Genomic DNA, 53,382 nt, shown 5'->3' with positions numbered 1-53,382 from the left:
TCGACGCCGCGGTTCTTCATTTCGGTCATGACGCGGAGCCAGACCTTGGCGCCCTCGTTCGTCTCGATCCAAAGCCCGAGGATCTCTTTGGTGCCGTCGGCCCGAACCCCGAGCGCGACATGGACCGCCTTGTTCCGCACGAACCCTTCGTCGCGGATCTTTACGCGAAGCGCATCAAAGAACACGATCGGGTAGACTGGCTCGAGCGGGCGAGCCTGCCAGGTGGCGATCTCCTCCAGAACCGCGTCGGTCACCGCCGAGATCAGGTCGGGCGAGACGTCGATGCCGTAGAGTTCGTGCAGATGCCCGACGATCTCGCGGTTGCTCATGCCCCGCGCATACATCGAGATGACCTTCTCATCGAAGCCCGGAAACCGCCGTTGGTACTTGGCGATGAGTTGCGGATCGAAACTCGCCTGGCGATCGCGCGGCACGGAAAGATCCAACCGCCCCGTGTCGGTCGTCACCGTCTTCCTGCCATAGCCATTGCGGCTGTTGCCCGCTCCGCCATCGCCAGACAGATGATGATCCATCTCGGCGTTCAACGCCCGCTCCGCTAAGGCCTTCTTCAGATCGTCCAGAAGCCCGCCGGGATCAAACGCCGTCTTGGGATCGGCCCCGGACAGAAGCTGGTCCAGAAGCGCATCGGGAATGTGGGGTGCTTTGCATCGTACCATCGGGTCCATCCTATGGGTCCATTATGGCCGCTCCACACGAAATTCCTGACAGTCCCGAGGCCAGCCGAAAGGAGGATTTGCACAGCACTCAACGATTGAAACAAGCCGTCCGGCGGTTTTCCGGGCTCCTCGATCTCGCGCTCATGCTGGGAGACAAGCCACCGGCCTCGGATCGACGGTCTCGCTCGGGACCGTTCAGAGCATGCGTGTCAGCACGTCCCTCTCGCCCCCCGCATGCAGCACACGATGCTTGAGCGCGCCCGCCACATGAAGCGCGACACATGTGAGCAGAATGTAGGCGCTGTAGCGGTGCAACGTTTGAAAGAGGGGAAACAGCGCGTCGTTCTTCGGCAGGACCTCCGGCAGGCGCGAGACCACGAAGAACGGCACACCGTCGCTCTGTGTGAACACGCTCGACATGGCGTATCCGAACATCGGTGTAAGAAACGTCAGGGCGATCATCAGCCGTTGCGTCGCCATGGAAAGCTTGCGCTCCCACGGCCTCAGCTCATGCGCCTCGCGCGGCAGCCGTACGCGCTCGCGCCAGCGCACGACGAGATGCACCATCGCGAGCAGCCAGACGAGCAGGCCGAACTGCTTGTGATTGGGGTAGAGCCAGGCGGCTACGGCGTCGTCCTCCGCTCGTCCGGTCATGAACCAGCCGCAGGCGATGAGCCCGAGGATGAGAACCGCCCGCGACCAGTGCAGAACGCGAAGCGACAGCGGGTAGCGCAAGGCTGGGGCGGAAACGGGGTGAACCATGGGCGATCTCGTTTGCGGTCGGCGCGCCGACGGCGTGCGGCAGGGCCGCAGCAGAGCATCGCCGCGTCGCGTTGGCGTGCAGGATTCGTGGAGGTTCGGTGGACGCCGTTCGATGCACGACCTGCTCCCGCGAGGAATGCGGAGCGCCCTTATCGACGCACGCCGTGTCCGTGAACGCGTGTCATCCAGCCAACGCCTGCCCCGGCGGCGAACGTTGCGATGCTCGCCACGAGAATGACGGCCATGACCGCCCGGTCGAACGCGGCGAACGCCGCCTTCCTGAATCCGTCGGACAATCCGTCCGGCAACGCCGCGGCTGCGACGAGCGCTTCGTCGAGGCTGTCGAATGCCGTCGGCGCCACCACCAGTCCTTCTGGCACGGCCAGGGACCCGCCATAGACGGCGGTGAGGACGCTGCCGAGAACCGCGATGCCGATTGCACCGCCGAGCTCGAAGGACAGCTCCTCGATCGAGGCTGCCATGCCGGCCCGGTCGGCGGGCGCGCTCGACATGATGACGCCGGACGCAGCGGTCATCGTTGCGCCCAGCCCCGCTCCCAGAAGCACGAAGCCCGGCACCTGCCATGTCAGGTGCGCGTCGTAGGTCAGTCCCGACAACGCAAGGCCGAGGCCGGCAAGAAGCAGGCCGCCACAGAGAATGTTTGTCGCGCCCAGGCGCGGCGCCACGGCTCCTGCGATCGGGCCCGTCACGAAGGCAGCCAACGGGATCGGCAGCGTGAACAGGCCGGCCTCCAGCGGGCTCAAGCCCAGCACGAGTTGAAGACGCTGCGAGAGGACGAGCATGAAACCGATCAGCGCGAATGTCGCGACGAGAGCCGTCGCGACGCCCGCAGTGAAGTTGCGGTCCCGGAACAGGGAGAAGTCGATCAACTTGTGCCGGGCGCGATCCTGGCGCCGCTTGAAGAGGAGGAAGGCCACGACGCCGACAAAGACCGTCAGGAGGGCGTGCAACAGCGACGCGTCGCGTCGAGCTGCTTCCTTGACCGCGTAGGCGATGGCCACGAGTCCCACCAGCACCTGGAAGGAGCCGAGAAGATCCCAGGGGCGCGTGGACTGACCGGGACGCGACGGCATCAGCCAGGCGCCGAGTGCGAGGGCCAGCAAGACCACGGGAACGTTGATCAGGAACACCGATCCCCACCAGAGGCGTTCGAGCAGGAGGCCACCGACGACGGGTCCCAGCGCCGCGCCGCCGGATGCGACCGCCGCCCAGACACCGATCGCGAAGGAACGCTCCTGTTCGTTCTCAAAGGTCAGCCTGATAATCGAGAGCGTCGCGGGCATCATCGCGGCCGCTCCGACGGCAAGGAGTGCGCGGGCGCCGATCAGCACCACCGGCGTCGGCGCGAAAGCGGCCAGCAAGGACGCGACACCAAAGGCCGCCAAGCCTGACAGGAACAGGCGCTTGTGCCCGAGACGGTCCCCCAGCGTGCCGAGGCCCGGCAGGAGCCCGGCCATGACCAGCGGATAGGCGTTGACGACCCAGAGCTTCTCGGACGCGGTCGCCGACAGGTCCGCCGTCAGGCGCGGCAAGGCGGCGTAGAGGACGGTGACGTCGACGGTGATCAGAAGGAGGGCGCTGGACAGGATGGCCAGCACCAGCCAACGGCTTCCGGCAAGGGTCTCGGTCATGGATCGGGCTTTCGGAAACGGGACGGGAGCGGACACCGGGACGGCGTCACGTCGCTTGGGAAGCGATGGTCGAGTCGGCCGTCAGACGGTGCGGACGGGGGACGCGGCATCCCGGCGGGCGACACGATCGGGCGGACCGGACGTGGTCAGGGCGATTTCGAACAAGGCGCCACCTCCTGGCGCCGGGCGGTAGCGCAGGGTCCCCCCGTGCGCCTCGACGATGGCGCGCACCACCGAAAGGCCGAGGCCGTTGCCGCCGACCTCCCGGGAGCGCTCGAGATCCCCGCGCACGAAAGGGTCGAAGACGCGGGCCGCCAGTTCGGGAGTCAAGCCCGGGCCATGGTCGGCCACACCGAGAAGAACCGTACGCTCCGACACGCCGAGCGAGATCGTGATCGCGCCGCCAGCGCCATGCCGCCGCGCGTTGGTGACGAGTGCGAGAAGGGCCTGGCGGATGCGCGTCGCGTCGACTCGGACGATGACGTCGTGGAGATCGAGCCGAACCGGGAACCCGGCGGCCGCCAGGTCGGGTCCGGCGAACTCGGCCAGCTCGGCCACCACCACAGCAAGGTTCACATCCTCCCGGTGCAGGTCGAGATGTCCGCTGTCGGCCAGCGTCACGGTGCGCAGGTCCTCCACCAGCCGGGCCAGGCTGTCCACCTGTAGCACCAGCCCACGCAGCGACCGCTCGTCCGGCTCGAACACGCCGTCGATCATGCCCTGAAGACGGCCCTTGAGGATGGTCAGCGGCGTGCGCAGCTCGTGCGCGATCGTGGCGTTCCAGAGCGCCATGTCGGCAGCCATGTCCTGCAGGCGCTGGGCCATGGTGTTGAAGTCGTCGACCAGTTCCGCCGTTTCGCCGAGCGAGCGGTCGCCGGGCTCGGCGCGCGCCGACAGGTCGCCATCAGCGATGCGACGGGCGCTCAGGGCTAGCGTTTCCAGCGGCTCGAGGATGCGACGCGCGAGGCGAAGAGCGACGAAGACGGCGATCGGCAACGTCACCAGGATGGCTGCGCCGAGGATGGCAAGGTCCGTCAGCGTCAGCCCGCCGTCGTCCGACTCCAGACGAGGATAGAAGGCGATCATCACCGTGTAGGCGAGATAGGTCCCGAAAAAGACAATCAGGCCGGCGACCACGGTGATCGCGGACATGGCGAGGAGGATCTGGCGGCCGAGGCCGACGGGAAGCTTCATGGCTTCAGACCATCAGCCGGTAGCCAACGCCGCGCACGCCAGGCAGCAGACCCACACCACCAGACTGCTCCAGCTTCCGCCGCAGCTTGCTGAGATGACTGTCCACGGTGCGGTCGAGCGCGTCCGACCCCGGCAGGCAGGCGTCCACCAACTCGCTTCGCGTGAACACCTTGGTCGGGCTGCGCGCCATGTGGGCGAGAATGCGGAACTCGGTCAGCGTCAGTGCGAGCGGCGCCTCGCCGAGGCTCGCCTGATAGGCGTCGAGGTCGATCGACAGGTCCCCGACCCGAAGAACGCCCGCGGCGCTGGCAAGGCCCGACCGGCGGAGCACCGCCTTGGCACGCGCCACGACCTCGATCGGGTTGAAGGGCTTCACCACGTAGTCGTCCGCGCCAATGCGCAGTCCCTGCAACCGGTCGATATCCTTGTCGAGCGCGGTGATCATGATCGCAGGGGTCTGGCCCCGGCGGCGCAGCTCGGCCAGCACCTCCCATCCATCGAGACGCGGCATGGTGACGTCGAGGAGCACGAGGTCGGGCTTCAGCGCGAGATGGAGGTCGAGCGCGGTGCGGCCGTCGCGTGCCTGCACTGTGCGGAACCCCTCGCGGGTCAGGTAAGCGTCGAGGATCGCTGCGATCTCGTTGTCGTCCTCGGCGATCAGGACCAGGGATGTCATGGCGGTGGTTCTCCTTGGCATCGATGGATGCCACCGGCCGGTGCCGACGTCGAGCGCCCCGCGGCCGTCTCCACACAACCGCAACACGGGCTCCACGTGGGCTCGACGGAGAGGGAGGATGGAAGCGTGGTCGCACCGCCGCGACCTGCCCAATGCTCTGGACCTATAGTGATGCCAGCCCTGCGCCGTCTTTCGATCCGCGTCGCCCTCGCCACTGCCGCGCTGCTGCTCGGCGCCTGCACCAAGGGCGAGAGCGGCCCGGCTGAGGCCGAGGGGCCCGCCGATCCGCCGCCCCGCGTCGCGGTGCTCACCGTCGAGCCACGCCGCGTCGTCGTCACCGACGAGTTGCCCGGCCGCGTCTCGGCGCTGCGCACGGCCGAGATCCGCCCGCAGGTCTCCGGCATCGTCCAAAAGGTTCTCTTCACCGAAGGCTCGGAAGTGACAGCCGACCAGCCGCTCTTCCAGATCGATCCCGCTCCGCTCGTGGCCGATGTCGAGGCAGCAGAGGCGGTGCTGACCCGCGCGCAAGCCGACCTCCTCAATGCCGGGCTCAAGTACGACCGCATCCAGGCGCTGTCCGACGCGCGGACGGCCAGTGCCGCCACGCTCGGCGACGCGACGGCCGCGCTTGCTCAAGGCAAGGCGAACGTCGCCGAAGCCACGGCCACCCTGACGCGCCGCAAGCTGGAGCTTGCGCACGCGACCGTGCGCAGCCCCATTCCGGGGCGCATCGGCCAGGCGCTCACCACCGAGGGGGGCCTCGCCTCGGTCGGAGGCACGGCGGCCCTCGCCGTCGTCCAGCAGCTCGATCGCATCTATCTCGACGTGCGCCAACCCTCGATCCGCCGCGAGGCTTTGGAGGACATGGCGGCGAGCGGGCGCAGCGAGGACGCCGGCACGCTCGGCATCGACATCTTCACGATCGCGGGCAAGCCCTACGAGTTTCCCGGCGAGGTCCTGTTCTCCGACACGACGGTGGATCCTGGAACGGGCAGCCTCTCCCTCAGGGTCGAGGTGCCCAATCCCTATCGCCAGCTCCTGCCCGGCATGTACCTGCGCGCCCGGGTACCGAGCGCCGTCTATCCAGCCGCCCTGACCGTACCGCAGCAGGCGGTCACGCGCGATGCGTCCGGCAAGCCGCAACTGACCGTCCTGGCGTCCGACAACATGGCCGCGCCCCGCGCGGTCGAACTCGGGCCGCTGGTCGAACGACGCTACGTGATCCTGTCGGGCCTATCGGCCGGAGAGACCGTCGTGGTCGAGGGGCAGGACCGTGCAGGAGCCGGCCGTCCCGTCGCGCCCGTCCCCTACCAGCCCGCCGCTTCCCCGACCGAAGGCTGAGACCCTCCCGATGCCGCAATTCTTCATCGACCGGCCGGTTTTCGCCTGGGTCGTCGCGATCTTCATCACGCTCGCGGGCCTTGCCGCGATCCCGCAGCTTCCCGTCTCGCGCTTCCCCGCGATCGCGCCGCCGAGCGTCAGCATCAGCGCCAGCTACACGGGCGCCGGCCCGCAGACGGTCGCCGACAGCGTGGTCGCGCCGATCGAGCGCGAGCTCTCGGCGGTCAAGAACCTCCTTTACTTCGAGTCCTCCGCGGACGCGACGGGCAACGCCAGCATCACCGCGACCTTCAAGAGCGGCACGGACTCCGAACTCGCGCAGATCGACGTCCAGAACCGCCTGAAGGCCGTCGAGTCGCGCCTGCCGGAGCCCGTCCGCCGGGCCGGTCTCTCCGTCGAGTCCGCCTCGTCCGGCTTCCTGATGATCGTGACGCTGCGCTCCGAGGGCGGCAAGGTCGGGACGCTCGCGCTCGACGACTATCTCGCACGCAGCCTGTCGCCCGAACTGAAGCGCGTGGCGGGCGTCGGCCGGGTCCAGTCCTTCGGCTCGGAAGCGGCGATGCGAGTCTGGGTCGATCCGGCGCGTCTCGTCTCGTATTCTGTCTCGATGGCCGAGATCGTGCAGGCGATCCAGACGCAGAACGTGCAGGTCGCGCCGGGCCGGCTCGGCGAGGCGCCGACCGTTCCCGGCCAGGCCGTCAGCGTGCCCCTGACCCTCAGCGGCCAGTTGGAGACGCCGGACGCCTTTCGGGCCATCGTCCTGCGCTCCAACCCGGACGGCTCCAAGCTGACGCTCGGCGACGTGGCCGATGTGGCGGTCGGCCCCCAGACCATGGGCTTCTCGATCTTCGACGACGGCAAGCCGGCGACCGCCGCGGCGATCCAGCTTGCCCCCGGCGCCAATGCCGTCGCGACCTCGGAAGGCGTGCGTGCGCGCCTCGCCGAGCTCGCCCCCTCGATGCCGGGCGGCATCTCCTACGCCGTCTCCTACGACACCGCGCCCTTCGTGAAGCTCTCGATCGCCAAGGTCGTCCATACGCTCCTTGAGGCGATGGTGCTGGTCTTCCTGATCATGCTCCTTTTTCTCCAGAACGTGCGCTACACGCTGATCCCGACGATCGTCGCGCCCATCGCGCTCCTCGGCACGTTCGCGGTGATGTGGGCGATCGGCTACTCCGTGAACGTTCTCACCATGTTCGGCATGGTGCTGGCCATCGGCATCATCGTCGACGATGCGATCGTCGTGGTCGAGAACGTCGAGCGGTTGATGGCGACCGAAGGCCTGTCCCCGCGCGATGCGACGCGCCGCGCCATGCGCGAGATCACCGGCGCCGTCATCGGCATCACCCTCGTCCTCGTGGCGGTGTTCCTGCCGATGGGCTTCGCCACCGGATCGGTCGGCGCGATCTACCGCCAGTTCACGGTGTCTCTCGCCGTGTCGATCCTGTTCTCGGCCTTTCTCGCGCTCAGTCTGACGCCCGCGCTCTGCGTGACGATCCTGAAGCCCCTCGCCGCGCATCACGAACGCCGGGGCTTCTTCGCCCGGTTCAACCGCGGCTTCGACGCGCTGACGGTGCGCTATGTCGGGTGGGTCGGCTGGCTGGTAAAGCGCGGCTTGCGCGTCATGCTCGTCTACGGCGCGATCGTCGCGGCGCTCGCCTACGGTTTTGCCACTTTGCCCACGGCCTTCGTACCGGACGAGGACCAGGGTACGTTCATGACCTCCTTCAGCCTGCCGGCGGACGCCACGGCCGAGCGCACCCGAAAGCTCGTGGGGCGCTACGACGCCCACGTCATGGCGCGCCCCGACATCGCGGGGAACCTGTCGATCATGGGTTTCGGCTTCACCGGCTCGGGGCCCAACGCCGCCATGGCCTTCACGAGCCTCAAGGACTTCGACAAGCGCACCGGCAGCACCGACACCGAGATTGCCGCCGCGACGGACGCGATGCGGCAAGCCACCGAAGGCGATGTCCTCGTCATGAAGCCGCCCGCCATCGAAGAGCTCGGCACCACGGGGGGCTTCGCGCTTCGGCTCGTCGACCGCGCGGGCCGCGACATGGCGGAGCTGCGGGCGGCGTCCGAGACGTTGGTGGCGCAGGCTGCGAAGAACCCGAAGCTTGCCGACGTGCGCGTCGACGGCCTGCCCGGCGGCCCGACCGTGCGGCTCGACGTCGACCGCGAGAAGGCCGGGGCGCTCGGCCTGTCCTTCTCCGCCATCACCGACGCGCTCGGCGCCGCCATGGGATCGACCTATGTCAACGACTTTCCACGCGCCGGCCGCCTTCAGCAGGTCATCGTTCAGGCACGGGCGCAGGACCGGATGCAGGTCGAGGACGTCCTCAAGCTCAACGTGCGCAACGACAAGGGCGGGATGGTCCCCCTCTACGAAGTTGTGGCGCCCCGGTGGTCGGTCGCACCGCTCCAACTCAACCGCACCAACGGCTATCCCTCGCTCAGCATTTCCGGGGATGCCGCGCCGGGCGTATCGAGCGGCACGGCGATGCGTGAGATGGAGCGGCTTGCCGCAGAACTGCCCGGAGGGTTCGGCGTCGAATGGGTCGGCCAGTCGCTCCAAGAGCGCCAGTCCGGCTCGCAGGCGCCGATCCTCCTCGGCATCTCCTTCGTGGTCGTGTTCCTGGTGCTCGCCGCGCTCTACGAGAGTTGGGCCATCCCGCTGGCCGTCATGCTGGTCGTGCCGCTCGGGGTCGTCGGTGCGGTCGCGGCCGTGCACGTGCGGGGCCTGGAGAACGACGTGTTCTTCAAGGTCGGGCTCATCACCCTGATCGGCCTGTCGGCCAAGAACGCGGTGCTCATCGTCGAATTTGCCCGCCAGCTTCGGGGCGAGGGCCAGGGGCTCGTCGAAGCGGCACGGGAGGCGGCGCGGCTGCGCCTGCGCCCGATCGTGATGACCTCGCTCGCCTTCGCGCTCGGCATCGTGCCGCTGGTGATCGCCCGCGGCCCGAGTTCGGAAACGCAGAACGCGCTCGGCACCGGCCTCTTCGGCGGCATGATCTCGGCGACCGTTCTCGCCGTTCTGTTCGTGCCGGTGTTCTTCGTTCTCGTCATGCGTCTGGCCGAGCGCCGGTCGAAAGCCCCAGCGGAGGCGCGCCCGGCGCCGGCCGGTCTCTGATCTCAAACACTCGCGGGCGCCGGGCTCCACCCAAGGCCCGCCCATTCTTGCCAAGGAAACGTCCCATGATTGCCAAACCGGCACCCGGCCGCATCACCCTCGACATCGCGCAGGAGAGCGACCTGCCGCGCTTGCGCAAGGACCTTCAGGACGCTTTCGAGATCGCGGTCGTGGAAACCTTCGGATCGCTTGATGAGGGTTCGATCCCGTCCGACGAGGACGTGGCCGCCTCCTTCGCCGCGCCGAACGCCGTGGTCCACCGTATTCTCGAGGACGGCCGGTGGGTCGGCGGTGCGGTCGTCTCGATCGACGCCGAGACGCGGCACAACGCGCTCGACTTGTTCTATGTCGACGCGGGCGAGCTCGGCCGGGGCATCGGCCGCAGGGCTTGGAAAGCGATCGAATCCGCCTACCCGGACACCGAGGTCTGGACCACCCACACGCCGTACTTCGAGAAGCGCAACATCCACTTCTACGTCAACGTCTGCGGCTTCCACATTGTGGAGTACCATCATGCCGGTCACCCGGACCCGAACCGCCCGAACGAACCGGATCTGCCGGGCGGCGATGGAATGTTCCGCTTCGAGAAGCGGATGTAAGATGCCGGACCGGTCCGGACTCGTTCGCTTCTGGTCCTCCCAATCTGACAGCAGACAGACGGCTTTCCACGCCGTCCAGTCTCTGGCGGCTGAGGAAGCGGGCCAACCGCTATCGACGCCATGTCGTCATTCGAGGTGCCTAGGCCGCCAGTCTCGAAGCCGACGTCGAGCGCTCAACACGGCGATTTAGACGGTGTGCTGATGGAGCCGCCTCGCTCATTCCGATCCCATCATGGGAGGGCCCACCCGGATCGATCCCGAAGAGAAGCGCGACAGCCAAGGGATCACACATCACCAAGGGCAAACATCAGTTCAGGAGGGCTTGACCTCAACACGCCGAATAGAGAAGAGCCCGCCAAACTCCTGCCTTACGCCCCCGACTGTAGCCGCCTCGAGCACCGAGGCTTGCGTCCCCAATGGCTATTAGCAACGGAGCCGTTTCCCGAGCTTACTGCGGAAGAGGTTGATGCTGGGTGCTCGGATTGACGATCTCACGCGGATTTGCCGGGTAAGTCGCTCCACCGTACTGTGTGTTGTCGTTAGAGACCATGGTCCAAGACGAGAAGAAGGCCTCCACGGTCGTTCCGAATAATATGGCCAAGAGGTAGATCGTGCTAGCGCTTGCCCTGTTCTGTCCGGTCTCGTATTTCAGAATTTGCTGTGGTGTCACACCCAGATAGGCGGCGACGTGGTTCACAGGCTGTCGGCGAGCTGTTCGTAACTCCCGAATCCTGCGACCGATATTTCTGTCGATCTCCTCGCGCATTGCCCTTCTCCCTCTCCAAGGCCCTTCCGTCAAAAACACAAGAGTTCAACTGTACGTGGTCTTTCCATCTTATGGGGTGTCGGATCGACCGGATAACTGTCTAATGGCAGTGCTATGGGGAGCGTTACCCACGACGTGAGAGGTGCGCTCTGGTCCAGGCAGCCTCGGGGCTTTCCGCCGTTCCGACGCGATCGGTTTCCCTTGGAGTTTCCACCTCCTTCCGGGCGAATGTCTGCAGCTTTTCCTGTAGCTGCTGGACCGTTTGCGATTGACCCGTTCGGTCTGGCGAGGGCGTATCGCCCTGCGCGTCAGGCGAAAGAGCACGCGAGCGTTTGGGGTCGGTGATCTGGAAGAATGCCACCCCCTCGGCCAGACGTCCGGCCTCGGCCGACAGCTGGTGGGCCGTCGCGGCCATCTCGTTCGCCGCCCCAGCATTCGTCTGCGTGACCTGATCGAGTTGCTGGATCGCCTGGTTGATCTGCTCGATGCCGACCGCTTGCTCCCGGCACGCTGCGGAAATCTCCGATACCAGTTCGGCTGTGCGCTGGATATCAGGCACGAGATCGTTGAACATACGCCCCGCATCCTGCGCGACCTTCAGCGTCTCTCCCGAAAGCTCGCTGATTTCTGCGGCCGCCGTTTGGCTTCGCTCGGCCAGCTTTCGCACTTCCGAAGCGACCACCGCAAAGCCCTTGCCATGCGCCCCGGCGCGCGCGGCCTCGATCGCAGCATTGAGCGCCAGGAGATCGGTCTGTCGCGCGATCTCTTGGACGACGCGCACCTTCTCCGCGATCGTTGCCATCGCTTGAAGAGAACCCGCGATAGCCTCGCGGCTCTTCTGCGCACTGACGGCCGAGATTTTGGCCATCTTCTCCGTCTGCGAGGCGTTCTCCGCGTTTTGGCGGACATTGGCCGTCATCTCTTCGACGGCAGCGGAAGCCTGTTCTGACGCTGCGGCCTGTTCCGTGGAGCCGGATGAGAGTTGTTCGGCGGTCGCTGCAGATTGGGTCGAACCGGCTGCAACCTGGGCGGCTGATAGGCGGATATCGCTGACGATGCCAGACAGATGTTCGCTCATACTGTTCATCGAGTGTAAGAGTTCGCCGACCTCGTCGGAACTCCGTACGGCGACGCTCTGAGAAATGTCGCCGGATCGGATCGCTTCGGACAGGTTCACGGCGCGCCGCATCCCGCGACTCATCGATAGCGACATCCAGACCGCCGCTGCCCCACCCATCAGCAGCGCCGCAAGAACGAGCGACGCGAGCACCAGACGGGTCGAGAGGTAACTCTCATCAATCCCGTCGCGCATGGCCTGCGCCTTCTTCCCTTCGGCCGCAATCAAATCCTGCAGGGTGCGAACCAAAGCCAGCGTTTTGGGTCGCACCTGATTGATCGCGATATCGATGGCCTTGGCATCCGTATTGGATGCACCGAGATCAAAAATCGTCTTCACTACCGGAACGATAGCGGACCATCGATCCATCACCGCGCGAACTTGCGAGGCGGAGGACTCGCTCGATACCGTTGCCGCCACGGTTCTCAAATCCCTGTCGAGACCTTGCAGCGTGGCCTCGAACTCGGTCCGAAGCTCTTGGATACGTTCCTCCTTCGTTTCCGCAATAACGGAGACCATAAGAAACCGCAGATGTTCGAACGTGGGATGAAGATTGGACAGCACGGTGCGAGCCGTCGGATCGAGCTCCTGAATGGGGGCCACGCTCTCCAGCTTGTCGATCGCCTCCGCCATCTCGTCTCCCATCGGGCGGCCCTTCTTGGCTTCCCAATCGAGAGCGCTGACGATGGTATTCTGCTTCGACAATTCGACAGCCGCTTGCGCGCTCGCCCACCAGTCGTTCAAAGCCAGGATGGCTTGATCGGCCCGCTGGGTTTCTTCGTTCGCCATCTCGCCAAGCTGGTGGCGGTACGACGTGAGGATCGGGGCGATTGCATCCATCGCCTCCTTGATCGCATTTTCGCGATCGTTCTTAAGGGACACGTCGCCCACCATCATCAAAGCGTTCAAGCTTCGCCCCATGCCCTGCATGAGCTGCGCAGCATCTCCCAGTCTCAGAGCTGTTTCATAAGGTCCCGCGGCGAATTGTTTCATCGCATCGTTCGCAGAACCCAAGCGAGAAATCCCGATATATCCAGAAAAACCCAGCATCGACAGAACTGCAGCAAAAGAAATACCGATCTTTGCTTTTACGGATACGCGCATAACACCCTCAATTGACTTCGTTTGTAATGATGATGCGGATGCCCCGAATTCATGATGCAAAAACATCGTTTTTTCGTACACAGCAATAATACCTAGCGTACCTTCGATTTTCAGGCTGCTGGTTAAAAGGCCGTCAACAGGAATAATAACATATATATATTCGTAAAACTCCGATATCTCTGGTTTTTATGCGAGTATTATTTGATTTTGGCGTGGTGCGAAAAAATAGAACGCGAGAAGGTCACGCTCGAAGACAATCGTCGCCAAGCAAGGTGTTTAAGATCTGTGAAGACGAGACATCAGCTCAGGAGCGCTCGACCTCGACACGCCGAAGCGAGACGACCCGTCAACAAACGCCGTCGACAATCATTCCGACCTGATCATCCTGCGCGGTATGAATGTTCTTTCTGGCTGAACCCGGACGATGCCGCCTGACGCACCGATTTTGCCGCCCGATACGTTGCCGCCCTTCGGCCTCTCCCTTATTCTACGAGGTGAAACTATATTCACTAGGAGGAATTTCGTGACGGCGTTTCGAACCGAATTCGAGGTCCAGTGGGGAGACTGCGATGCGGCGGGCATCGTGTTCTACCCCAACTACTTCTACTGGATGGACTCGACCTTCCAGCGGTTGCTCGCCTCGCGGGGCCTCGGGCAGCGCGAGTTGCAGGCGCGCTTCGGCGCGGTGACGCCTCTCGTGGATGTCGGTCTCGCCTTCAAATCGCCGGTGACCTTCGGCCAGATCCTCACGATCGACGTTACCCTGAGCGAGTGGCAGGAACGCCGATTGCGGCTAGATTACCGGATCGAATGCGAAGGGCGCCTGGCAGCCGAAGGTCACGAGGTGCGAGCCTGGGCGCTGACGGTGGGCGAGAAGCTCAAGGGTGCCCCCGTACCGGACGAGTTCAGGAAGATGCTGACATGAAAGACGACATCGAGGCCGCCACCGACCAGCACGCGCGCGGTGGCATCCAGGCGCTCGACACCGCTCTCCTCGTGCTGAAGGGCCTGGCGATGTTCGACGGGCCGGTGACGCTGACGGACCTCGCGCGCGCCGTCGGTATGCCATCCAGCAAGATCCATCGCTATCTCGCGAGCTTCATCCATGCCGGGTTCGCGCAGCAGACGGAGCGGTCCGGTCGCTACCAGCTCGGCCCCTTCGCCGCCGCCATGGGGGTCGCGGCGCTGAGCCAGAGCGATTTCGTCAATCAGGCCGCCGACGCATTGCCGGACCTCGGCGAGCGCACGGGTCTCACCGCCCTCCTCTCGGTCTGGTCGCGCCAGGGCGCGATGGTCGTGCGTTGGTACCGGGCACCGAGCCCGCTGGTCACATCCTTCGGTCTCGGCAGTTCGCTGCCGCTCCTGACCTCGGCGAGCGGGCGTGTCTTCCTCGCCTATCTGCCGACGCGGATGACGGAAGCGCGTACGGCCCTCGAAATGGAACACGCGCACGAGACGGGCGCTTCGTGGCCGGGGCTTCAGCTGACGGGCGCGGGAATCGAGGCGCTGGTCGCCGACATACGGGAGAAGGGGTTCGCCTCTGTGGATGGTCAGTTCGTGCCGGGCCTGCGGGCCGTCGCCGCGCCCATCCTGAACTGGCAGGGCGAGGCCGAGGCGGCGGTGACGCTCATCTCGACGTCGGACAGCGTGCTGCGACCCGACGGGGCCGCCGTGCAGGCGCTCGGCGACTTCGTCCGGAGCCTATCGAGCCAGAAGGTCTGGGCACCCGACAAGGCGTAGCGCCTCGCCGCGCAAGGCGGCGGGCATATCGGCCGCGCGGCCGCCCGACCGAAGCGCCACCGCGCCGTGCCAGAGCGTCGCCGCGCGGCGCCGGGGCATATCGGCCACGGCCAGCCGTTGCCCGGCCGCGTCGCTGACGACCGCGCCCCAGTGCGCGTTTCCGGCATCCCGCCATTCCACGTCGAGATGAATAGCCGCGTGTTCGACAAGGTGGCGCAGGGCTTGGGCGGGAAGCGTCGCGGCGAGACGGATGTCGGCCAGCGGCGGCTCCAACAGGACGAGCCCCTCCTCCTCGGCGGGCGGCAGACCGCGTACGGAGCCAACGGCTTCGGCGAGCCGCCGCGCCTCCAGCGCGACGGCGGCGATGACATGCCGCCGCGACCAGCCGGCGATCGCGGATGGGGCCTCGAGCTCCGGATCGGCGAGATGGCTGAGCATCCGCGCGAAGTAGGCCGTGCCGAGCCGCGCCCACGACAGCGCCTCGGCTGGCGCGGCGGTCGCATCGTAGCGCGCCCCCGCGCCCTGCCGGGCGCGAAGCGCCTCGCGCGCTTCGTCCAGCGCGGCGCTCACGACGCCTCGCCGACGATCAGCGTGCGCGCGAAGTCGAGGCGCTCGACGATCGGCGCGTCCGAGAAGCGGAAGAGGTCGAACTGCGTCTCGGCCTCCAGCGACCACGGCACCCAGGAGGGGATGACGAAGATGTCGCCGATGTCGAGCATATGGCGCGTGCCGCCGATCACCGCTGCCCCGCGCCCTTCGAAGACCTGAAAGACGCTGGCGCCGACCTCGTGGCGCGTGGGCGTCTGCGTTCCCTCTCGAAGTCGGTGGAACTCGCAGCGGATCGTCGACATGACGTCGCCGCCCGTCGTCGGATTGACGTAGCGGATCGCCGCGTGGCCCTGCTCCACCGTCGCGGGTTGTCCCTCCTCCTCCAGAAGGAGCTGCTCGGTGAGGGCCCGATCGGTGTGTTCCCAGCGATAGGCGGCGAGCGGCGAGCTCGGCGTGTTGCGCAGGCCCGAGAGCGGACGCAGCCCCGGATGCGCCCAGAGCCGCTCCCCACGCGAGAAGCGGGGCGTCGCGTAGTCCGTCACGCGCTCGGAGCCGAATTCGAAGAAGCCGGTGTCGTTCTGGTAGACGAAGGGGATGTCGAGCCCGTCGAGCCAGGCCATGGGCTGGTCGGTGTCGTTATGGTGGCCGTGGAAGTGCCAGCCGGGCGTCAGCAGAAGGTCTCCACGGCTCATGCGAACGGGGTCGCCGTTGACGACCGTCCAGACCCCCTCGCCTTCCACGACGAAGCGGAAGGCGTTCTGCGAATGCCGGTGTTCGGGCGCGGTCTCGCGGGGGCCAAGATACTGGACCGCGCACCACAGGGTCGGTGTGATGTAGGTGTTGCCGCCCAGGCCCGGATTGGCGAGCCCCAGGGCCCGGCGCTCGCCCCCCCGGCCGACCGGCACGAGGTCGCCCGACCGGCGCGCCAGCGGGATGAGGTCCGCCCATTTCCACAGGTGCGGGACGGCGCGCGGCGTTGGCGTCTTCGGCATCAGGTTGCCGATCTGCGTCCAGAGCGGCTTGATATGCTGGTCTTCCATGCGCGCGTAGAGTTCGCGCAGCGCCGCGGTGTCCTCCGGCTGGCCCGAATGGGGCTGAGGCGCCGGCTGCGTAGGATTTTGAAGCATCGCGTCCTCCTGGGATTCTGTGTGATCAGGCGGCGTCGGGCTGGCGGTCGGGCGCGGCATCGCGGAAGGCCGCGATCGCATCGAGGCGTCGGAAAATGCCGTCGATCACCGGCCAGCGGCTGGTATCGATGGAGAAGCGGCGATTGTTCCAGGCCTGCGCGTAGAGGCAGATGTCGGCAAGGCCGGGCGTATCGCCGTGGCAGAAGGCGCCGGTCTCGGGGTCGCGCGCGAGGCTGGTTTCGATGGCGTCGAAGCTCGTCGTCACCCAATGTTCGAACCATCGCGCCTGCGCGGCCTCGTCGGCGCCGAAAGTCTGGCCGAGATGCTGCAGGACACGCAGATTGTTGAGCGGGTGGATTTCGCAGGCGATCGTCTGGGCCAGCGCGCGCACGCGTGCCCGCCCATAGGCGTCGGCAGGCAGGAGGGGCGGCGCCGGATGGGTCTCGTCCAGCCACTCGATGATGGCGAGAGACTGGGTGAGGACGCGCCCGTCCTCCAGCTCCAGCGCCGGCACGAGTGCGGCGGGGTTGAGGTCGAGGAAGGGCTTGCGGCGCGTCTCGCCGTTGCGCAGCACATAGGGCACGTAGTCGAACGGCACGCTCTTCAACCGCAGCGCCACGCGCACCCGCGTCGAACTCGACGAGCGGAAGAAGTTGTGGAGCTTCAGCGTCATGACGGTTCTCCGATCCGCGTCGTGATCGCGCCGAGGCCTTCGATCTCGATCTCGCAGCGATCGCCGGGCTTCAGCGGGCCGACGCCCGCGGGCGTGCCGGTCATGACGAGATCGCCCGGTTTCAGCTCCATGGAGCGCGACAGGATGGCGATGATCTCCGGCACGGACCAGATGAGCTCCGAGAGATCGGCGTCCTGCTTGGTCTCGCCGTTGACCGAAAGGTGGATGCGTCCCGTCGCGGGGTGGCCAACCTCGGAAACGGGCCGCAATGGGCCGACGACGGCCGAGCGGTCGAAGGCCTTGCCCCAATCCCAGGGGCGGCCCTGCTCGCGCGCCTGAAGCTGCAGGTCGCGCCGCGTCAGGTCGTTGCCGACCGCATAGCCCCAGACATGATCCAAGGCGCGGGCTTCGTCGATGTCGCGGCCGCCCTCGCCGATCGCGACCACGAGTTCGGCCTCGTAGTGGAAGTTCGCGGTCTCGGGCGGATAGGCCACGGTCTCGCCGTCGCCGACCACCGCGTCGGCGGGTTTGGTGAAGAAGAAGGGCGGCTCGCGGTCGGGATCGCGCCCCATCTCACGCGCGTGGGCGGCGTAGTTGCGCCCGACGCAGAAGATGCGGCGCACGGGGAAGCGGGCCTCCGAACCGGCAACGGCGACGCTCGGCTGCGGCGGAGCGGGAACGACGTAGGTCATGGCGGGCATACCTTTCGGGATCAGTCTCGGCCGGCTTCGACGAGCTTCTGGGCCAGGAGCTCGGGCGCGGTATGGAAGGTCGAGTGGCTTCCCGGCATCGAGACGAGGCGGAAAAGCCCGAGACGCTCCGAGAGGCGGGGATGGAACGGGTAGGATTGCGGCAGGCCCGTCTCCTCCGTGCAATGGAGGTAGCTCTTGCCGCAGTCGAAGGCGGCCGGATCGCGCGACAGGCGGATCGGGTCGGCCATGGTCAGGAAGGGCTGCGGATTGAGGCTCGCGTGCAGCGCCTCGGCCTGTTCCAGCGACCCGTCGTTGATGAAGGCCTCGCGGAAGATCGGGAAGGGAAACACGATCTCGTTGGCCGGCTCCGCGAGTTGGCGGAAGAGGTCGCGGTAGTGCGGCGGGCAGAGGTCGAGAAGGCTTTCTCCGTCAATCGGCACGAAGGCGCCGTAATAGACGAGGCGGCGGATACGGGCCGCGCCGAGCCGGTCGAAGGCGCCGGAAATGACCATGCCGCCCCAGCTGTGGCCGACAAGCACGGCGTCCTCGATCGCGTGCTCGTCGAAGTAGGCGACGAGCGAGGCGATGGCGTCCTCCAGCCGCGTGGTGCGGCGGTCGTCGCCCTCGCGGTTGCCCTGGATCGTCGGGCAGTGAACCTCGTGCCCCTTGGCTCGCAGGCTGGCGGCCGTGACTTCGAAATGGCTGCCATCGTGGCAGGCGCCGTGAACGAGGACGAACCTCATGCTGCACCCTCCATGCCGGATTCGTTTCGGGGAAGCGGGCGGCTCTTGAGCGCCTGGCGGTCGATCTTGCCCGTGCCGGTCTTCGGCAATTCGGAGACGAACTCGACGATGCGCGGATACTTGTAGGGCATCAGCACCGTGCGGACGTGGTTCTGCAGCTTGACCGTCTGCGCGGGGCTTTCCGATCGGCTGTCGCGCAGTCGGATGAAGGCGCGCAGCGTGAGCCGGCGGTCCTCCAGTTCCTGTCCCATGACAGCGCATTCGTGCACGTCGGGATGCTCGTTGAGGCAGCGCTCCACTTCGAGCGGCCACACCCACTGGCCCGAGACCTTGATGAGTTCGTCGGCGCGGCCCTGGAAATAGTAGGTGCCGTCCCGCTCGATGAAGCGGTCGCCCGTGTAGAGCCACTCGCCGCGCATGGTCTCGCGCGTCTTGTCGGGGCGGTTCCAGTACGTGGGGGCCGAGGAATGGCCGCGCACGAACATCACGCCCTCCTCGCCGGGGGCGACGGGACCGCCATCGGGCGTTTCCAGCTTGATCTCGTAACCCGGCACGCGTGCGCCCGCCGCGCCGATGCGATGGTCGTCCAGGCTGTTGGAGAGATAGATGTGCAACATCTCCGTCGAGCCGAGCCCCTCGGTCGGCCCGTGCCCGACCAGCCGCTTCCACGCGGCGTAGATGTCGTCGGAAAGGACTTCGGCCGCCGACATCGACTGCCGGAGGGACGAGAGGTCCCGGTTCTCGACGCCGGGGGCGCGGGCCAGCGCGGTGTAAAGCGTCGGCAGGCCGAAGAGGACCGTGGGACGGAAGGCTTCGATCGTATCGAGCACTGCGTCGGCGCGGGGCTGGCCCGGCATCAGGAGCGTCGTCGCGCCGATCGAGAACGGGAAGGTGAAGGCGTTGCCGAAGCCGTAGGCGAAATAGATCTTCGGCACGGAGAAGCAGATGTCGTCTGGCTGCAACTTCAGGACATGCCGCCCGAACGATGCGTCGGTATAGGCCATGTCGTGGTGGAGGTGGACGATGCCTTTGGGTCGGCCCGTCGAGCCCGAGGAATACATCCAGAAGGCCATGTCGTCCGGCCCGGTGTCGGCGCAGTCGAGAACCGTCTCCATGCCGGCGAGGAAGCCCTCGGCGCTCTCATGTCCGGCATGAGCCGGGGCACCGTTGACGATCACCACCCGTTCGACGGCGGTCCCCTCGAGCCCATCGGGACCGAACTGGGCGGCAAGCGAGGCTTCGCAGAGCGCGATCCGCGCGCCCGTGTCCTTCAGGAAGAAGTTGAGCGTGTCCTGATTTGTCTGGGTGTTCAAAAGCACCGGCACGAAGCCGGCGCGCACCGCGCCGAAGAAGGCGGCCGGGTAGACCGGCGTGTCGTCGAGGAAGAACGGGATCCGCTCGCCGCGCCTCAGACCGGCGCCCTGAAAGGCCCGGCCCCAACGGGCGGCTTCGGCGATCAGCTCCCGATAGGTGAAGCTCCCGCCGGGGCCGACAAGCGCGGTTTTCTCCGGGTTTCGGGCGAGGTTGTCCCACAGGATGGCCGAGCAGTTGGGATGGCGCGTCTTGTCGTAGCCGATCTCCTCGCAGGCCGAGGTGCGCACCGGCACCGGGTCTCTGATCGGAGCGGCGGCGGGCCGGTTTTCCCAGGCCTCGATGAATTTCGGCGACAGGGCGCGCAGCCGCTCGATGTCGATGCGACCCGACCGTGTGACGTAGTCGAAGGCGAAGTCGAGCGGGGGCAACGCCAGCTTCTGGGCGAAGTGCTCGTACCAGGTGGCGGATGTGTTGGCGGCATCGACGATCTTGCGGGCGATCGGCATACGAACGGCCTGATAGTCCGCCAGCGCGGCGTCGAGGTCGTCATGGCGGGCCAGCGCGCCGACAAGCGCGATCGCATCCTCCATGGCGAGACGGGTGCCCGAGCCGATGGAAAAATGCGCGGTGTGCGCGGCATCACCCAGGATGACATGCCGCCCGGAAGCCCAGGCCCCGCACCAGAGCTTGGGGAAGCGCCGCCAGACGGACTTGTTGGTGATGAGCCGCGCGCCGCCCAGCGTCTCGGCAAAAATCTCCGCGCAAAGCTCGGCGCTCTCGCCTTCGCTCAGCGAGGCGAAGCCATACGCCTCGAAGGTGGTGTCGTCGCATTCGACGATGAAGGTGCTGCGGTTCGGCGCGAAGCGGTAGTGATGGGCGTTCAGCGCGCCCTTCTCGGTCCGCACGAACGTCTGGGTCAGCGTGTCGAAGGCGCGGTCAGCACCGAACCAGGCGAAATGATTGGTGAAGTGGTCGAGCTCGGGCGCGAAGGCGTCGGGCAGCGCGCGCCGGACGAGGGAGTTCAGCCCGTCGGCTCCGACGATCAGCTCCGCGTCGAGTTCGTCCAGCGAGGCGACGGCGTGCGAGAACCGCAGCTCGACGCCCAATTCCTCAGCCCGGGCGCGTAGGATTTCGATCAGTTCCAGCCGTCCGACGGCGGCGAAGCCGATTCCGTCGAGGGTCACCTCTCCGTCGGGATGCGCCAGCGTCATGTTCCGCCAACGCTCCATGCGCGGCACGACGAGATCGAAGGTCTCCGGATCGTCCGCCTTCAGGAAATCGAGCGCCTGGTCTGAAAACACGACCCCGAAGCCGAACGTCGCGCCTTCGGGGTTCTGCTCGAAGACCCGCACGCGCGCCGCAGGCACGAGGCGGCGCAACAGGATCGCCGTGTAGAGCCCAGCCGGGCCCGCTCCGATGATGTCGACCGAACGAACAGCGGACATCCCAACCTCCCAAATTATCTCCCTGCTCTTTCATCCCCTATTATTCTACTCAGTGCAACAAATTTATCTCTGTGAAACATGAAGCCGAGTTGCCTGCGCGTCGGAGGCGAACGAAGGGTTTGCATCATGACCTGCATTCACCTGTGGAGACCGGGAGCACCGACGTCATCCCAACATAGCCCGGTTTGCTGAAGCTCAACGCGCCATAACCTCAAGTATCACTGTGTGAAAATTATTGCTTGTGAGGGAATTGAAGGTAGGATTTCGGCCGGGAGAGGCGTTGGGGGGAATCCGTCGTCTCGCCCCACGCATCAGCACCGCATGCCGCCGCATCGACGCCGCGCCCGTCAAAGGGTGCCGCGCCATGGGCGTTCGCGGCCCATTTCCATTCACACGGGAGACAGCATCATGAGGCAGACTTCGACGGCGAGGGCCGAGCATGGGAAGCGTGTGGGCCTGGGTTCCATCTTCAGGATGCTCGCGGCGGCCGGGATCGCCTTGTCGCCGAGCGCCGCACGAGCCATCGACATCGCGCCCGGCGATTATGCGGTGCTACCGGCCGGCACGTCGCTCGGCGCGCTCTACTTCCAATACACGAGTGCCGACAGCCTGCATGTGATCGGGCCGGGCGATGTCCCCGCGTCCGAGTTGAAGACGGCCGTCGGTATCCTGCGCGGACTGCACTTCACCGAGGTCGGCGGCGTTCCTGTCGCGCTCCACCTCATCCTTCCCTTCGGCGGTTTTCCCGAAGCCCGTATCGGCGGCGTCGAGCAGCCGACGGCCGAAGGGTTCGGCGACGTCACGACCGGATTCACCATCTATCCCATCAACACCGGCACCGGTGAGTTCGCCACGACCGTCGGTCTCAGCGCCTTCGTGACCATGCCGACCGGCCACCACGACCTCGGAAGCATCAGCATCGGGTCCGGCGCCTGGACCGCGACCCCGCAGGTCGGTCTGATCCAAGGTCTCGGGCATGGATTCTTCTTCGACGGCGCCGCCGACGTCGCCTTCCGCCGCGACAGCGACGAGGCCGGCAACCTGACCGTATCGCAGGATCCCTCGTTCCAACTCCAGGCCTACCTGCGCTATCAGGTCAGTCAGGCGACCTCCGTCTCCTTCGGCTATTCCGGCACGTTCGGCGGGGAATCGTTCGTCAACGATCGGGCAACCGGGCTGCAGACGCGCTCCGACCAGCTCCGGCTCTTCGCCAATACGTTCGTTACTCCGACCGTGCAGATCCAAGGCATGATCGGAACGGATATCCACGCCGAAGGCGGCTTCAAGCAGGACCTCGTCGCCCAGATCCGACTGCTGACCGTCTTTTGATACCCGAAACCCTGCAAGGCGCGTCCGGCCGCACGGGCCGTCCGGACGCGCGATCCCGCCCACCCCGTTCCCGGACACCGGGCTCGGCGCCTGAAATTTCACATCATAAAACCTATTGCTTCGAGCGGAATACTCGGTAAGCTTCGGTTCGGCAAAAGCGTTGGGAGGCGCGTATGCGGCGGATCGCAGCCCTGGACGATAGGCGTTGCGCCTATTCAGTGCATTCGAAGCCGTTGGCCGTGACGAGACAGGTGTGTCGTCGAGCCCGGCCTCGACGCTCGGCAGTGCAAGCGTTCGTCGCGTCCCTCGCGGCCGCCTGATCCCCAGACCGATCACCCTCACGCCCCGCCAGTTCTGTGTCCGCTTCCTGCGGCGCTCGATATCCAGTCGCGCGGCCCGACCGCCGCGACGCCACGCCTTGGGAGGAACAGCATGAACCCGAAGATGGCCGCTCTCGGCGCGGTACTCGCGACATGGATGACGTCGGCGGCTTTCGCCGAGGAACCGATCCGCATCGGCTTCATCACGACGCTGACGACGCCAGCAGCCGCCATCGGCAACGACATGGTCGACGCCGTGAAGCTCGCGGTCGACCACGCCGGTGGCACGATCGCCGGCCACCCGATCGAGGTCATCTACGAGGACGACGGTCTCCAGCCGGACCTTGGCCGGCAGAAGGCGGAAAAGCTGGTGCGCCAGGAGAAGGTCGATGTCGTCGCCGGATTCATCTGGTCGAACGTCCTGATGGCCGCGCGCAAGACGGTGATTGATTCCGACGCCTTCCTCATCAGCACCAATGCCGGCCCTTCGGACATGGCGGGGAAGCTGTGCAACCCCGACTTCTTTTCGCTTCGCGGCCAGAACGACATGGTTCCCATGGCGCTCGGGAAGGTCATGAACGAGCAGAAGCGCAAGAAGCTCTATGTGCTTGCGCCGAACTACGCGGCGGGCATCGACATGGTCAAGGGCGTCGAGAGAACGTTCGGCGGCGAGGTGGTCGGCCGCGACTTCACCAAATGGGGCGACGACCCCCAACTCGACTTCTCGGCGGAGCTGGCCAAGGTGGCGGCGTCTGGCGCCGACGCGCTTTTCGCCTTCTATCCCGGCCGTGCGGCCACCTTCGCCCGCCAGTTCGAACAGGCGGGGCTGAAGGACAAGGTCAAGCTCTACAGCGTCTACACTCTGAACCAGATCGTCCTGCCCCAGCTCCAGAAGGCCGGCGTCGATGTCGTCCTGGGCTCGTCCACGGCGGACTACTGGTCGCCCGACATCGACACGCCCGCCAATCGACGCTTCGTCGAGGACTTCCAGAAGCGCTACGGCCGGCTTCCCTCCAACTACGCCGCCGCGGCCTACGATCTCATCCCCTATCTCAAGGCCGCGGTGGAACAGTCGGGCGGCGACATCAAGAACCGCGATGCCGTTCGCAAGGCCCTGATCGCGGCCGACTACGATTCCGTGCGCGGCCGCTACGAACTCGCGCGCAACCATTTCCCCATCGACAACTATCGCGGCCTGACGATCGCTGCGGATGCGAGCGGTGCCTGGACCCTCAAATCCGACGGGGTCGAGCTGAAGCAGCTTGTCGATCCCTATGTCGACGCCTGCCGGAACGAGAAGTGATGGGCTGCGCGCGCACGGAAAGGCGATAGGCGATGGATGCGGTCCTCTTCGTCAATCAGCTTCTGAACGGGGTCCAGCTCGGGCTGATCCTGTTCCTTCTGGCGGCGGGTCTGTCGCTCGTCTTCGGGATCATGGACTTCATCAATCTGGCGCACGGCGTCTTCTACATGGTCGGCGCCTATATCTGCGCCACCGTCGCCGTCGCGCTGGACTCGTTCCTGCTCGGCTTCCTCGTGGCGTTGCCCGTCACGCTCGTCATGGGCCTTGCCGCCGAATGGCTGCTCGTGCGCCACTTCTACAAGCGCGACCATCTCGACCACGTGCTCGTCACCTTCGGCATGGTCCTGTGCGCCGACACGGCGGTGAAGTATCTGTGGGGTCCGCAGAGCCTGTCGGTGCCGCTGCCGGCCTGGCTCGGCGGCCAGATCGCGCTCGGCGGCATCACGCTGCCGACCTACCGGCTCTTCATCGTCGTGGTGGCCGCGCTCGTGGCGCTGGCGCTCTGGCAGGTCATCGCGCGCACCCGCGTCGGCATGATGGTGCGCGCCTCGGCCTCCAACGAGGAAATGGCGCGCGCGCTCGGCATCGAGACGCGGATGGTCTTCGCGCTGGTCTTCGCCATCGGTGCGGTGCTGGCCGGGATCGCCGGCATCATGGTCGCGCCGATCACCGGCGCCTCCATCGGCATGGGCAACCAGATCGTCATCCTGGCGCTGGTGGTCATCATCATCGGCGGCATCGGTTCGATCTTCGGAGCCTTCGTGGCGGCCATCGGCGTCGGGCTGATCGACACGCTCGGCAGAGCCTACCTGCCCTCGATCCTCGGCGCGGTCTTCTCGCCGTCCGTGGCCTCCTCGGCGGGACCCTCGCTCGCCTCGATCCTCATCTATCTTTCGATGACGCTCGTCCTGATCTTCCGCCCGTCGGGCTTGTTCCCGCCCGCCAACAGGTGATCCGATGACCGATCTTTCCACAGGGAGCCCGTCGGGGCCGGTCGCCCGCCCCTTGGCGGTTCGAGGTTCGAGCGTCGATCCCGACTTTGCCCTCGCCCTCGTCCTGATCGCGGCGCTCGCCGCCGCGCCCTTCGTCCTCTCGATGCTCGGGCACGACTTCTGGACCGACGTCGCGCTGCGCGCCATGATCCTCGCCATCGCGGCGCTCAGCCTCAACGCCCTGATCGGGCTGGGCGGCCTCGTCAGCCTCGGTCACGCCGTGTTTCTCGGAATCGGCGGCTATGCCGTCGGCATGTTGGCGGACGCCGACATCGACAACGGCTTCGTCCAGCTCGCCGTCGCGCTGTGCGCCTGCGCGCTCTTCGCGCTCGTTACCGGCCTCATCGCGCTGCGCACGCGGGGCGTGCATTTCATCATGATCACGCTGGCCTTCGCGCAGATGGTCTATTTCACCGTCTTCGGCCTGCGCCAGTATGGCGGCGACGACGGGCTGACCATCAACTATTCCAGCCTCTTCGGTCCGCTCGACCTCGGCGACAAGACGCAGCTCTACTATGCCGTTCTCGTGATCCTTGCCGCCGCGATGCTCGGTTTTTCGCGACTGCGCCGCTCCGACTTCGGTCTTCTGCTGAAGGCCGCGAAGGGCAACGAGCGCCGCGTGCAGGCGGTGGGCTTCGATCCCGTGCGCTACCGGCTGGCGGCCTATGTCGCGGCCGGAATGCTCTGCGGGCTCGCCGGCTTCCTCGACGCGAACTTCACGAGCTTCGTCACACCGGCCGCGATGAGCTGGACCGCGTCCGGCGAGTTGATCTTCATCGTCATCGTCGGCGGGGTCGCCACGATCTCGGGCCCGCTCGTCGGTGCCCTCGTTTTCCTTCTGATCGAGGAGTGGATGGGCGGGCTCACGGTCTACTGGCACTTCTGGTTCGGCCTGTTCCTGATCGCCATCGTCCTTTTCGCCCGCAACGGCCTTGTCGGCCTCCTGATCGGACGACGCGCATGACGCACGCTCTGGAAGTCCGCGACCTCAACAAGTACTTCGGCGGCCTCCACGCGACGCGCAACGTGTCGATGGCTCTGCCGCGCGGCGAGATGCATGCCGTCATCGGCCCGAACGGCGCCGGTAAGACGACGCTCATCGCCCAGCTCTTCGGCGAGGTCTCGCCGACGTCCGGGACGGTGCTGGTGAACGGGCGCGACGTCACGCACCGGCCGGTCCACGAGCGCGCCGGGCTCGGCATGGCCCGCTCCTTCCAGATCACCACGCTGGTCCGCGACGTCACGGTCGGCGAGAACGTCTGTCTTGCGCTTCTCGCGCGCCGGGAGCGGGCCTTCCGCTTCTGGCGCCGGATCGACCGCAACGCCGACCTTCAGGACGAGGCGGCGCGGGCGCTGGCCCGCATCGGCATGGGACGGGAACACATGCCCCGTCGCGTGGCGGACATGAGCCACGGCGAGCAGCGCCTTCTGGAACTCGCCGTCGCGCTCGTCGGCGATCCGACGCTCATCCTTCTCGACGAGCCGATGGCCGGTCTCGGCTCGGAGGAAAGCCGCGCGATGACGCGCTTCCTCTCGCAGCTCAAGGGCAGAACCACCGTGCTTCTCGTGGAGCACGACATGGAAGCCGTGTTCGAACTGGCCGATCGGCTGACCGTGCTGGTGCGCGGCGAGGTCGTGGCCGTCGGAACGCCGGCAGAAATCCGCGCCGACGGGCGCGTGCGCGAAGCTTACCTTGGAGAGGACGCCTGAATGCTGCGGGTCAAGAACCTCACGAGCGGCTACGATCGCAGCCAGATCCTCTTCGACATCAGCTTCGAGGTCGGCCCCGGCGAGGTCGTCTGCCTCATGGGCCGCAACGGCATGGGCAAGACCACGACGGTGCGGGCCCTCATGGGCCTCCTGCCGGCATGGGACGGCGCGGTGGAGTTCGAGGGGCGCCGGCTCACGGGTCTTTCGGCGGCGCGCGTGGCACGGCAGGGGCTCGGCCTCGTCCCCGAGGGTCGGCAGGTCTTCTCCAACCTCACCGTGCACGAGAACCTCCTCGTCGTCGCCGCCAACCGGCGGGGCGAGGCGCAGCCCTGGACGGTGGACCGCGTCTACGAACTCTTCCCAGGCCTCCACGAGCGCAACGGTTCCTATGCCAATCTCCTGTCGGGCGGCGAGCAGCAGATGCTGGCCATCGGCCGCGCGTTGATGACCAATCCGCGCCTCCTGATCCTCGACGAGGCGACGGAGGGCCTCGCCCCGGTGATCCGCGACCAGATCTGGGCCTGCATCGGGCGGTTGCGCCAGCTCGGCCAGTCGATCGTGGTGATCGACAAGCACATCCAACGCCTGCTGGAGGTCGCGGACCGTTTCTTCGTCGTGGAGAAGGGGCGGACCGTCTGGTCGGGAGCACCCTCGCGCGTGCGCGCCGAGGAGGCGGTCGTCAAGGCCTATCTCAGCGTCTGAGCGGCCGGCCGCATGGCCGTCAGGCTCTGTGTCGGATGTGCCCGGCCCGCTCGACGCACCACCGGTCGAGGATCGCGACATAGGTCGCGTCGTCCCGTTGCCAGATCCGGTTGACCGCCATGCCCCGGATGAGGTTCAGCGTCAGCGTCAGTTCCGCGTCGGCCACCGCCGCGTCGTATCCGGCCTCCACCAGCGAACGGGTCCAGGTGGTCTTCATCTCGCGATGAAAATCGTCGAGCACCGGGGCGAGACGCGCCATCAACTCGTCGTCGGTGCGAGCCGTGACCACCACTTCGAGGGCCGCGACGAAGGGCCAGTCGAAATAGACCGACGCGCAGTCGCTCGCGTACTCCCGTAGAGGGTTCGCAGAGCTGCGCGCCGTTTCCGCGCGCTGGCGGCCGATATCCTTCGCCCGCGCATAGGTCTGTTCCGTGGCGGCCACGACGAGATCGATCTTCGACGGGAAATGGTGCACCCGCGCGCCACTGGAGACGCCCGCCCGCTCGTCCACCAGCGCCGTCGTCAGCCGCGCATGGCCGCGTTCGAACAGGATGTCGATCGTCGCCTGCAGGATCTTCTCGCGCGTCTCGGCGCTGCGTTCCGCCTGTGTGCGGCGCTTCTTTCCCGTCGTCGTCATCCGGCTTCCTCGTTGTGGTCGATCCGTCCGGGGCGGAACGGAAAGCCCCCCTTCCCCGAAGGTCCCCTCATACGAGGAATCCCACACGGCCGGCAAAGTTTTCATTGAAACATACCGGTTGATCTGTTTGTTTATAGCTGCCGGAGGAGGAGCCGGCGGGGAGGAAATCAATGAAAGCGAGATGCATACTGGGCCTGGCCCTTCTGTCGTGCCTGTCGACCACCGCCCACGCGCAGGCGCCGATCCGCATCGGCCTCATCACCACGCAGACGACGCCCGCCGCCATCATCGGGCGCGACGTCGAGGATGCCGTCCGCCTGTCGCTGCAGCATGCCGGGGGCGCCATGGCGGGGCGCCCGGTCGAGCTGGTCGTCGAAGACGACGCGCTCAGTCCCGATGTCGGGCGACAGAAGACCGAGAAGCTGGTGCGCCAGGACAAGGTCGACTTCCTGACAGGTTACATCTGGTCGAACGTGCTCCTCGCGTCGCGAAAGAGCGCGCTCGATTCGGGCACGATCCTGATCAGCACCAACGCCGCGCCCTCCGATCTGGCGGGCAAGCTCTGCAATCCGAATTTCTATGCCATGCGCGGCCAAGGCGACGTGATGTCGATGGCGCTCGGCGAGGAGCTCAACCGGCGAGGGGTGAAGAAGATCTACACGATGGCCCCCAACTACGCGGCGGGCCAGGACGTGGTGAAAGGCTTCGCCTCCACCTTCAAGGGCGAGATCGTCGGCCAGGACTTCACCAAATGGGGGAGCGACCCGCAGCTGGACTTCTCGGCCGAGTTCTCCAAGGTCGCGGCCTCGGGCGCCGACGGGCTCTTCGCCTTCTACCCGGGCCGCTCGGCCGCCTTCATGACCCAGTTCGAGCAGTCGGGCCTCAAGGACAAGGTCAAGCTCTACACCGTCTACACGCTGGACCAGATCGCCCTGCCCGCGCTTCAGAAGGGCAACGCCACCGGCGCGCTCGGCTCGGTCCTCACCGACTACTGGTATCCCGATCTCGATACGCCGGCCAACCGCACCTTCGTCGACGACTTCCGCAAGACCTACGGCCGGGACCCTTCGAACTACGCGGCCGCCGCCTACGACGCCGTCTCGCTCATCAAGTCGGCCGTCGAGGCGGTGGGCGGCAAGCTCGACGACAAGGCAGGCCTGCGCAAGGCGCTGGAGGCGGCCCAGTTCGACTCGGTGCGCGGCCAGGTCGTCTTCGGTCCCAACCACATGCCGCTCGACAATTACTACGCGCTGGAAGTCGTCGCGGGTCCGGACGGCAAGTGGCAGATGGGATCGCCCCACCTGGCGCTGGAACGGGGCGCCGACCCCTATGCCTCGGCCTGCAAGATGGCCGCAGCCGACTGACCCGGCCCGGGGCCGGCCACTAGGGAGGCCGCCCCTTTCGCAATGCCTGCGCATCACGAACCCACGAGCGTGTGGGAGCGATGGCGCGCGCCCCGATCCCACACGAACCCGAATGGACACGAGAGATGACTTCGCTCCAGGACCTGATCGATTCCAAGCCGAACTTCGTCGAGTATCTCTACAACGATACGATCTCGCAGTATCACAAGTCGCGAACGAGCCTGTTCGCCACGCTCATCGCGCCGGAATACACGACCTGGCGCGAGGAGCAGCGTGCATGGCGCGAGACGGCCGTCCTTTTCAACCAGTCTCACCACATGCCGGTTCTCTACGTGAAGGGGCCGGATGCGAAGAAGCTTCTCGAATACCTCTCGCCCTGCACCTTCTCGAACCTGTCGACGAACCGCGCCAAGCAGTATTTCGCCTGCACGCCGCGCGGCCACCATATCGGCGACTGCATCCTCAACTACTACGGCGAGGACGAGGGCTTTGAGCTGATCTCCGGCATGCCCCTGCTCAATTGGGTCCGCTACAACGGCGAGACCCAGGGTTACGACGTCCACTTCACCTTCGATCCGACGACGCCCTACGCCAAGGACGGCAAGCGGACCAAGTACCGTTTCCAGCTCGAGGGACCGAACGCGCGCGCCATTCTCGACGAAATCTGCGAAGGCGGCTGGCCGGAGCTGAAGTTCTTCAACACGACCTACGTGACCATCGCGGGATGCCGGGTTCACGTGCTGCGCCACGGCATGGCCGGTCACGCGGGCGCCGAGATTTCCGGCCCCTTCGCCGACATGGACACGGTGCGCGACGCCATCCTCAAGGCGGGCGAGCGGCACGGGCTGCTGCAGGCCGGTACGCGCACCTACTACTCCACTCCGCTGGAGGACGGTTGGATTCCCTACCCGCTGCCCGGCATCTACACCGGCGAAGATCTGCGCGCCTATCGCGAGTGGCTGCCCGCCGACAGCTGGGAGGCGAACATGCAGCTCGGCGGCAGCCTCTACAGCGACAATGTCGAGGACTACTACTGGACGCCTTCGGCGCTCGGCTACGAGAAACTGGTGAAGTTCGATCACGACTTCATCGGCCGCGAGGCGATCGAGTCGCAGTTCGCGGGTCCCAAACGCGTCAAGCGCGTCCTTCGCTGGCACCATGAGGACATCAACAAGATCATGGCGTCGCAGTTGGGCGACGGTCCGATCTACAAGGCGCTCGACATGCCCACGGCCTATTTCGGCTGGCCGCAGGCCGACGAGGTGCGCTCCAAAGACGGCGCGCTCGTCGGCATGTCCCAATATTGCGGCTACAACATCAACGAGCGCGAGTTCCTGTCACTCTGCGGCATCGACGAGGCCTATGCGGAGCCGGGCACCGAGGTCGTCCTCACCTGGGGCGAGATCAAGGGCGGCTCGCGCAAGCCGCATGTGGAACACCACGAGCAGACGACGATCCGGGCGACGGTCCATACCGCGCCCTTCTCGAAGGCCGCGCAGGCAAAGCTGCGCGCCGTGATCTGAGGGAGAAAGGCGCCCTTCCGCGGCCGGGCTGCGACGGCCCGGCCCAGCGAGCCCGCAACCGTCCGTCCCTGCCCGATGTCTCGGCCGGCTCGCCGCGGGCTCACGCCTTCCCTCCCCCATTCTGCTGCGACCCGCAACGTCCAGCCGCACCGGCGGCTGGGCCAAGGGCGCCCGCGCGCCCGATCGCTCCAATTCGAGGAGACAAGATGCTCTCTTACAGTCTCGCGCTCCGCTGTCGGAACCGCCTCGGAATCGTGGCGGCCGTCGCCGGCGCCATCGCCTCGCAAGGCGGAGATATCGCCGAGGCCGCGCAGTTCGACGATGCGCGCACCGGCTCCTTCTTCATGCGCATCCGCTTCCAGCTGCCGGAGGAGCGGCTCGCCGCCTTCCGCGCCGCCTTCGCCCAACCCGCTGAAGCCTTCGGCCTCGAATGGACGCTGCGACCGGCCGACGAGAGGCGCAAGGTGCTCCTCGCCGTCTCGGGCTTCGACCATTGCCTCGTCGACCTCCTCTACCGCATGAAGCTCGGCGAGTTGAACATGGAGTGCGTCGGCGTGGTCTCGAACCATCCTCGCGAGCTTCTGAAGACCGAACTGCCCGATGGCGTGCTCTATCATCACCTGCCGGTCACGCCCGCCACCAAGGCGCGGCAGGAGCAGTCGATCGTCGATCTCATCGAGTCGAGCAAAGCCGAGCTCACGGTGCTCGCCCGCTACATGCAGATCCTGTCCGACGACCTTTCGCGCTATCTGTCGGGGCGGTGCATCAACATCCACCACTCCTTCCTTCCGAGCTTCAAGGGCGCCCGGCCCTATCACCAGGCGCACGAGCGCGGCGTGAAGCTGATCGGCGCCACGGCGCATTATGTCACCTCCGATCTCGACGAAGGTCCGATCATCGCGCAGGACGTGGAGCCCGTGACCCATGCCGACACGCCCGATGACCTCATCCGCAAGGGTCGCGACATCGAACGCCGCGTCCTCGGACGCGCCGTCGCGCTCCATCTCCAGGACCGCGTGATGATCAACGGCGGCAAGACCGTCGTGTTCGGCTGAGATTCGTCCGATGATGGCCCCCGCTCCCCTCGCCGCCTCCATCGAGGTCAGTCCGAAGCAGGCGATCGAGTCGCCCGACCTGCCCGGCCTTTTTCCGCCGGCAACACGCGTCTACGTCACCGATCTCGGATCGGACGGGGACGAGACCCTCGTGCGCGCCGTGCGGCGACTCGCCGATCTTGGCTATGTCGCCGTGCCCCATCTCGCCGCGCGCCGCGCAGGCGCGCGCGCCGCCGTCCAGGCGCGTATCGGGGCGCTGGCCGAGCGCGGCGGCGCGCGCGAGATGCTGGTGATCGGCGGTGGCCCCGACCGGCCGGCCGGCGACTTCGCCACCGCGCTCGACATCCTCGAAACGGGCTTCCTCGACCGCTTCGGCTACACCGATGTCGCGGTCGCTGGACACCCCGAGACGAGTTCGGGCTTTTCGGCGGACGCCGCGATGCGCGCGCTCCGCGCCAAGGCCGATTTCGCAGCCAGAACCGATGTGCGCATGCGGATCGTCACCCAATTCGGCTTCGATGGGCCAGCGTTCGTCGCCTGGGCCCAGGGGCTCGCGGCCGAAGGCGTCGATCTGCCGGTCCATCTTGGCGTGGCCGGGCCGGCGAAGCTCACGACGCTTCTGAAATATGCCATGGCCTGCGGCGTCGGCAATTCGTTGAGCTTCCTTCGCAAACGCGCGTTGAGCTTCGGTGCGCTCGCGACGCAGCAGTCACCCGAAGATGTCGTCGCGCCGGTCGAGCGCCATGTTCAAACCCATCCGGACGGCCCGATCCGGCAGATCCACGTCTTCGCCTTCGGCGGCCTGACGGGCGCAGCACATTGGCTGCGCGAACGCGGATCGTGGTGACACGGCGGGGCGGAGCCGACGATATCCCGCTCGATCGCAGGAGGTTGAAAGAAAGGCGTCCTGTGCGGTTCACGCTGTCGTGCGCTCTCTCCTAGCGGCGACCGCGCAGTGAGGCTTAGGAAAGTCGCGCAAGAACGCACCCGCGGGATGCCGGCCGATGGGCTATTGGGTTTTGGTCTGATAGGCATGCCGGGGCAGACCGCGAGGATCATCGAGCGGATGGTCGGTCGTGGCCGAGCCCCAGGTGTGGAGGCCGGCGGTGAGACCGATGCGGGCGCCCAGATGCTTCGGATCGGCGGCGATCGTCATCATGGTCACCCACCGACGCCCTGAACAAGGAGCTGTCCACAGCCCGCCTGCTCTGGAAGGCGATCTCGGCGGGCAGCGTGAAGACGACGTGGACGTATCCGACCGGCAGCAGGTCGATCTGGCGCTCGCCGCCGCGCCCTGGCAGCCGGGACATTGCCACCTGCGGCATGAATTGTGGACGACGCGCAGATGGCCGCCGAGCGCGGCGGAGCTGCCTCCTTTCGGCGAATGCCAGCATTCGCCTGTCGGGCAAAGGGTCTCGATCGCCGACCTTGACCTTCACCTCCGCCAAGCTCAGGCGTCCGGCGCGGCTCGCCGGGAACGCAGGTTCCGCAACGCGCAGGATGTCGGCGACCTCGATCGAGGCGACCATCGCCTCAGCCAGGCGACAGTCCCTCGCGGGCAACAGGGCATGGCGATCAAGGGAGCTGACAACAGCCCGCACCGTGCGGACCCGACCTTGGCATGGAGCGCGGTGGTGTCGAGCTTGGCGTGACCGAGCAGAACCTGGATGACGCGGATGTCGACACCGTCCTCGAAAAGGTGCGTGGCGAAGGAATGGCGTAGCATGCGCGGCCCGACGCGCTTGGGGATTTCGGCGGCCCGCGCCGCCTCGATGACGATGCGGTGAAGCGGGTAGGTGGAGATGCCTTGCCCGACAGGCGAATGCGTGAATTCGCCGAAAGGGGCCGATCCCAGCTCAGACCGGGGAACAGCCATCCCTCGCGATGCAGGATGCCCTGCCGATGGCCCTCGATCCACCATTCGCGCAGAAGAGCCAGCGGTTCGGCGGACAGCATGGCGTTGGGGTCGCGCCCGCCCTTGCCGCGCTCGACGCGCAGCAGCATCCGCGTGGAATCGACGTCGCCGATCTTCACGGAAAAGGGGACCGCTGGCAAACCGTCCATCGGACTGATCGCCACCCAGGGGGCTGACACCCGAAGGCGGTCCATTCGCTTCCGACCCTTTTTAAGAGGCTGTTTCGGAAGTCCCCGGCGGAGGGGCGGCGAGGGATTTCAGCCGCTCCACGAGGCGCCAAACGCAGTCGATGCCGGTGGCATCGGCGAGGATTGGCAACGAAGTGAGGGGCTGAAAGACCCGGCGAGCCGACCGGGGGACTTTCGAAACAGTCTCTAAGACCTTGCCACTCGGATCGTGCGTTCCCGATAGGGGAGATCGGCCGTGTTGGGTGTGTTGACATAGGCTCCGTGCCGAGCGCCCCCCAAACCGCCATCCGTCCTCTTCCGAGCGCCACGTCGGGCATCGAGCCGATATTCGCCGGGACCACGAGGACGTTCGCCCGGCATTTCGGTGATCAGTTCGGGATCGGTGTCGGTCTGTCCGGTGCTCAGCGCTCCCGATCTCAGCGACGGACGCCGTGCGGACTTTGAACTCGCACACCCCGCCCAAACCGATCCAGCAGCCGCGTTTCTGTTCCGCAGCCCTTGAATGCAGACGAGACCTAGAGCCGATCGTGCCGATCGCGCGACAGGCAAGCGCCACAGATGGAGCTGCCTCGCTCAGTCCGATCCGATCGGAGGAAGCCCCACCGGGCGATCCCGAAGAGAAGCGCGACAGCCAAGGGATCACTCGGCGGCCAAGACGAGACATCTGCTCAGGAGTGCCCGGCCTCGACACGCCGAACAGAGACGAGCCCCGGATCGGGGAAGCGACCTGCGCGCCGCGCGCGGAGGCGGCCGAGACCGTAGCTGATGGCGCTGATCGCTCCGACGAAGAAGCCGATCGGCAGGTCGAATTGATAGGAGAGCGCGATGGCGATCCAAACCGTTCCAGCCGACAGGCTTGCCGACAAGAGCATGGCCTTGACGGGATGATCCGTGAAGGCGCGCGCGGCCGAGGCCGGCCCCACCATGAGACTGAACACCAGCAAGGCGCCGACGACCGGCAACGCCATCGTTGTGGCGAGGCCGACGATGCTCAGGAAGCCGATCTCCATCCAGGCGCCCGACACACCACGCGCTTCGCACAGATCGGGTGAGACCGAGCTCAGCAGCAGGGGGCGGAACAGCACCGCCACGGCGATAAGGCAGACCGCGCCGAGCGCCGCGACCGTGCCGAGCGCCGCGCGGCTGATGCCCAGGATCTCGCCGAACAGGAGCGCGTAGATGGCCTGGAAATATTCCGTCGTGCGGCTCAGGAAAAGGGCGCCGAGGCCGAGCAGCATTGCGAGTGTCAGGGCGGTAGCGATATCGCTGCGCCCGAGCCGCGTCAGCTGGCTGATGCCGAGAATGCCGAGTGCCGAGAACACCAGAAGGCCGATCAACTGGTCGATGCCGAGAAGGCTTGCGGCCGCAGCGCCCGGAAAGGCGCTGAGCGGCAGCGCATGGGCCGCGAAGGAGGAACCGCGGATCACCACGAAGAAGCCGACGACGCCGGCGACGACGGCAACAAGAGTACCGCCCAACCAAGTGTTGATCATGTAGGCGTCGAACATGCGCTGCCTCAGCTTCCGCTGGCCTTTCGGGATTGCCTCGTGCCCGGCGACCGCCCTGCGCCGTCGCGCGAGACCATCGCGGCCGCCAGGTAGACGACGAAGATGATGGAGACGATGCAGAAGCTGACGGGCCAGCCGTGGCCACCCGTCCAGACATAGCTGTCATAGGCGATGACGATGCCGGCCCAGGTGGACGTCAGACCGATGGCCGCAGCATACAGGATCGCGGTTCCGGGCCGCTTCGCCCAACGCAGCGCGATGGCGGCCGGCCCGATCAGAAGCGCGGTGGACAGGATGGCGCCGACCGTGATGGCCGAAAGCGCGACGGCCAGCGCCAGCACGACGAGATGCGCCAATCCGACGAGGCGAACGGGTACGCCCCGGACAGCCGCAAGATCTGGATCGAGCGAGCACAGGAGGAGCGGCCTGTAGAGCAGTGCGATGCCGAGGATCGCCCCCGCGCCGACCGTTAGGACAAGGGGGACGATCGTCGGCGAGATCGCGAACATCGAGCCGAACATCACGGTGACGGTGGCGCCCGCGGCCGTATGTTTCGTGGTCGCGACCAAGAAAAGGAGAAGGGCGGACACGCCGAGCCCGGCTCCCGTGACGATGCCTGTGACGAGGTCGCGCTCGCTCGCCCTGTCGATGCGAAACGCTTCCATGCTGACCGCCGCGACGACCCCCATGAGGAGGAAGCCGAGCAGCGGATTGATGCCGAAGAGGAATGCGGCGGCACCGCCGGCGCTGCTGACGTCGGCCAGGGAATGGCCCGCGAAGGACTGTCCGCGGATCACCGTAAAGACGCCGATCGCGCTCGAAACGACGGCTGCCGCTCCTCCGATCACGGCGGCGGTCCGCACCGGAGCGCTGGTGAGGAGCCCCGGTTCGAGGATGGCGGAGACGAGATCAGGCATGGCGATCACGGGATCTGGACCACGGAAGCCGGGTCGCCGCCGAGGGTCGCGAGCGCTTCCCCGGCCGGGTCGGCCGCTACCACAAGGATGCGGCCGTGCACTCGGATGACGTCGATGCGGAACCCGTAGAGCCGGCTCAGCACCTCCGTGCGCACCACCGCCTGCGTGGACCCGGTGGCGGCGCGGCCATGGGCGAGGTAGACGATGCGGTCCATGGCCGACAGCAGCGGGTTCATGTCGTGCGCCGATAGGAGCACGGCTGTCTGGAACTCCCGCGACAAACGGCGAAGCAACGCCACGATGCCGGCGACGCTTCGGATGTCGAGGTTGGCCAGCGGCTCGTCGAGCAGCAGCAGTCGTGGGCGCCGGATCAGCGCGTGGGCGATCAGAACGCGCTGCTGTTGGCCGCCGGAAAGGCGTCCGATCCGCTGGTCCGCGAAGCTGTCGGCCTCGACGGCCTGGAGCATCGCATCCACCTTGGCCCGACGCGCCCGGGACGGCAGCGGGATGCCGAAGCGCGCTCCATCGAGACCCAGTTCCACGAGATCGCGCGCCCGCAACGGCATCAAGGGATCGAGCGCGAATTTCTGCGGCACATAGCCGATGGCGGCGCGCTTGCCGCCCCCGAGCATCACTCGACCGCTTTCCGGCGATACGAAGCCAAGGATCGTCCTAAGGAGGGTCGTCTTGCCGGACCCGTTCGAGCCGATGAGACCACAGAATTCGCCGGGCCTGAGGGCGAATTCGATGTCGTCCAGGATCAGCCGGCCCGCGAGCGATACGCGGGCCTTGCGGACCTCCAGGACTTTGTCTTCGAGCGGAAGGGTGTCGGTCGTCACTTCTGCAACGATAGGGTCGACGTCTTGTCGGCGACAGCCTTGGTGAGTGCCTCGACCTCGGCCTGCATCCACGACTGATAGGTATATCCGGGGGTCGGCATCGTCTCGTAGACACCGACGACGGGAACCCCTGCCTTCTGGGCGGCGTCGAGGAAGGACGTGGTCAAGGCGTCGGTCACTTGTTGATTATAGACGAAGATCTTGACCTTATGGTTGGAGAACAGCTCGTTCTGGATCGTGATGTCCTGCGGAGCCGGATCGGTACCGTCCATCACGGCCTTTTCCAGGGTCTGGGGCGTCATCAGCTTGCAGCCCATGGCCTTCAGGAGATAGTCGGCGACCGGCTCCGTCGTCGCCACCGGCGTGTCGGGATACTTTGCCTTGAAGGCCGCGATACTGTCCATCCACGGCTTCAACGAGGCAACGAAGGCTTCCGCATTGGCATGGAAGGTCGCGGCCTCGGAGGGCTGCAGCTTGGCCAAGGCGTCGGCCACCGCCATGGCGACCACCGGCATCGTCTTCGGATCGTACCAAAGATGCGGGTTCTCGATGTCGTCGGGAAGGTTCAGGAGCTTCTGCACGTTCAAGACCTGACGCTCGGCGTTGGGTGACGCCGCCATCAGCTTATCGGCCCAGCTGTCGTAGCCGACGCCGTTCTCCACCACCAGCTGTGCTTGCGAGAAGGCCATTGCGAGCTTCGGGCTGGCTTCGAACGTGTGTGGGTCCGTGTTGGGATCGGTCAGGATCGCCTCGACATGCACGGCTTTGCCACCGACCTGACGGATGACATCGGCATATTCGTTCTCGACCCCGATCACCTGGATCGTGGAGGGCGTCTGAGCGGATGCGGAACCGGCCAAAACCATAAGGCCGAGGGTCGCGGCGATGCGAACAAGCGTCATGTGCTTCATCCTGCGCGTCAATGGAAAAAGGCGCGAGCGCCAAGCCAGGACGCCTTTAGATATGATATAACATTACATGTCTAGCGCCTATCAGATCGACCCGGGGAAATCCGGACCGATGCGCAGTGAATCGCCCCGAGTTTTCCGCAGGCCATTTCGTTTACGCCTTGCGGTGATCGTCGATGAACGCGATCATCGTTTGAATGGGCGGTCGAGCTCCCCTCGCCCGGCAGCCGAACGCTTGTCATTCGGCGAAAGGGGCCTCAGCAGAATAGGCCGATGCCTTGCGCAGGATCTCGTTGACCTGCCAAAGCTCCCGGTTCTCCCGCTCGGGAGCGTTCGTCTTCTCAGCCACCTGCGTCGGCATGCCGGCCCTCTTGCCGGCATCGATCCCGGCTCTCTTCACCCAAGCCAGCAGCGTGTGAGCCGAGCGGCCGATCTTCGTCGCGATCGACTGGCAGGCCATCCACCGGGACGAACGATCCCCCTCATGATCCAACACCGGCCGCACCGCACGTTCGCGGACCTCGGGCGAAACCTTGTTCGTCGGTCTGCTCGTGACGGCTCTCATCCTATTTGGACGTTGGAGCCTCTGGAAAACACGGCGCGGTTCGGTCCGGGGCGAAGGGATGTATCTCTACCGAGCCATCGGCAGAGGCGGCGAGACGCTCGACTTCCATCTCTTGCGAACCCGCACGACGAAGGCGGCGAAGCAGTTTCTCAGCAAGGCCTTGAACCGCTCGCCGCATCGCCGGCCTTCGGTGATCCCCTCCAACAGAAGCGCGTAACCTCGACTTGCCGAATAAAGAAGCCGGCCAATCCGCTCTCGCGATGCAGCCGTGACAGACGGCGCAACCGCGAGAGTTAGCTGAAAACGACTGCCAGCTCGGACAGGCAGCCGCATACTTCAGCGCTCTCCGTCAGCAAATTGCGTGAGATTGACTCGGGAGATACACGTATACGATCACAAACCCATTGTTTTGTAATGCTCTGCAATCGACTGGATGGCCAGCATATAGCAAGCCTTTCGCATGCTGAGTTTATCAGGGGATTGCCGTCGAAGGGACGTGATCCGCTCGAACGTCGTGGCGATCGTATCTTCGAGGCCGGATTCCACGAGCTGGCGCTCGGTCGGACCTTCGTTCACGCGCTCCCGAAACGAAGGGGTGAGCTTGCAGCTGCTCTGGCTTTCCATTTCGCCGAGCAATGTGTTGAAAAGGATTTGTTCCCGGCGTCGCTCGAGGCGGCCGAAGCTCATGCGTGACAGATTTTTCGCCCACTCGAAGTATGAAACGACGACGCCGCCGGAATTGGCGAAGATGTCGGGAATGATAGGAATCCCGCGCTCTTCGAGGCGACGCTCCGCCTCGGGCGTCACGGGGCCGTTCGCCGCCTCGACGACGAGCCTGGCTTCGACGTGCTCGACGTTGTCGGCCGTGATGACGCCCTCGTGGGCCGCCGGTACGAGAATGTCGCAAGGGGTGGCAAGCACCGCGTCGCGATCGGCGTTGAAGCTGCCGCCGTTGAAGCCGGAAAGGCCACCCGTCGCTTTCATGTGCGACGTCAGCGCAGCGATGTCGAGGCCATCCGGGTTGGCGATGCAGCCGTCCCGGTCGCTGACGGCGACGATCCTCGCTCCGTCCCGGGATGCGAAGCGCGCAAGGTGCGAACCGACATTTCCGAAGCCCTGAACGGCGATGGTCATGCCGGCCACGGAGGCGGGAAAGCCAAGCTCACGGGCTTCCTCCGACTGGAGAAAAGCCTGGACAGCAAAATGCACCCCGAGCCCCGTCGCTTCCGTTCGCCCCTCGATCCCGCCATGCGTCAGCGGCTTGCCCGTGACGCAGCCCGGCGCATTGATGTCCGCGGCATGGGTTCGCCGATACTGGTCGGCCATCCAGGCCATCTCGAGCGGGCCGGTCCCGACGTCGGGCGCGGGCACGTTCTGCGAGGGGCTCAGGAGATTGCGACGGATTAGCTCGGCTGCGAAACGCCGGGTAATTTGCTCGCGTTCGGCGACGCTCCACTGCGCATTGTCGATCTTCAGTCCGCCCTTCGAACCGCCGAACGGGATGTCGACGAGCGCGCACTTCAAGCTCATCAGGGTCGCGAGGGCTTCGACCTCTTCCCGATCGACGTCGGGCGCATAGCGGATCCCGCCCTTGACCGGTTCGATATGATCGGAGTGAACGGCACGATACCCCTCGAACGTATGAAGCGTGCCGCGCAGACGGACACCGAACTTCACCGTATATGACGAATTGCAGACCTTGATCTTGTGCGCGAGCGCCGGCTCGAGGGCAAGCGACGTGGCGGCTTCGTCGAATTGCTCCTCGACGGCCTGGATGAAGTTGAACACCGTATGACCTCCCATTTCGGTGACGGCTCTCCTAGGCGCAAACATTCGATGCTAGAAGGGGCAACGAGAGCAACAGGTGGTGCAAAGCAGGAGCGTTTATGAGCAGTTCGGTGCGGTTCTCTGGCTACACAGAGCTTCAGGATTCGATCGCGGCGCATTTTCCCGGTCTCACGCCACAGGAGCAGCTGCTCGCCAAGGTCATCATGGAGCGGCCGACGGACGTCGCCTTCAGCAGCATGCGCAAGCTCGCCGCCAGCGCGAACGTCTCGCCCTACTGCGCGATCCGCCTCTTCAAGAAGCTGGGTTTCGCGTCCTTCGACGAAATCCGGCAGCTCGCGACCGCCGCACTGGTCGAGAACCCGGTGGTGGCGCTGGAGAAAGCCCAGGCCTCCCCGCAGGTGGGGCCGGGCAGCATGCTGGCGACGCAGGTGGACATGGTGGTCCGCGCCATCAAGAACCCGACCGTCGCCGAGCTCGACGCCGTCGCGGCCATCCTGGCGCGGGCCAAGGTCAACTACATCGCCGGTTTCCGAACCTCGCAGGCCTTGGCGCAGCACTTTCACTACTGCGGCCAGCATGCGCACAAGAACCTCCTGATCATTACGGGTGAGAGCAGCTACGCCATCGACCAGCTGGCGGGCATCGGTAGCAGCGATGTGCTGTTCGTCCTGTCCTTTAAGCCCTACGCGCAGCTCTCCATCCGGTTGGCCCAATATGCCAAGGGCCGCGGCGCGCGCATCCTGGCGCTGACGGACAACAAGCTGTCGCCGATCTATCGCTTGGCCGACGACATCCTCTTCGTCGCCGCCGAGGGAACGTCCTACTTCAACTCCCTTGTCGGCCCCACCATCGTGCTCGAGCGGCTTCTGGTGCGCATGCATGCGTTGAACGAGGGCGGCGCGGCGGCGCGGCTCAAGGAGTATCGCTCGCTCCACCGCTATCTCGATCGCGCCAATCGCTGACGGCATCGCAACGGCTGGTGCGAAATTCACAGACTTTGCACTGACTTGATGCTGAGCGATTGAAACGGACGCGGGCGACATGCATCCCGGCTCCCGCGAGACCGCCCCCCGGGACCGATGCTGGCCACGCCGATCCGTGCCGACCCCGCCGGACCGTTCCTCGCAAGCCATCCTGCGAAGCCAGGCGCCGTAGAAGGACGTGTAGTTGATGTCGTCAAACCCCTGCCTTGCGAGCGTCGTCGCGGAAATCGCCGACGAGGTCGGTCGAATGACGGAGCGCGGAGACGTCGCCCGGTACATTCCGGAACTCGCCCATGTCGATCCGCGTCAGTTCGGCATGGTCGTCGTCGATGCGGACGGGCGTGTCTTCGCAGCTGGAGATAGCGACACGCCGTTTTCGATCCAAAGCATCTCGAAGGTCTTCACGTTGACCATGGCGCTCGGCATGATCGGCGACCGTCTGTGGCAGAGGGTCGGCCGGGAGCCGTCAGGCAACCCGTTCAATTCGATCGTCCAGCTCGAACTCGAGCGCGGCGTTCCGCGCAATCCCTTCATCAACGCGGGTGCCATCGCCGTCACCGATGTCATCGTGGCCTCACATCAGCCACGCGAAGCGATAGGAGAAATCCTGCGCTTCCTTCAGTCTCTCGCCGCAGACCGGCGGATCGTGATCGACAAGACCGTGGCCGACTCGGAGAAACGGACTGGGTTCCGCAACACCGCCCTTGCGAACTACATGAAAAGCTTCGGGGTGATCGAGCGCCCGGTCGAGTTCACGCTCGGCGTCTACTTTCACCAATGCGCCATCGCCATGTCCTGCCGGCAGCTCGCCACGGCGGCGCGCTATCTCGCTTTCGGAGGAGCGGACCCGGCGACGGGACGCGCTGTCGTGACGAGCGAGCGAGCACGCCGCATCAACGCGCTGATGCTGACCTGCGGCCACTACGACGGTTCGGGAGACTTCGCCTACAAGGTCGGCCTGCCCGGCAAGAGCGGCGTCGGCGGCGGCATCATCGCCGTGGCTCCCAACACGGCCTCGATCGCGGTCTGGTCGCCCGGCCTCGACCGTGCCGGGAATTCGCTGCTCGGTCAGTTCGCCCTCGAACGCCTCGTCAAAAGAACGGGATGGTCGATTTTCGGTCCCTAGGGGCGGTTTGACTCGGCGCTACCTCGCCGACCGAGCGTTATGGTGAGGGCGGCTCGAAGGGGCTTGCACGCTGCGCCCAAGCGCAACGATTGGTGCGTAACCAACAATTCGCCGCCTAACATGTTGCGGGTCGATTGTACGGCGAGGAGAGTTCGGGCATCTCCCGTCGCCAGGTCGCCACTGTGCTGAAGCGGCCATGTCTGGGAGGACAATCTTGCATACTCTACTGAAGACGATCGCTGTGCTCGGCATGGCCGGCGCGGCCACGATGGCCTCCGTGCCGGGCTGGGCGAAAGATCTGGTGGTCGCCACCGACACGGCCTTCGTGCCCTTCGAGTTCAAGCAGGGCGACCGATATGTCGGCTTCGACATCGATCTGTGGGATGCGATCGCCAAGGATATGGGCGTCACCTACAAGCTCCAGCCGATGGACTTCAACGGCATCATCCCGGGCCTGCAGACGCATCAAGTGGATGTGGGCATCGCGGGTATCACCATCAAGGACGAGCGTCGAAGGGCCGTCGACTTCTCCGACCCGTACTACGACAGCGGCCTGCTTTTCATCGTGCCGAAAGGTAGCGCCATCAAGTCGGGTGCGGACCTCAAGGGCAAGGTTCTCGCCGTGAAGACCGGAACGGCGTCCGTTGACTATGCCAAGGCGAACTTCCCGGACGCGGAGCTGCGCCTCTTCCCGAACATCGACAACGCCTATCTCGAGGTCCAGACGGGCCGCGCGGACGCGGCCCTGCACGATGCCCCGAACGTCTTGTACTTCATCAAGACGAATGGGCAGGGAAAGGTGCAGGCCGTGGGTCCGCAGCTCCAGGCCCAGCAATACGGGATGGCCTTCGAGAAGGGGAGCGAGCTGAGGGAAAAGGTCAACGCGAGCCTGGCCAAGCTGAAGGCCAACGGCACCTACAAGGCGATCTACGCCAAGTGGTTCGGCGAAGAGCCCCCGAAGCAGTGATCCGACGCTGACGAGCCGCGTCGTCGCCCAGGTCGGTCACCGGGCCGGGCGACGGCGCTGCCTTCCGGCGATCGCACGAGCGGGTGACCCGTCCTCTCCGGGGACCGGGTCATCGTCGTCGCGGTAACGCCCGGCGGCCCGTAGCCCGCCGCCGGCCTCTCCGCTCCCTTTCCGTCTTATCGGCAGGACGTGTTCCGTCCTCCTCGCAGGGATCTGCGTCCTATGGATTTTGACTGGTCTGTCATCTGGCAAGCCCTGCCGGAACTTTTGAAGGGCGCGCGCCTGACGATATTCATCGCCCTTGTCGGTCTTGTCGGCGGCATGGCGATTGGCACACTCGTCGGTCTCGTCCGCGCCTACGGCCATCCCGTCTTCAATTGGCTGTGTTTCATCTACGTCGAGCTCATCCGCGGCACGCCCATCATCGTGCAGGTCATGTTCATCTATTTCGCACTTCCCCTTCTGGCGGATGTGCGGATCGACCCGCTCTCGGCCGCGATCATCTCCATTGTCATCAATTCCAGCGCCTACATCGCCGAGATCGTGCGCGGGGCCTTCCTGTCGGTCCACAAGGGCCTGAGGGAGGCCGGTCTGGCCTTGGGTCTGCCGTTCTGGAAGGTGCTGGCCTACGTCATCGGCCCGCTCGCTTTCCGCCGCATGACCCCGGCCCTCGGCAACCAGTGCATCGTGAGCCTGAAGGACACTTCGTTGTTCATCGTCATCGGCGTGGGCGAACTGACCCGCTCCGGGCAGGAGATCATGGCCTCGAACTTCCGCGCGGTGGAAATCTGGTCGGCGGTCGCGATCATCTATCTCGCGATGACGGCGGTTCTGTCGCTCGTCCTGCGTACCACCGAAAAGAGGATGCGGATCCTGTGAGCATCGTAGAATTCAAAGGTGTCACCAAGCGGTTCGGCACCGTCACCATCCTCGACAACGTCGACCTTTCCATCCCCGTCGGCGAGAAGCTGGTGCTGATCGGCCCTTCCGGCTCCGGCAAATCGACGCTCCTGCGCTGCATCAATGCGCTGGAGGAAATCGATGGCGGCGACCTCATGGTCGACGGGCACAGCGTGAAGGGCGGTTCCAAAACCGTGCGCCTCATCCGCCAGGAAGCGGGTATGGTGTTCCAACAGTTCAATCTTTTTCCGCAGATGACAGCGCTGGAGAACGTCGCCTTCGGCGCCCGCCACGTGCGCGGCACGCCGAAGCGGCAGGCCGAGGAGGAAGCCCGCGAACTGCTCGCCAAGGTCGGCCTCGCCGAGCGCGCCGGCCACTATCCCGGCGAGCTGTCGGGTGGCCAGCAGCAGCGCGTCGCCATCGCCCGGGCGCTCGCCGTGCGTCCCAAGCTGATGCTTTTCGACGAGCCCACCTCGGCGCTCGATCCCGAACTGCGCCAGGAGGTGTTGTACGTCATGCAATCCTTGGCCGAAGAGGGGATGACGATGATCGTCGTCACGCATGAAATCGGCTTCGCCCGTCAGGTCGGGACACGGCTGATCTTCATGGAGGGCGGCAAAATCACGGTGGACGGCCCTCCTGCTGAACTCATCTCTACCCCTCAGAACCCAAGGCTGCGCGAATTTCTTCGTCACGTGCACTGACGGGTATGGACTCCGCATGGATGGGCTGTGACGTGCCCCCGACTTTGGACCGCCCGGCTGGAAGATTTCCGGGGTGATTTGCTCAGGCGGGCGGGCTGCCGTCCGAGCGTTTCATCAGCTCGATCGGGGTCTTGTGACCGATCGCGCTGTGAGGGCGGACTTCGTTGGTGTCTCTACGCCAAGCCTCCATCTTGGCCTCCGCGTCGTCAAGGCTCATGAACCAGTGCTGGTTCAGGCACTCGGCTCGGAACTTGCCGTTGAAGCTCTCGATGAAGGCATTCCGGCATGATGGCGCCGGTTCCCTGTTCCCGAGATGGGATGGAGCGGATAGCTTTCTCCGATCCGGGCCACGGGGCACCGGGAGCACGAAGAGTGCGGGCAGGCCGTCGCACTGACATGAGCTGCGAGCTCGAAGTCGTTATCTGGCCGCCCCTGCGACTAGCCCGGATGCGCTGCAAGCGCAGATCCGTAACTGTCGTGTCGCCCGCCGGCTCCCCTGATGTCACAGACCAGGAGGAGGACATGCGGATCGTCGGCATGGATATCCACCGGGTGGCGGCCGAGGCCGTGGCGCTGCTCGACGGCAAGTTGGTGAAGCTCGGCCGCATTCCCATGCTGCGCGACAGCCTCGAGGCGTTCGCGCGAACCGCTCTTGCCAAGGACGATCACGTCCTCGTCGAGGCGACAGGCAACGCCGCTGCCGCCGTCGAGGTGCTGGCGCCTCATGTGGCCGCGTCGTCATCGCCAATCCCAAGCAGGTCAGGCTGATCGCGCACGCCAAGATCAAGACCGACGCGATCGATGCGGCCGTGCTGGCCAAGCTTTACGCCACCGGCTTCCTGCCGCAGGTGTGGGTTCCGGACGAGCCGACCCTTGCCGTGAGACGGCAGATCGCTCGCCGGACCCAGCTTGTGCACCAGCGGGTCCGGCTCAAGAACCTCATCCAGTCGATCCTGCACGCGCATCTCGTCCCGCCATGCCCGCACGGGAACCTGACCGGGATCAGCGGACGCAAGTGGATCGCGGCGCAGAGCTTGCCCGGCCCCTTGCGCGCCTTCTTCCAGCGGATCGCGGCCAAACGGGGCAAGCCGATCGCGGCTGTCGCGACCGCCCGCAAGCTGGCAATGATCATCTGGCACATGCTGACGAAGAACGAAGACTACATCTGGGTGCGACCGGCCCTTCTGGCCCGCAAGTTCCGCAACATCGAACTGAAGGCCGGACTGCCAGCTGAGCACGCCAAGCGCGGGGCAGCCTACGACTACAATGTCCCGGAGAAGCGAGCCGCGGAGCGGGCGCCGGTCGAGGCAGCGGAGATGGCGTACGCTGACCTCACATCCCGATGGCGGACCCGACACGCCGCGAGGGAAGCGAGGGAGGAGAAAGCGCCGGCACCATCATAAAGGGGCTTTCCAACAACATCCGTGTCCGTAGGCTTTCCCGGCCTTGAGAAGTCCAGCTCGACCTTGTTCAGGTAGGCCCACTGATCGAGCATCCGACCGGCGAACTCCGGGCCGTTGTCCACCCGAATGCTCGCCGGCTTGCCGCGAAGGGCAACGAGCCGGTCGAGCTCCTCGGCGACTTGATACGCCCGGAAGTTCGTCCTCGCACAGGTCGCGAGAGCCTCTCTCGTATGGCAGTCGAGGATGGTCAGGATTCGGAACGGCCGATCGTCGAACAGCCGGTCCGACACGAAGTCCATCGACCAGACCTCGTTGGCATGCTCCGCCGTGGCCCGGCCCACCCGGTACCGCGAGGACCGCCGGCGCTTCGGGCTTCGCGTGCGGATCCACAGCCCTTCCTCGCTGTAGAGCCGGTACACGCGCTTGTGGTTGATCACCCAGCCCTCGCGCTGGAGCAGGATGTGCTGGCGTCGATATCCATAGCGGACCCGGCTCGCGGCCAGATCCTTCAACCGCATGCGCAGCGCTGGTGCCGGATCGCGGCGCGACTTGTAGCGATGGGAAGCCCGTCCAAAGCCGCTGGCCTGATAGGCCCGGCGCTCCGATACGGCATAGGCCGCCTGGAAGTGCCGGACTTGCCTCGCGGCGTCGAACGGGCTTCACCATTTTTTCGCAGGGCATCCTGCAGCATCGTCTTGTCCAGGCTGAGATCCGCGACCAAACGCTTCAGCTTGGCGTTCTCCTCCTCGAGCTGCTTCAGGCGCCGGATCTCCGACACGCCCATCCCGGCATAGACCTTCTTCCAGCGATAGAAGGTCGCTTCGGCGACCCCCGTTCTCGCGCCGATCGATTCACAGGATCGATCGGTCTTCGCTCGAACTGCGGCAGATCTCCGCCACCAGCGTGCCGTTCTCCGGCTGCCGCAGGGCAAAGGCAATCTGCTCGTTCGTGAACCGCTTCTTGGGCATCGGCTCTCTCCTCTCACCGAAAAATCGTGCCCGAAAATTCTCACGCCGTCCGGACCAGTTTCACGGGTCAGGACCAGGCTCCCCTCGGGATCGAGTAGTGGCTTGCCGGACGTCCGCTTTGCGCAGGGGTTTGGAGGAAGTAGTTGCTGCCGTTGATCTAGTATCAGCCTCGAAGGGCGTTCCGCCGGTGACAAATGCGACCAATCGCGTTCAGCAGGATCTGAGATGCTAGGATGGCGGTAGAGCCGGAGTGGTCGTAGTCCGGCGCGACCTCAACGAGGTCAATGCCGACGATCTCGCCGCGCTTGGCGAGCGCCGCGATCAACTCCAAGCCCTCGTAGTAGGTGAAGCCGCCGTGGCTCGGCGTTCCCGTCCCGGGCGCGATGGACGGATCGAAGCCGTCGATGTCGATAGACAGGTAGTACCGCTTGCCCGCCGGGATGCGCTCAGCGACGGCATCGACGCCGAGTTTGCGGATCTGGCGCACCGACAGGATGTCCGAGCCCATCGCCCTGGCCGCCTCGTAGCCTTCCTTGGCGGTGGACGAGACGTTGCGGATGCCGAGCTGCGTCAGGCCGGTCACCCATGGACGCTCGGCGGCACGTCGCATCGGGCTGCCGTGGCCAAGGCGCACCCCGTGCCGCTCGTCGACGAAGTCGAGATGGGCGTCGAGCTGCACGAGGTGGATCGGCTCCTGGTCCTCGAACGCCGCAATACAGGGAATGTTGACCGAGTGGTCGCCGCCAAGCACCACGGGCATCGCGCCCGAGGCCAGGATGGCACGTACGCCCGTCTCGATCGCGGCATGGCTGGCGATCGTGTCCGTGTGCACGATGTCGGCGTCCCCGATATCGACGATCCGGACGCCGTCGAGATAGGTGACGTCGTCCTCGTGGTCGTAGGCGCCCGCATGGCCGAAGGAGAAGAGCGTGGACGCCTCGCGGATCGAGCGTGGTCCGAAGCGGGCACCCGCGCGCCATTGCGTGCCGAAGTCGTAGGGCGCGCCAAGGATCGCGACGTCAGCGTCGATTCGGCTCCAGTCCTCGACATAGGGGCTCTTGGCGAAGGTCGAGATGCCGACGAAGGGAAGGTTCAGGCGGCCCTTGTCGTATCCGTGTGCGCTCATCGTCGGTCCTTCCGGGATCATAGGGCGCGCTCGCGCCAGGTTTGCAGAAACTGTGCGAGGCGCGGGCTCGAAGGTTCGGCGAAGAGAGGCTTAGGCGGCCCCTCCTCGACGATCCGTCCGCCGTCCATGAACACGACGCGGCTTGCGGCATGGGCCGCGAAGCCCATTTCGTGCGTGACGATCAGCATCGTCATCCCTTCGGCGGCGAGCGTCTTCATGACGCCCAGCACCTCGCCGACAAGCTCGGGGTCGAGCGCCGATGTCGGCTCGTCGAAGAGCATGACACGGGGCTTGGCCGCGAGGGCCCGGGCGATGGCCACACGCTGCTTCTGGCCGCCCGACAGTTGCTCGGGACGATGGCGCGCATGCGATGCCAGCCCGACCTTCTCCAGCATGGCGAGGCCGGCCGTCTCGGCCTCCCGGCGCCCCATCCTGCCGACGAGGCGGAGGGCAAGCGTGACGTTGTCGAGGACGCTCAGATGAGGCCAAAGGTGGAAATGCTGAAACACCATGCCGAGCGGCGCGCGTGCCTCGGCGAGTTCCCGCTCGCCCGCCAGCTCGCGCCCTAGCGGCGTCTCGCGCCAGCCCATCAGCTTGCCGAAAACGAGCGCGTCGCCCTCGTCGTAGGTCTCCAGGAAGGCGATCGACCGCAGGAGCGTCGACTTGCCCGAGCCAGACGGGCCGATGATGCACGTCACGTCCCCGGCGGCGACTTCGAGATCGACCCGATCGAGGACGGTGCGGGTGCCGTAACGCTTGGTCAGTCCACGCACGCGGATCACGGGATCAAGCATGGGTCCGGGTCTCCGTTGTGCGCAGGGCGCGCTCGGCACGCAAGCCAAGGCGGGCGACAAGTTCCACCAGTGCCCAGTAGAGCAGCGCGGCGGTGAGGTAGGGGGTGACGACGGCGAAGCTCATGTTGCTGATCTCGCCAGCGACCTTGGTCAGCTCACTGATGGTGATGATCGAGAGCACCGCCGATTCCTTGACGAGCGCGATCACCTGTCCGGTCGCCGGGGGGATGCAGAGCCGCGCCGCCTGGGGTGCCTCAATGCTTAGGAAACATTGCGAGCGACTGAGGCCTAGGAGGCGTGCAGCCTCGACTTCGCCCCATGGCACGCTGCCCAGCCCCGCCCGGAAGATCTCGGCGAAGTAGGCGGCGCCGTAGAATCCGAGCCCGACGACGCCAATGGTCGTGGCGGGCAGGAGCAGGCCGACCGAGGGCCCGCCGTAGTACAGGAGAAACAGGAGGATCACGAGCGGCGCGCCACGCATGAACTCGGTGTAGAGGCGCGCCGGGCAGCGCAGGAAGGCCGAGCGGCTTCGCAGGGCGACGGCCAACGGCATGGCCAGAAAAACGGCGAGAAGGATGCCCGCCGCAGAGATGGCGAGCGTCGTCGCGAAGGCCTGCGCGAAGAGCGTAAGCTCCGCAGGGGTGAGCCAGCCAGTCATGCCCGCCCTCCCGAAGCCAACCGCCGTTCGAGCCAGAGGCCGATTCCCGCCAGGACGGCAGCAATGGCGAGGTAGAGGATCAGCGCCGCACCATAGGCCTCGAGCGGCCGGAAAGTGGCCGAGGCGATCTGCTGCGCCCGCCGGGTGATCTCCGTCACCGCGATGACCGAGACCAGCGACGAGTTCTTCACCAGCGCCAGCATCTCGCCGACGAGCGCGGGCAACATCAGGCGAACGGCCTGCGGCGCCTCAATGCGCAGGAAGGCGGCCCTGCGGCCGATGCCCAAGAGTCGTGCCGCCTCGATCTGTCCCCGCGGCACGGCGAGGAGACCAGCGCGGTAAATCTCGGACTGGAACGCCGCCGTGTTCAGCGCGAGGGCAAGGGTCGCCGCCAGGGCGGGCGGGATCGTAAGCCCGGCCATCGGCAGGAGGTAGAAAACGACGAGAAGCTGAACGAGGATCGGTGTGCCACGCCAAAAGGATCGGTAGAGGCCTGCCGCTCCCGTCGACAGATGACGGGGCGACAGGGTGCAGGCCGCGATCACGAGGCCCAGCGGCGCACCGAGAAGGAGCGCGCCGCTGCTGACGAGGATCGTCGTCGCCAAGCCGTCCAAGAGGGCCGGCCCGTGGTCTTGCAGGAACGCGATCATGCCTGGTTCACCTGGGACGGACCCCTCAGCTCGCCGGCTCGGGCAAGCTGGTGGGCAGATCCATGGCGGCCCCGAACCACTTCTTTTGGAGCTCGCGCAGCTTTCCCGACTGGTTGAGCTTGACAAGTTCGGCGTCCACCAGCGCGTTCAGGTCTGCGCTTTCGGCGTCGTTGCGCCCGGCCCAGGTGAAGTAGGTCTTCGGCCCGAAAGTCGGCTGGACGACCTCGAACACGTCAGGCCGCTGGCGCGCCGCCTCTAGGAGGCTCGGAAGCGAGTTGACGACGGCACGGATGCGCCCGGCGGCCAGATCGGCATAGGCCTCGCTGAAGTCGACATAGGTCGTGACGCCGGAAACCGGAGTGCCGGCCTTCTCCAGTTCGCCAGCCAGCGTCTGGAGCGCGGCGAGCTGGGCCGAGCCCGCCTGCGAGCCGACGGGCTTGCCAGCGATGTCCTCAGGCTTGGCGATCTCGGAGTCACCCTTGCGCTTCAGGATGGCCATGGTGGCGTCCGCCACGGGGACAGAAAGGTGGTAGGCAGCCGCACGCTCGCGCGTCGCCGTGACGGAGGTGACCACGTAGTCGAAGCGGCCGGCGGCCAAGCCCGGCAGGATGCCCTGCCACGGCAGGTCGAGCCGCTCGAAGCGGACGCCCGGCAGGGCGGCCATGACCTCGCGCATGATGTCGGCGGAGTAGCCTACGATCTCGCCGTTCTCCACGAACTCGAACGGCGGGAAGCGGGCTTCGGTCCCGACAGTCAGGACCCCCTTCGCCTTCACCTCGTCCAGGAGGCCGGCGGAGGCTTGGGACGGGCCGAGGAGAGCGATGGCGACGGAGAATAAGGCGGCATGGCGGAGGCGGGGGAGGCGCATGCTGGGCTCCGGAGGGCGTTTCGAACGAACGCAGAAAAGCAGTTCGCTTGCTCCCGAAGAATAGGAAAGGTATGGCCTTCACATCGAGGATCTTGATGTATCGCCGATGCAGATTGCGCAGTCCGACCTTCGCTCGCTTGCCGTCTTCCGCTCGGTCGTGGAGCATCGAAGCTTCCTCGGCGCGCAGGTGGCGCTCGGCCTCAGCCAATCGGCCGTCAGCTTCCATGTGAAGGCTCTGGAGGACCGGCTCGGCTTCCGTCTCTGCCGGCGTGGGCGCAGCGGCTTTGAGCTGACCGACCGCGGCGCCGTCGTCTACGAACGCTCCAAGGCTTTGTTCCTGTCGTTGAACTCCTTCGAGAGCGACGTCGGGGATCTTCGTCACCGCATCACTGGAACGTTGCGGCTCGGCCTTGTCGACAATACCGTGACGGACGACGAACTGCCGATCCATCAGGTGGTCGCGGCCATCACCCAGCGTGCGCCCGAGGCGCGAGTCGAGATCGTAATCAAGATCCCGGAGGATCTGGTCGCGGACCTTGGGAACGGCGGCATCGACATCGCCATCCTGCCCGAGATCCAACCCTACCGGGGACTTCGCTTCACGCCGCTGCGCACCGAGGCGCACTCGCTCTACCGCTCGCCCGGACATCCGTTGCGCGCCAAGGCGACGGCCGACCTGACGCGGGCGGACGTCGAGGCCCATCCCTTCGTCGTGCGTCCCTACAGTAACCTTCGGGAGCTCCAACACTTCCCGGGCGCCCGCGTGTCGGCGACGGCCTCCAACATGGAGGCGGTCGCGATCTTCGTCCTGTCGGGCCGCTTTCTCGGCTACCTGCCCGACCACTACGCCAAGGCTTGGGTTAACAAAGGGGAACTGGTGCCGGTCATGGCACCGGAAACCTCCATCCCCTCGCCCTTCGTGATCGCGACGCGCGAAGCCGAGCGGGCCTCGTCGGTCCTGGACCTCTTCATCCGCGAACTTGCCGGCATCGCAACTGCCAGGCTGCATCAGCGCTCGAAGGCGTCGGCGTAAACTCTCGCCGTGGAGCGCCCCCCGTTTGATCGGACACTTTGGCTACGAAGATTGAGCTCGAATGAACTCGCGGGGCGAGCGCATTCTGAGCGCGGAATGGGATGGATTTCGTTGTAGGGCTCTTCTCTATACGGCGTGTTGAGGTCAAGCGCTCCTGATCTGCTGTTTGCCCTTGCTGATGTGTGATTCCTTGGCTGTCGTGCTTCTCTTCGGGATCGACCCGGTCGGGCCCTCCCACGATGGGATCGGAACGAGCGAGGCAGCTCCATCTGTTGCGCGTCCTGACCACGCGATGGGCATGATCGGCTCTAGAGCCCTAGGCTCAGGACCTATTA

The 53,382-nt window shown here is 65.9% G+C and carries 47 protein-coding genes and 5 pseudogenes; 23 read left to right on the top strand and 29 right to left on the bottom strand.

The genetic code is table 11. From position 1 onward, the window contains the following. The 5 genes from NS365_RS12465 to NS365_RS12445 all read right to left on the bottom strand — a co-directional run. Positions 1-677 (bottom strand): IS256 family transposase (locus tag NS365_RS12465; protein WP_153003749.1); only part of this gene is annotated, 677 nt, incomplete at its 3' end. 195 nt (positions 678-872) lie between these two features. Continuing rightward, entirely contained in the window at positions 873-1,439 is a 567-nt protein-coding gene (locus NS365_RS12460; RefSeq protein ID WP_058600616.1) for a cytochrome b, read from the bottom strand. Positions 1,440-1,588: 149 nt separating this feature from the next. After that, the gene (locus tag NS365_RS12455; RefSeq protein ID WP_244498439.1) at positions 1,589-3,058 is read right to left on the bottom strand and encodes an MFS transporter; all 1,470 of its coding nucleotides are present in this window, start codon (positions 3,056-3,058) and stop codon (positions 1,589-1,591) included. A gap of 114 nt (positions 3,059-3,172) precedes the next feature. Next, positions 3,173-4,285: an ATP-binding protein gene (locus NS365_RS12450; protein ID WP_058600614.1), complete on the bottom strand. Its 1,113-nt coding sequence runs from the start codon at positions 4,283-4,285 to the stop codon at positions 3,173-3,175. Positions 4,286-4,289: 4 nt separating this feature from the next. Beyond that, positions 4,290-4,961: a response regulator gene (locus tag NS365_RS12445; protein ID WP_058600613.1), complete on the bottom strand. Its 672-nt coding sequence runs from the start codon at positions 4,959-4,961 to the stop codon at positions 4,290-4,292. A gap of 171 nt (positions 4,962-5,132) precedes the next feature. Here NS365_RS12445 and NS365_RS12440 point away from each other — a divergent pair, with 171 nt between their 5' ends. The 3 genes from NS365_RS12440 (at position 5,133) to NS365_RS12430 (ending at position 10,034) form a co-directional block, all read left to right on the top strand. Further along, positions 5,133-6,302: an efflux RND transporter periplasmic adaptor subunit gene (locus tag NS365_RS12440; RefSeq protein ID WP_058600612.1), complete on the top strand. Its 1,170-nt coding sequence runs from the start codon at positions 5,133-5,135 to the stop codon at positions 6,300-6,302. A 10-nt stretch (positions 6,303-6,312) separates the two neighbouring features. Continuing rightward, a complete protein-coding gene (locus NS365_RS12435; RefSeq protein ID WP_058600611.1) occupies positions 6,313-9,435 on the top strand; it encodes a multidrug efflux RND transporter permease subunit in 3,123 nt (1,040 codons plus the stop codon). A gap of 65 nt (positions 9,436-9,500) precedes the next feature. Next, on the top strand, positions 9,501-10,034 hold the full coding sequence (locus NS365_RS12430) for a GNAT family N-acetyltransferase (protein ID WP_058600610.1): 534 nt from the start codon (positions 9,501-9,503) through the stop codon (positions 10,032-10,034). Positions 10,035-10,482: 448 nt separating this feature from the next. Here NS365_RS12430 and NS365_RS12425 read toward each other — a convergent pair whose 3' ends face one another. Together NS365_RS12425 and NS365_RS12420 are read right to left on the bottom strand one after the other, a co-directional pair. Beyond that, entirely contained in the window at positions 10,483-10,800 is a 318-nt protein-coding gene (locus NS365_RS12425) for a helix-turn-helix domain-containing protein (RefSeq protein ID WP_058600609.1), read from the bottom strand. Positions 10,801-10,924: 124 nt separating this feature from the next. Then, complete coding sequence (locus tag NS365_RS12420) at positions 10,925-13,087, bottom strand: HAMP domain-containing methyl-accepting chemotaxis protein (protein WP_082684580.1); 2,163 nt, start codon at positions 13,085-13,087, stop codon at positions 10,925-10,927. A gap of 457 nt (positions 13,088-13,544) precedes the next feature. Between NS365_RS12420 and NS365_RS12415 the strand changes: the two genes are divergently transcribed. Both NS365_RS12415 and NS365_RS12410 read left to right on the top strand, forming a co-directional pair. Next, on the top strand, positions 13,545-13,946 hold the full coding sequence (locus NS365_RS12415; RefSeq protein WP_058600607.1) for an acyl-CoA thioesterase: 402 nt from the start codon (positions 13,545-13,547) through the stop codon (positions 13,944-13,946). Next, positions 13,943-14,761, top strand: coding sequence for an IclR family transcriptional regulator (locus NS365_RS12410; RefSeq protein ID WP_058600606.1), 819 nt, complete (start codon positions 13,943-13,945; stop codon positions 14,759-14,761). The genes NS365_RS12415 and NS365_RS12410 overlap by 4 nt, the downstream gene beginning before the upstream one ends. Here NS365_RS12410 and NS365_RS12405 read toward each other — a convergent pair. Genes NS365_RS12405 through NS365_RS25205 form a run of 6 tightly spaced genes read right to left on the bottom strand, consistent with a single transcriptional unit; the run spans position 14,723 to position 21,304 of the window. After that, the gene (locus NS365_RS12405) at positions 14,723-15,331 is read right to left on the bottom strand and encodes a maleylpyruvate isomerase N-terminal domain-containing protein (protein ID WP_244498438.1); all 609 of its coding nucleotides are present in this window, start codon (positions 15,329-15,331) and stop codon (positions 14,723-14,725) included. The genes NS365_RS12410 and NS365_RS12405 overlap by 39 nt on opposite strands. Continuing rightward, positions 15,328-16,437 carry a cupin domain-containing protein gene (locus NS365_RS12400; protein WP_058600622.1) on the bottom strand — a complete coding sequence of 370 codons (1,110 nt, stop codon included), beginning with the start codon at positions 16,435-16,437 and terminating at the stop codon, positions 15,328-15,330. Before NS365_RS12400 ends, NS365_RS12405 begins: the two co-directional genes overlap by 4 nt. A gap of 25 nt (positions 16,438-16,462) precedes the next feature. Continuing rightward, positions 16,463-17,110: a maleylacetoacetate isomerase gene (maiA, locus tag NS365_RS12395; RefSeq protein WP_058600605.1), complete on the bottom strand. Its 648-nt coding sequence runs from the start codon at positions 17,108-17,110 to the stop codon at positions 16,463-16,465. After that, complete coding sequence (locus NS365_RS12390; protein ID WP_058600621.1) at positions 17,107-17,802, bottom strand: fumarylacetoacetate hydrolase family protein; 696 nt, start codon at positions 17,800-17,802, stop codon at positions 17,107-17,109. The genes maiA and NS365_RS12390 overlap by 4 nt, the downstream gene beginning before the upstream one ends. A 20-nt stretch (positions 17,803-17,822) precedes the next feature. Beyond that, a complete protein-coding gene (locus NS365_RS12385) occupies positions 17,823-18,545 on the bottom strand; it encodes an alpha/beta fold hydrolase (protein ID WP_058600604.1) in 723 nt (240 codons plus the stop codon). Beyond that, on the bottom strand, positions 18,542-21,304 hold the full coding sequence (locus NS365_RS25205; RefSeq protein WP_058600603.1) for a benzoate-CoA ligase family protein: 2,763 nt from the start codon (positions 21,302-21,304) through the stop codon (positions 18,542-18,544). The genes NS365_RS12385 and NS365_RS25205 overlap by 4 nt, the downstream gene beginning before the upstream one ends. A 408-nt stretch (positions 21,305-21,712) precedes the next feature. On the opposite strand from NS365_RS25205, the gene NS365_RS12375 reads away from it, so the two are divergent. From NS365_RS12375 to NS365_RS12350, 6 genes are all read left to right on the top strand, one after another. Then, a complete protein-coding gene (locus NS365_RS12375; protein ID WP_082684579.1) occupies positions 21,713-22,633 on the top strand; it encodes a transporter in 921 nt (306 codons plus the stop codon). Positions 22,634-23,065: 432 nt separating this feature from the next. Further along, complete coding sequence (locus tag NS365_RS12370) at positions 23,066-24,256, top strand: ABC transporter substrate-binding protein (protein WP_206612130.1); 1,191 nt, start codon at positions 23,066-23,068, stop codon at positions 24,254-24,256. 32 nt (positions 24,257-24,288) lie between these two features. Then, positions 24,289-25,209 carry a branched-chain amino acid ABC transporter permease gene (locus NS365_RS12365; protein WP_058600601.1) on the top strand — a complete coding sequence of 307 codons (921 nt, stop codon included), beginning with the start codon at positions 24,289-24,291 and terminating at the stop codon, positions 25,207-25,209. Between the two features lie 4 nt (positions 25,210-25,213). Further along, positions 25,214-26,212 (top strand): branched-chain amino acid ABC transporter permease, encoded by a 999-nt coding sequence (locus NS365_RS12360; RefSeq protein WP_082684578.1) that lies wholly within the window; start codon positions 25,214-25,216, stop codon positions 26,210-26,212. Further along, the gene (locus NS365_RS12355; RefSeq protein WP_058600599.1) at positions 26,209-26,958 is read left to right on the top strand and encodes an ABC transporter ATP-binding protein; all 750 of its coding nucleotides are present in this window, start codon (positions 26,209-26,211) and stop codon (positions 26,956-26,958) included. The genes NS365_RS12360 and NS365_RS12355 overlap by 4 nt, the downstream gene beginning before the upstream one ends. Beyond that, the gene (locus NS365_RS12350) at positions 26,959-27,660 is read left to right on the top strand and encodes an ABC transporter ATP-binding protein (protein WP_058600598.1); all 702 of its coding nucleotides are present in this window, start codon (positions 26,959-26,961) and stop codon (positions 27,658-27,660) included. Between the two features lie 19 nt (positions 27,661-27,679). On the opposite strand, the gene NS365_RS12345 is transcribed toward NS365_RS12350, so the two are convergent. After that, positions 27,680-28,297: a TetR/AcrR family transcriptional regulator gene (locus NS365_RS12345; RefSeq protein WP_058600597.1), complete on the bottom strand. Its 618-nt coding sequence runs from the start codon at positions 28,295-28,297 to the stop codon at positions 27,680-27,682. 170 nt (positions 28,298-28,467) lie between these two features. Here NS365_RS12345 and NS365_RS12340 point away from each other — a divergent pair, with 170 nt between their 5' ends. The 4 genes from NS365_RS12340 to NS365_RS12325 all read left to right on the top strand — a co-directional run bounded on the left by NS365_RS12340 (position 28,468) and on the right by NS365_RS12325 (position 33,086). Then, the gene (locus NS365_RS12340; RefSeq protein WP_058600596.1) at positions 28,468-29,661 is read left to right on the top strand and encodes an ABC transporter substrate-binding protein; all 1,194 of its coding nucleotides are present in this window, start codon (positions 28,468-28,470) and stop codon (positions 29,659-29,661) included. A 125-nt stretch (positions 29,662-29,786) separates the two neighbouring features. Continuing rightward, the gene (locus NS365_RS12335; RefSeq protein WP_058600595.1) at positions 29,787-31,184 is read left to right on the top strand and encodes an aminomethyltransferase family protein; all 1,398 of its coding nucleotides are present in this window, start codon (positions 29,787-29,789) and stop codon (positions 31,182-31,184) included. A 206-nt stretch (positions 31,185-31,390) separates the two neighbouring features. After that, on the top strand, positions 31,391-32,239 hold the full coding sequence (gene purU, locus NS365_RS12330; protein WP_058600594.1) for a formyltetrahydrofolate deformylase: 849 nt from the start codon (positions 31,391-31,393) through the stop codon (positions 32,237-32,239). A gap of 10 nt (positions 32,240-32,249) precedes the next feature. After that, the gene (locus tag NS365_RS12325; RefSeq protein ID WP_058600593.1) at positions 32,250-33,086 is read left to right on the top strand and encodes a hypothetical protein; all 837 of its coding nucleotides are present in this window, start codon (positions 32,250-32,252) and stop codon (positions 33,084-33,086) included. Positions 33,087-33,302: 216 nt separating this feature from the next. Here NS365_RS12325 and NS365_RS25335 read toward each other — a convergent pair. From NS365_RS25335 to NS365_RS12290, 7 genes and pseudogenes are all read right to left on the bottom strand, one after another. After that, a pseudogene (locus NS365_RS25335) lies at positions 33,303-33,768 on the bottom strand (transposase zinc-binding domain-containing protein); the annotation flags it as partial. Continuing rightward, positions 33,690-34,115, bottom strand: a complete 426-nt coding sequence (locus tag NS365_RS25260; protein WP_343286842.1) for a tyrosine-type recombinase/integrase — start codon at positions 34,113-34,115, stop codon at positions 33,690-33,692. The pseudogene NS365_RS25335 and the gene NS365_RS25260, both read right to left, overlap by 79 nt. Positions 34,116-35,010: 895 nt before the next feature. Then, on the bottom strand, positions 35,011-35,850 hold the full coding sequence (locus NS365_RS12310; RefSeq protein WP_058600590.1) for a metal ABC transporter permease: 840 nt from the start codon (positions 35,848-35,850) through the stop codon (positions 35,011-35,013). Between the two features lie 8 nt (positions 35,851-35,858). Next, entirely contained in the window at positions 35,859-36,767 is a 909-nt protein-coding gene (locus NS365_RS12305) for a metal ABC transporter permease (protein ID WP_058600619.1), read from the bottom strand. Positions 36,768-36,772: 5 nt separating this feature from the next. Beyond that, a complete protein-coding gene (locus NS365_RS12300; RefSeq protein ID WP_058600589.1) occupies positions 36,773-37,606 on the bottom strand; it encodes a metal ABC transporter ATP-binding protein in 834 nt (277 codons plus the stop codon). Continuing rightward, positions 37,603-38,508, bottom strand: coding sequence for a metal ABC transporter solute-binding protein, Zn/Mn family (locus NS365_RS12295; protein WP_058600588.1), 906 nt, complete (start codon positions 38,506-38,508; stop codon positions 37,603-37,605). Before NS365_RS12295 ends, NS365_RS12300 begins: the two co-directional genes overlap by 4 nt. A 169-nt stretch (positions 38,509-38,677) precedes the next feature. Beyond that, a pseudogene (locus NS365_RS12290) lies at positions 38,678-39,079 on the bottom strand (IS3 family transposase); the annotation flags it as partial. On the opposite strand from NS365_RS12290, the gene NS365_RS23570 reads away from it, so the two are divergent. After that, a complete protein-coding gene (locus NS365_RS23570) occupies positions 39,066-39,296 on the top strand; it encodes a DDE-type integrase/transposase/recombinase (protein WP_430515421.1) in 231 nt (76 codons plus the stop codon). The pseudogene NS365_RS12290 and the gene NS365_RS23570 overlap by 14 nt on opposite strands. A 176-nt stretch (positions 39,297-39,472) precedes the next feature. Here the strand turns inward: NS365_RS23570 and NS365_RS12285 are convergent, their stop codons facing one another. Continuing rightward, complete coding sequence (locus tag NS365_RS12285) at positions 39,473-40,867, bottom strand: Glu/Leu/Phe/Val family dehydrogenase (RefSeq protein ID WP_244493560.1); 1,395 nt, start codon at positions 40,865-40,867, stop codon at positions 39,473-39,475. Between the two features lie 98 nt (positions 40,868-40,965). Here NS365_RS12285 and NS365_RS12280 point away from each other — a divergent pair, with 98 nt between their 5' ends. From NS365_RS12280 to glnQ, 5 genes are all read left to right on the top strand, one after another. Then, entirely contained in the window at positions 40,966-41,829 is an 864-nt protein-coding gene (locus tag NS365_RS12280; protein WP_058600585.1) for a MurR/RpiR family transcriptional regulator, read from the top strand. 208 nt (positions 41,830-42,037) lie between these two features. Continuing rightward, on the top strand, positions 42,038-42,976 hold the full coding sequence (locus NS365_RS12275; RefSeq protein WP_058600584.1) for a glutaminase: 939 nt from the start codon (positions 42,038-42,040) through the stop codon (positions 42,974-42,976). A 250-nt stretch (positions 42,977-43,226) separates the two neighbouring features. Continuing rightward, entirely contained in the window at positions 43,227-43,943 is a 717-nt protein-coding gene (glnH, locus tag NS365_RS12270; RefSeq protein WP_153003750.1) for a glutamine ABC transporter substrate-binding protein GlnH, read from the top strand. 222 nt (positions 43,944-44,165) lie between these two features. Continuing rightward, the gene (gene glnP, locus NS365_RS12265) at positions 44,166-44,822 is read left to right on the top strand and encodes a glutamine ABC transporter permease GlnP (protein ID WP_058600583.1); all 657 of its coding nucleotides are present in this window, start codon (positions 44,166-44,168) and stop codon (positions 44,820-44,822) included. Further along, positions 44,819-45,547, top strand: a complete 729-nt coding sequence (gene glnQ / locus NS365_RS12260) for a glutamine ABC transporter ATP-binding protein GlnQ (protein WP_058600582.1) — start codon at positions 44,819-44,821, stop codon at positions 45,545-45,547. Before glnP ends, glnQ begins: the two co-directional genes overlap by 4 nt. A gap of 82 nt (positions 45,548-45,629) precedes the next feature. Here glnQ and NS365_RS23565 read toward each other — a convergent pair. Next, positions 45,630-45,845 (bottom strand): annotated as a pseudogene (locus tag NS365_RS23565) (integrase core domain-containing protein); the annotation flags it as partial. 224 nt (positions 45,846-46,069) lie between these two features. Between NS365_RS23565 and NS365_RS12250 the strand changes: the two are divergent. Beyond that, positions 46,070-46,950 (top strand): annotated as a pseudogene (locus tag NS365_RS12250) (IS110 family transposase). On the opposite strand, the pseudogene NS365_RS23560 reads toward NS365_RS12250, so the two are convergent. The 6 genes and pseudogenes from NS365_RS23560 to NS365_RS12220 form a co-directional block, all read right to left on the bottom strand. Beyond that, a pseudogene (locus NS365_RS23560) lies at positions 46,869-47,918 on the bottom strand (IS3 family transposase); the annotation flags it as partial. The pseudogenes NS365_RS12250 and NS365_RS23560 overlap by 82 nt on opposite strands. Positions 47,919-48,081: 163 nt before the next feature. After that, a complete protein-coding gene (speB, locus tag NS365_RS12240; RefSeq protein WP_058600617.1) occupies positions 48,082-49,044 on the bottom strand; it encodes an agmatinase in 963 nt (320 codons plus the stop codon). Between the two features lie 17 nt (positions 49,045-49,061). Further along, positions 49,062-49,838: an amino acid ABC transporter ATP-binding protein gene (locus NS365_RS12235; protein WP_058600579.1), complete on the bottom strand. Its 777-nt coding sequence runs from the start codon at positions 49,836-49,838 to the stop codon at positions 49,062-49,064. After that, the gene (locus NS365_RS12230) at positions 49,831-50,496 is read right to left on the bottom strand and encodes an amino acid ABC transporter permease (protein WP_058600578.1); all 666 of its coding nucleotides are present in this window, start codon (positions 50,494-50,496) and stop codon (positions 49,831-49,833) included. The genes NS365_RS12235 and NS365_RS12230 overlap by 8 nt, the downstream gene beginning before the upstream one ends. Then, positions 50,493-51,146: an amino acid ABC transporter permease gene (locus tag NS365_RS12225; RefSeq protein WP_058600577.1), complete on the bottom strand. Its 654-nt coding sequence runs from the start codon at positions 51,144-51,146 to the stop codon at positions 50,493-50,495. The genes NS365_RS12230 and NS365_RS12225 overlap by 4 nt, the downstream gene beginning before the upstream one ends. A gap of 25 nt (positions 51,147-51,171) precedes the next feature. Then, entirely contained in the window at positions 51,172-52,014 is an 843-nt protein-coding gene (locus NS365_RS12220) for a transporter substrate-binding domain-containing protein (RefSeq protein ID WP_058600576.1), read from the bottom strand. Between the two features lie 106 nt (positions 52,015-52,120). Between NS365_RS12220 and NS365_RS12215 the strand changes: the two genes are divergently transcribed. Further along, positions 52,121-53,047, top strand: coding sequence for a LysR family transcriptional regulator (locus tag NS365_RS12215; protein WP_058600575.1), 927 nt, complete (start codon positions 52,121-52,123; stop codon positions 53,045-53,047). Positions 53,048-53,382: the final 335 nt, after the last annotated feature.

It is taken from the genome of Aureimonas ureilytica (genome assembly GCF_001475935.1).
Taxonomy (GTDB): Bacteria; Pseudomonadota; Alphaproteobacteria; order Rhizobiales; family Rhizobiaceae; genus Aureimonas; species Aureimonas ureilytica_A.
This window is presented reverse-complemented; position numbering and strand designations above follow the sequence as displayed.

Coding starts and splice junctions, on each gene's coding strand:
- NS365_RS12220 (WP_058600576.1), bottom strand. CDS start 52,014: ATGCGCCTCCCCCGCCTCCGCCATGCCGCCTTATTCTCCGTCGCCATC.
- NS365_RS12325 (WP_058600593.1), top strand. CDS start 32,250: ATGATGGCCCCCGCTCCCCTCGCCGCCTCCATCGAGGTCAGTCCGAAG.
- NS365_RS12360 (WP_082684578.1), top strand. CDS start 25,214: ATGACCGATCTTTCCACAGGGAGCCCGTCGGGGCCGGTCGCCCGCCCC.
- NS365_RS12450 (WP_058600614.1), bottom strand. CDS start 4,285: ATGAAGCTTCCCGTCGGCCTCGGCCGCCAGATCCTCCTCGCCATGTCC.
- NS365_RS12235 (WP_058600579.1), bottom strand. CDS start 49,838: ATGCTTGATCCCGTGATCCGCGTGCGTGGACTGACCAAGCGTTACGGC.
- NS365_RS12425 (WP_058600609.1), bottom strand. CDS start 10,800: ATGCGCGAGGAGATCGACAGAAATATCGGTCGCAGGATTCGGGAGTTA.
- NS365_RS12275 (WP_058600584.1), top strand. CDS start 42,038: ATGTCGTCAAACCCCTGCCTTGCGAGCGTCGTCGCGGAAATCGCCGAC.
- purU (WP_058600594.1), top strand. CDS start 31,391: ATGCTCTCTTACAGTCTCGCGCTCCGCTGTCGGAACCGCCTCGGAATC.
- NS365_RS12310 (WP_058600590.1), bottom strand. CDS start 35,850: ATGTTCGACGCCTACATGATCAACACTTGGTTGGGCGGTACTCTTGTT.
- NS365_RS12420 (WP_082684580.1), bottom strand. CDS start 13,087: ATGTTTTTGCATCATGAATTCGGGGCATCCGCATCATCATTACAAACG.
- NS365_RS12385 (WP_058600604.1), bottom strand. CDS start 18,545: ATGAGGTTCGTCCTCGTTCACGGCGCCTGCCACGATGGCAGCCATTTC.
- NS365_RS12215 (WP_058600575.1), top strand. CDS start 52,121: ATGCAGATTGCGCAGTCCGACCTTCGCTCGCTTGCCGTCTTCCGCTCG.
- NS365_RS12335 (WP_058600595.1), top strand. CDS start 29,787: ATGACTTCGCTCCAGGACCTGATCGATTCCAAGCCGAACTTCGTCGAG.
- NS365_RS12460 (WP_058600616.1), bottom strand. CDS start 1,439: ATGGTTCACCCCGTTTCCGCCCCAGCCTTGCGCTACCCGCTGTCGCTT.
- NS365_RS12430 (WP_058600610.1), top strand. CDS start 9,501: ATGATTGCCAAACCGGCACCCGGCCGCATCACCCTCGACATCGCGCAG.
- NS365_RS12365 (WP_058600601.1), top strand. CDS start 24,289: ATGGATGCGGTCCTCTTCGTCAATCAGCTTCTGAACGGGGTCCAGCTC.
- NS365_RS12345 (WP_058600597.1), bottom strand. CDS start 28,297: ATGACGACGACGGGAAAGAAGCGCCGCACACAGGCGGAACGCAGCGCC.
- speB (WP_058600617.1), bottom strand. CDS start 49,044: ATGAGCGCACACGGATACGACAAGGGCCGCCTGAACCTTCCCTTCGTC.
- NS365_RS12295 (WP_058600588.1), bottom strand. CDS start 38,508: ATGACGCTTGTTCGCATCGCCGCGACCCTCGGCCTTATGGTTTTGGCC.
- NS365_RS12280 (WP_058600585.1), top strand. CDS start 40,966: ATGAGCAGTTCGGTGCGGTTCTCTGGCTACACAGAGCTTCAGGATTCG.
- NS365_RS12225 (WP_058600577.1), bottom strand. CDS start 51,146: ATGATCGCGTTCCTGCAAGACCACGGGCCGGCCCTCTTGGACGGCTTG.
- NS365_RS12390 (WP_058600621.1), bottom strand. CDS start 17,802: ATGACCTACGTCGTTCCCGCTCCGCCGCAGCCGAGCGTCGCCGTTGCC.
- NS365_RS12305 (WP_058600619.1), bottom strand. CDS start 36,767: ATGCCTGATCTCGTCTCCGCCATCCTCGAACCGGGGCTCCTCACCAGC.
- NS365_RS12445 (WP_058600613.1), bottom strand. CDS start 4,961: ATGACATCCCTGGTCCTGATCGCCGAGGACGACAACGAGATCGCAGCG.
- NS365_RS12230 (WP_058600578.1), bottom strand. CDS start 50,496: ATGACTGGCTGGCTCACCCCTGCGGAGCTTACGCTCTTCGCGCAGGCC.
- NS365_RS12375 (WP_082684579.1), top strand. CDS start 21,713: ATGAGGCAGACTTCGACGGCGAGGGCCGAGCATGGGAAGCGTGTGGGC.
- NS365_RS12340 (WP_058600596.1), top strand. CDS start 28,468: ATGAAAGCGAGATGCATACTGGGCCTGGCCCTTCTGTCGTGCCTGTCG.
- NS365_RS25260 (WP_343286842.1), bottom strand. CDS start 34,115: ATGGCTGTTCCCCGGTCTGAGCTGGGATCGGCCCCTTTCGGCGAATTC.
- NS365_RS12410 (WP_058600606.1), top strand. CDS start 13,943: ATGAAAGACGACATCGAGGCCGCCACCGACCAGCACGCGCGCGGTGGC.
- NS365_RS12350 (WP_058600598.1), top strand. CDS start 26,959: ATGCTGCGGGTCAAGAACCTCACGAGCGGCTACGATCGCAGCCAGATC.
- NS365_RS25205 (WP_058600603.1), bottom strand. CDS start 21,304: ATGTCCGCTGTTCGTTCGGTCGACATCATCGGAGCGGGCCCGGCTGGG.
- glnH (WP_153003750.1), top strand. CDS start 43,227: ATGGCCGGCGCGGCCACGATGGCCTCCGTGCCGGGCTGGGCGAAAGAT.
- glnP (WP_058600583.1), top strand. CDS start 44,166: ATGGATTTTGACTGGTCTGTCATCTGGCAAGCCCTGCCGGAACTTTTG.
- NS365_RS12370 (WP_206612130.1), top strand. CDS start 23,066: ATGAACCCGAAGATGGCCGCTCTCGGCGCGGTACTCGCGACATGGATG.
- NS365_RS12440 (WP_058600612.1), top strand. CDS start 5,133: ATGCCAGCCCTGCGCCGTCTTTCGATCCGCGTCGCCCTCGCCACTGCC.
- NS365_RS12435 (WP_058600611.1), top strand. CDS start 6,313: ATGCCGCAATTCTTCATCGACCGGCCGGTTTTCGCCTGGGTCGTCGCG.
- maiA (WP_058600605.1), bottom strand. CDS start 17,110: ATGACGCTGAAGCTCCACAACTTCTTCCGCTCGTCGAGTTCGACGCGG.
- NS365_RS12400 (WP_058600622.1), bottom strand. CDS start 16,437: ATGCTTCAAAATCCTACGCAGCCGGCGCCTCAGCCCCATTCGGGCCAG.
- NS365_RS12355 (WP_058600599.1), top strand. CDS start 26,209: ATGACGCACGCTCTGGAAGTCCGCGACCTCAACAAGTACTTCGGCGGC.